The sequence below is a fragment of the Streptomyces sp. NPDC043952 genome (assembly GCF_056435325.1).
Window position 1 is genome coordinate 169,180 of the sequence record NZ_JBWKES010000007.1, and the last position, 56,108, is coordinate 225,287.

Annotated in this window: 54 protein-coding genes and 1 riboswitch (1 of these 55 running past the window's edge); of the genes, 31 read left to right on the forward strand and 23 right to left on the reverse strand. The window is 72.1% G+C overall.

What is annotated here, in order from left to right:
* The 6 genes from AC069R_RS10945 to AC069R_RS10970 all read left to right on the forward strand — a co-directional run.
* On the forward strand, positions 1–763 hold the 3' portion of the coding sequence (locus tag AC069R_RS10945; RefSeq protein ID WP_478766324.1) for a LysR family transcriptional regulator. Its footprint begins 206 nt before the window's first position; 763 of the gene's 969 nt are visible here — the last part of the coding sequence; its start codon lies beyond the left edge, outside the window; the stop codon is at positions 761–763.
* A gap of 160 nt (positions 764–923) precedes the next feature.
* A complete protein-coding gene (locus tag AC069R_RS10950) occupies positions 924–2,444 on the forward strand; it encodes an aldehyde dehydrogenase family protein (protein ID WP_478766325.1) in 1,521 nt (506 codons plus the stop codon).
* Positions 2,445–2,482: 38 nt separating this feature from the next.
* Positions 2,483–4,021 carry a GMC family oxidoreductase gene (locus AC069R_RS10955; RefSeq protein ID WP_478766327.1) on the forward strand — a complete coding sequence of 513 codons (1,539 nt, stop codon included), beginning with the start codon at positions 2,483–2,485 and terminating at the stop codon, positions 4,019–4,021.
* Positions 4,018–5,196, forward strand: coding sequence for a quaternary amine ABC transporter ATP-binding protein (locus tag AC069R_RS10960; RefSeq protein ID WP_478766329.1), 1,179 nt, complete (start codon positions 4,018–4,020; stop codon positions 5,194–5,196). The genes AC069R_RS10955 and AC069R_RS10960 overlap by 4 nt, the downstream gene beginning before the upstream one ends.
* Positions 5,196–7,121, forward strand: a complete 1,926-nt coding sequence (locus AC069R_RS10965; protein ID WP_478766331.1) for an ABC transporter permease — start codon at positions 5,196–5,198, stop codon at positions 7,119–7,121. The genes AC069R_RS10960 and AC069R_RS10965 overlap by 1 nt, the downstream gene beginning before the upstream one ends.
* A gap of 7 nt (positions 7,122–7,128) precedes the next feature.
* On the forward strand, positions 7,129–8,082 hold the full coding sequence (locus AC069R_RS10970) for an ABC transporter substrate-binding protein (RefSeq protein ID WP_478766547.1): 954 nt from the start codon (positions 7,129–7,131) through the stop codon (positions 8,080–8,082).
* A 7-nt stretch (positions 8,083–8,089) separates the two neighbouring features.
* Here AC069R_RS10970 and AC069R_RS10975 read toward each other — a convergent pair whose 3' ends face one another.
* Both AC069R_RS10975 and AC069R_RS10980 read right to left on the reverse strand, forming a co-directional pair.
* The gene (locus AC069R_RS10975; RefSeq protein WP_478766333.1) at positions 8,090–8,824 is read right to left on the reverse strand and encodes an isocitrate lyase/PEP mutase family protein; all 735 of its coding nucleotides are present in this window, start codon (positions 8,822–8,824) and stop codon (positions 8,090–8,092) included.
* Positions 8,821–9,318, reverse strand: coding sequence for a carboxymuconolactone decarboxylase family protein (locus tag AC069R_RS10980; protein ID WP_478766335.1), 498 nt, complete (start codon positions 9,316–9,318; stop codon positions 8,821–8,823). The genes AC069R_RS10975 and AC069R_RS10980 overlap by 4 nt, the downstream gene beginning before the upstream one ends.
* A 46-nt stretch (positions 9,319–9,364) precedes the next feature.
* Here AC069R_RS10980 and pdxR point away from each other — a divergent pair, with 46 nt between their 5' ends.
* Positions 9,365–10,753, forward strand: coding sequence for a MocR-like pyridoxine biosynthesis transcription factor PdxR (gene pdxR / locus AC069R_RS10985; protein WP_478766337.1), 1,389 nt, complete (start codon positions 9,365–9,367; stop codon positions 10,751–10,753).
* Here pdxR and AC069R_RS10990 read toward each other — a convergent pair.
* Both AC069R_RS10990 and AC069R_RS10995 read right to left on the reverse strand, forming a co-directional pair.
* On the reverse strand, positions 10,750–11,622 hold the full coding sequence (locus tag AC069R_RS10990) for a helix-turn-helix domain-containing protein (RefSeq protein ID WP_478766339.1): 873 nt from the start codon (positions 11,620–11,622) through the stop codon (positions 10,750–10,752). The genes pdxR and AC069R_RS10990 overlap by 4 nt on opposite strands.
* 532 nt (positions 11,623–12,154) lie before the next feature.
* A complete protein-coding gene (locus tag AC069R_RS10995) occupies positions 12,155–12,997 on the reverse strand; it encodes a DMT family transporter (RefSeq protein ID WP_478766549.1) in 843 nt (280 codons plus the stop codon).
* A 128-nt stretch (positions 12,998–13,125) separates the two neighbouring features.
* Between AC069R_RS10995 and AC069R_RS11000 the strand changes: the two genes are divergently transcribed.
* The 5 genes from AC069R_RS11000 (at position 13,126) to AC069R_RS11020 (ending at position 18,280) form a co-directional block, all read left to right on the forward strand.
* Complete coding sequence (locus AC069R_RS11000; protein ID WP_478766341.1) at positions 13,126–13,506, forward strand: hypothetical protein; 381 nt, start codon at positions 13,126–13,128, stop codon at positions 13,504–13,506.
* Positions 13,507–13,520: 14 nt separating this feature from the next.
* The gene (locus AC069R_RS11005; RefSeq protein WP_478766343.1) at positions 13,521–14,705 is read left to right on the forward strand and encodes a glutathionylspermidine synthase family protein; all 1,185 of its coding nucleotides are present in this window, start codon (positions 13,521–13,523) and stop codon (positions 14,703–14,705) included.
* A 73-nt stretch (positions 14,706–14,778) separates the two neighbouring features.
* Positions 14,779–14,867: riboswitch (ZMP/ZTP riboswitch) on the forward strand.
* 33 nt (positions 14,868–14,900) lie between these two features.
* Positions 14,901–16,349, forward strand: coding sequence for a glycine hydroxymethyltransferase (locus AC069R_RS11010; RefSeq protein WP_478766345.1), 1,449 nt, complete (start codon positions 14,901–14,903; stop codon positions 16,347–16,349).
* Positions 16,350–16,452: 103 nt separating this feature from the next.
* Positions 16,453–17,469, forward strand: coding sequence for a tryptophan--tRNA ligase (gene trpS, locus AC069R_RS11015; protein WP_478766347.1), 1,017 nt, complete (start codon positions 16,453–16,455; stop codon positions 17,467–17,469).
* Positions 17,470–17,695: 226 nt separating this feature from the next.
* The gene (locus AC069R_RS11020; protein ID WP_478766349.1) at positions 17,696–18,280 is read left to right on the forward strand and encodes a 2'-5' RNA ligase family protein; all 585 of its coding nucleotides are present in this window, start codon (positions 17,696–17,698) and stop codon (positions 18,278–18,280) included.
* Positions 18,281–18,287: 7 nt separating this feature from the next.
* Here AC069R_RS11020 and AC069R_RS11025 read toward each other — a convergent pair whose 3' ends face one another.
* Positions 18,288–19,043 carry an SDR family NAD(P)-dependent oxidoreductase gene (locus AC069R_RS11025; protein ID WP_478766551.1) on the reverse strand — a complete coding sequence of 252 codons (756 nt, stop codon included), beginning with the start codon at positions 19,041–19,043 and terminating at the stop codon, positions 18,288–18,290.
* 162 nt (positions 19,044–19,205) lie between these two features.
* Here AC069R_RS11025 and AC069R_RS11030 point away from each other — a divergent pair, with 162 nt between their 5' ends.
* Positions 19,206–20,117, forward strand: a complete 912-nt coding sequence (locus tag AC069R_RS11030) for a YihY/virulence factor BrkB family protein (RefSeq protein WP_478766351.1) — start codon at positions 19,206–19,208, stop codon at positions 20,115–20,117.
* Here AC069R_RS11030 and AC069R_RS11035 read toward each other — a convergent pair.
* Positions 20,065–21,288, reverse strand: coding sequence for a D-alanyl-D-alanine carboxypeptidase family protein (locus AC069R_RS11035; RefSeq protein ID WP_478766353.1), 1,224 nt, complete (start codon positions 21,286–21,288; stop codon positions 20,065–20,067). The genes AC069R_RS11030 and AC069R_RS11035 overlap by 53 nt on opposite strands.
* A gap of 79 nt (positions 21,289–21,367) precedes the next feature.
* Between AC069R_RS11035 and AC069R_RS11040 the strand changes: the two genes are divergently transcribed.
* Together AC069R_RS11040 and AC069R_RS11045 are read left to right on the forward strand one after the other, a co-directional pair.
* Complete coding sequence (locus AC069R_RS11040) at positions 21,368–21,616, forward strand: SCO4848 family membrane protein (RefSeq protein WP_159704337.1); 249 nt, start codon at positions 21,368–21,370, stop codon at positions 21,614–21,616.
* Positions 21,617–21,843: 227 nt separating this feature from the next.
* Positions 21,844–23,388, forward strand: a complete 1,545-nt coding sequence (locus tag AC069R_RS11045) for an ABC transporter substrate-binding protein (protein ID WP_478766356.1) — start codon at positions 21,844–21,846, stop codon at positions 23,386–23,388.
* Between the two features lie 9 nt (positions 23,389–23,397).
* Here AC069R_RS11045 and AC069R_RS11050 read toward each other — a convergent pair whose 3' ends face one another.
* From AC069R_RS11050 to AC069R_RS11090, 9 genes are all read right to left on the reverse strand, one after another.
* Positions 23,398–23,994, reverse strand: a complete 597-nt coding sequence (locus AC069R_RS11050) for a Uma2 family endonuclease (protein WP_478766358.1) — start codon at positions 23,992–23,994, stop codon at positions 23,398–23,400.
* A 91-nt stretch (positions 23,995–24,085) separates the two neighbouring features.
* Positions 24,086–24,826, reverse strand: coding sequence for a TetR family transcriptional regulator (locus tag AC069R_RS11055; protein WP_478766360.1), 741 nt, complete (start codon positions 24,824–24,826; stop codon positions 24,086–24,088).
* A 37-nt stretch (positions 24,827–24,863) separates the two neighbouring features.
* A complete protein-coding gene (locus tag AC069R_RS11060; RefSeq protein ID WP_478766362.1) occupies positions 24,864–25,274 on the reverse strand; it encodes a VOC family protein in 411 nt (136 codons plus the stop codon).
* Positions 25,275–25,327: 53 nt separating this feature from the next.
* On the reverse strand, positions 25,328–25,846 hold the full coding sequence (locus AC069R_RS11065) for a hypothetical protein (RefSeq protein WP_478766364.1): 519 nt from the start codon (positions 25,844–25,846) through the stop codon (positions 25,328–25,330).
* Between the two features lie 96 nt (positions 25,847–25,942).
* Positions 25,943–26,722: a succinate dehydrogenase iron-sulfur subunit gene (locus AC069R_RS11070; protein WP_397984387.1), complete on the reverse strand. Its 780-nt coding sequence runs from the start codon at positions 26,720–26,722 to the stop codon at positions 25,943–25,945.
* Positions 26,722–28,476, reverse strand: coding sequence for a succinate dehydrogenase flavoprotein subunit (sdhA, locus tag AC069R_RS11075; RefSeq protein ID WP_397984386.1), 1,755 nt, complete (start codon positions 28,474–28,476; stop codon positions 26,722–26,724). Before sdhA ends, AC069R_RS11070 begins: the two co-directional genes overlap by 1 nt.
* Before the next feature lie 19 nt (positions 28,477–28,495).
* Positions 28,496–28,978: a succinate dehydrogenase hydrophobic membrane anchor subunit gene (locus AC069R_RS11080; protein WP_180329749.1), complete on the reverse strand. Its 483-nt coding sequence runs from the start codon at positions 28,976–28,978 to the stop codon at positions 28,496–28,498.
* A gap of 5 nt (positions 28,979–28,983) precedes the next feature.
* Positions 28,984–29,364: a succinate dehydrogenase, cytochrome b556 subunit gene (sdhC, locus tag AC069R_RS11085; protein WP_145483083.1), complete on the reverse strand. Its 381-nt coding sequence runs from the start codon at positions 29,362–29,364 to the stop codon at positions 28,984–28,986.
* A gap of 193 nt (positions 29,365–29,557) precedes the next feature.
* Complete coding sequence (locus tag AC069R_RS11090; protein WP_478766368.1) at positions 29,558–30,112, reverse strand: 2-oxo-4-hydroxy-4-carboxy-5-ureidoimidazoline decarboxylase; 555 nt, start codon at positions 30,110–30,112, stop codon at positions 29,558–29,560.
* 157 nt (positions 30,113–30,269) lie between these two features.
* Here AC069R_RS11090 and AC069R_RS11095 point away from each other — a divergent pair, with 157 nt between their 5' ends.
* The 5 genes from AC069R_RS11095 (at position 30,270) to AC069R_RS11115 (ending at position 34,811) form a co-directional block, all read left to right on the forward strand.
* Positions 30,270–31,889: a beta-N-acetylhexosaminidase gene (locus AC069R_RS11095; RefSeq protein WP_478766370.1), complete on the forward strand. Its 1,620-nt coding sequence runs from the start codon at positions 30,270–30,272 to the stop codon at positions 31,887–31,889.
* 144 nt (positions 31,890–32,033) lie between these two features.
* Positions 32,034–32,765 (forward strand): DUF4328 domain-containing protein, encoded by a 732-nt coding sequence (locus tag AC069R_RS11100; protein ID WP_478766372.1) that lies wholly within the window; start codon positions 32,034–32,036, stop codon positions 32,763–32,765.
* Positions 32,766–32,857: 92 nt separating this feature from the next.
* Positions 32,858–33,442 carry a hypothetical protein gene (locus AC069R_RS11105; protein ID WP_478766374.1) on the forward strand — a complete coding sequence of 195 codons (585 nt, stop codon included), beginning with the start codon at positions 32,858–32,860 and terminating at the stop codon, positions 33,440–33,442.
* 301 nt (positions 33,443–33,743) lie between these two features.
* Positions 33,744–34,085: a hypothetical protein gene (locus AC069R_RS11110; protein ID WP_478766553.1), complete on the forward strand. Its 342-nt coding sequence runs from the start codon at positions 33,744–33,746 to the stop codon at positions 34,083–34,085.
* A 198-nt stretch (positions 34,086–34,283) separates the two neighbouring features.
* Positions 34,284–34,811, forward strand: a complete 528-nt coding sequence (locus tag AC069R_RS11115; protein ID WP_478766555.1) for an RNA polymerase sigma factor — start codon at positions 34,284–34,286, stop codon at positions 34,809–34,811.
* 56 nt (positions 34,812–34,867) lie between these two features.
* Here AC069R_RS11115 and AC069R_RS11120 read toward each other — a convergent pair whose 3' ends face one another.
* Entirely contained in the window at positions 34,868–35,521 is a 654-nt protein-coding gene (locus tag AC069R_RS11120) for a hypothetical protein (RefSeq protein ID WP_478766376.1), read from the reverse strand.
* A gap of 246 nt (positions 35,522–35,767) precedes the next feature.
* Between AC069R_RS11120 and AC069R_RS11125 the strand changes: the two genes are divergently transcribed.
* The 3 genes from AC069R_RS11125 (at position 35,768) to AC069R_RS11135 (ending at position 39,199) form a co-directional block, all read left to right on the forward strand.
* A complete protein-coding gene (locus tag AC069R_RS11125) occupies positions 35,768–36,823 on the forward strand; it encodes a hypothetical protein (protein WP_478766378.1) in 1,056 nt (351 codons plus the stop codon).
* Positions 36,824–37,172: 349 nt separating this feature from the next.
* Positions 37,173–37,895 (forward strand): RNA polymerase sigma factor, encoded by a 723-nt coding sequence (locus AC069R_RS11130; protein ID WP_478766380.1) that lies wholly within the window; start codon positions 37,173–37,175, stop codon positions 37,893–37,895.
* Positions 37,895–39,199 carry a hypothetical protein gene (locus tag AC069R_RS11135; protein WP_478766382.1) on the forward strand — a complete coding sequence of 435 codons (1,305 nt, stop codon included), beginning with the start codon at positions 37,895–37,897 and terminating at the stop codon, positions 39,197–39,199. Before AC069R_RS11130 ends, AC069R_RS11135 begins: the two co-directional genes overlap by 1 nt.
* Before the next feature lie 261 nt (positions 39,200–39,460).
* On the opposite strand, the gene AC069R_RS11140 is transcribed toward AC069R_RS11135, so the two are convergent.
* Positions 39,461–40,237, reverse strand: a complete 777-nt coding sequence (locus tag AC069R_RS11140; protein WP_478766384.1) for a L,D-transpeptidase family protein — start codon at positions 40,235–40,237, stop codon at positions 39,461–39,463.
* An 82-nt stretch (positions 40,238–40,319) separates the two neighbouring features.
* Between AC069R_RS11140 and AC069R_RS11145 the strand changes: the two genes are divergently transcribed.
* Together AC069R_RS11145 and leuE are read left to right on the forward strand one after the other, a co-directional pair.
* Positions 40,320–41,900: an acyl-CoA mutase large subunit family protein gene (locus AC069R_RS11145; RefSeq protein ID WP_478766386.1), complete on the forward strand. Its 1,581-nt coding sequence runs from the start codon at positions 40,320–40,322 to the stop codon at positions 41,898–41,900.
* Positions 41,901–41,993: 93 nt separating this feature from the next.
* A complete protein-coding gene (gene leuE, locus AC069R_RS11150; RefSeq protein WP_478766388.1) occupies positions 41,994–42,650 on the forward strand; it encodes a leucine efflux protein LeuE in 657 nt (218 codons plus the stop codon).
* Positions 42,651–42,672: 22 nt separating this feature from the next.
* On the opposite strand, the gene AC069R_RS11155 is transcribed toward leuE, so the two are convergent.
* Complete coding sequence (locus AC069R_RS11155) at positions 42,673–44,058, reverse strand: FAD-dependent monooxygenase (protein ID WP_478766390.1); 1,386 nt, start codon at positions 44,056–44,058, stop codon at positions 42,673–42,675.
* A gap of 72 nt (positions 44,059–44,130) precedes the next feature.
* On the opposite strand from AC069R_RS11155, the gene AC069R_RS11160 reads away from it, so the two are divergent.
* The gene (locus AC069R_RS11160) at positions 44,131–44,784 is read left to right on the forward strand and encodes a TetR/AcrR family transcriptional regulator C-terminal domain-containing protein (RefSeq protein ID WP_478766392.1); all 654 of its coding nucleotides are present in this window, start codon (positions 44,131–44,133) and stop codon (positions 44,782–44,784) included.
* Between the two features lie 32 nt (positions 44,785–44,816).
* On the opposite strand, the gene AC069R_RS11165 is transcribed toward AC069R_RS11160, so the two are convergent.
* From AC069R_RS11165 to AC069R_RS11175, 3 genes are read right to left on the reverse strand one after another with little or no spacing between them, the layout of a single operon-like run.
* Positions 44,817–45,959: an acyltransferase family protein gene (locus AC069R_RS11165; RefSeq protein WP_478766393.1), complete on the reverse strand. Its 1,143-nt coding sequence runs from the start codon at positions 45,957–45,959 to the stop codon at positions 44,817–44,819.
* A 4-nt stretch (positions 45,960–45,963) separates the two neighbouring features.
* On the reverse strand, positions 45,964–47,298 hold the full coding sequence (locus AC069R_RS11170) for a polysialyltransferase family glycosyltransferase (RefSeq protein ID WP_478766395.1): 1,335 nt from the start codon (positions 47,296–47,298) through the stop codon (positions 45,964–45,966).
* On the reverse strand, positions 47,295–48,272 hold the full coding sequence (locus AC069R_RS11175) for a glycosyltransferase family 2 protein (RefSeq protein WP_478766397.1): 978 nt from the start codon (positions 48,270–48,272) through the stop codon (positions 47,295–47,297). Before AC069R_RS11175 ends, AC069R_RS11170 begins: the two co-directional genes overlap by 4 nt.
* A gap of 199 nt (positions 48,273–48,471) precedes the next feature.
* On the opposite strand from AC069R_RS11175, the gene AC069R_RS11180 reads away from it, so the two are divergent.
* Genes AC069R_RS11180 through AC069R_RS11195 form a run of 4 tightly spaced genes read left to right on the forward strand, consistent with a single transcriptional unit; the run spans position 48,472 to position 53,438 of the window.
* On the forward strand, positions 48,472–49,782 hold the full coding sequence (locus AC069R_RS11180; protein ID WP_478766398.1) for a DUF6716 putative glycosyltransferase: 1,311 nt from the start codon (positions 48,472–48,474) through the stop codon (positions 49,780–49,782).
* A 17-nt stretch (positions 49,783–49,799) separates the two neighbouring features.
* Positions 49,800–51,071 carry a cytidylyltransferase domain-containing protein gene (locus AC069R_RS11185; RefSeq protein ID WP_478766399.1) on the forward strand — a complete coding sequence of 424 codons (1,272 nt, stop codon included), beginning with the start codon at positions 49,800–49,802 and terminating at the stop codon, positions 51,069–51,071.
* A 10-nt stretch (positions 51,072–51,081) separates the two neighbouring features.
* On the forward strand, positions 51,082–52,020 hold the full coding sequence (locus tag AC069R_RS11190; protein ID WP_478766401.1) for an N-acetylneuraminate synthase family protein: 939 nt from the start codon (positions 51,082–51,084) through the stop codon (positions 52,018–52,020).
* 35 nt (positions 52,021–52,055) lie between these two features.
* Positions 52,056–53,438, forward strand: coding sequence for a hypothetical protein (locus tag AC069R_RS11195; protein ID WP_478766403.1), 1,383 nt, complete (start codon positions 52,056–52,058; stop codon positions 53,436–53,438).
* Positions 53,439–53,485: 47 nt separating this feature from the next.
* Here AC069R_RS11195 and AC069R_RS11200 read toward each other — a convergent pair whose 3' ends face one another.
* Together AC069R_RS11200 and AC069R_RS11205 are read right to left on the reverse strand one after the other, a co-directional pair.
* Positions 53,486–53,914, reverse strand: a complete 429-nt coding sequence (locus AC069R_RS11200; protein WP_478766405.1) for a MarR family winged helix-turn-helix transcriptional regulator — start codon at positions 53,912–53,914, stop codon at positions 53,486–53,488.
* Positions 53,914–54,330: an SRPBCC family protein gene (locus AC069R_RS11205; protein ID WP_478766407.1), complete on the reverse strand. Its 417-nt coding sequence runs from the start codon at positions 54,328–54,330 to the stop codon at positions 53,914–53,916. Before AC069R_RS11205 ends, AC069R_RS11200 begins: the two co-directional genes overlap by 1 nt.
* Positions 54,331–54,707: 377 nt before the next feature.
* On the opposite strand from AC069R_RS11205, the gene AC069R_RS11210 reads away from it, so the two are divergent.
* Entirely contained in the window at positions 54,708–55,937 is a 1,230-nt protein-coding gene (locus tag AC069R_RS11210; RefSeq protein WP_478766409.1) for an amidohydrolase, read from the forward strand.
* Positions 55,938–56,108 lie beyond the last annotated feature (171 nt).

Here is a 56,108-nt window from a genome sequence, read left to right on the forward strand (position 1 = left end):
GCTGGCCGTACGCGCCGAGGTGAGCGCCGTGGTGGAGCGGGCCCGCGCCCTGTTCGCACCCGGCCGGGACACCGACCTGCGCACGGTGAGCCGTACCTTCACGATCCTCGGCCACGACGCCATCGTCGCCACCCACGGCGCCGCCCTGCTCGCCCGCGCCGCGCGCGAGGCCCCCGGCATCCGGCTGCGCTTCCTGTCCGAGAGCCACATCGACGCCCCCTTCCTGCGCCAGGGCACCGCCGACCTGGAGATCGGCATGATCGACACCACCGCACCCGAGGTGCACCGGGAGACGGTCTACGAGGACCGCATGCTCGGCGTCGTACGCTCCGGACACCCCTTGCTGGAGGGGGAGTTGACCCCCGAGCGGTTCGCCACCGCGGCCGGTCACCTCATCGTCTCCCGGCGCGGCCGGCTGCGCGGGCCGGTCGACGAGGCGCTGGCCGAGCTGGGGCTGAGCCGGCGGGTGGTGGCCAGCGTCGGCACCTACCCGGCGTCGCTGTTCGTGCTCCGCGAGACCGATCTCATCGGCCTGATCAGCCCCTGGACCCGCCCGCTCGCCGAGCCCCTCGGCCTGACCGTCTTCGAGATCCCGCTCCGGCTCCCGGCCCTCCCGGTCGGCCTCGCCTGGCACCCCCGCCACGACGCCGATCCGGCCCACGCCTGGCTGCGCGAGTGCGTCCGCGAGCTGATCGGGGAGGGCGCCGGGCCCGCCGCCACGCGCTGTGGCGGTCCCATGGACCGAACGCAGCGCCCCGGATAGCCATTTCTGTCCGTTTTGCACCGCCTTTTTAGTGACGCCGCGCACTTTCGGCCGCCGATTCCGCATGCAAACGGGGCTCTCGGGCAGGGGGCCACGGTCCCTGAGCCCGCCCTTCGCGTGACACGGGGGCGTCGAACAGTAACGGAAGGCAACACCGATCATGGCGGACAGTACGGCACGACCGACCCAGGCGACCATCCACGCGGGAGGAGAGTGGCTGACGGCGATCTCCGGGGCGACCCGCGAGATCCTCGACCCCGCGGACGCCCGGCCGTTCGCCGTGGTCGCGGAGGGTGACGAGAAGGACGCCGAGCGCGCCGTGGCCGCGGCCCGGCAGGCGTTCGACCACGGCCCCTGGCCGGGCACCCCCGTCGCCGAGCGCGCCGCGCTGCTGCGCCGCGTCGCCGACCTGCTCGTGCGCGATCGCGAAGCGCTCGGCCGGCTTGAGGCGCAGGACGCGGGCAAGACCGTGGAAGAGGGCCGGATCGACATCGACTGCGTCGCCGACGCCTTCCGCTACTTCGCCGACCTGGTGGCCGCCGAGGCCCCCGGCCGCGTGGTGGACGCGGGCTCGCCCGACATCCACAGCGTCGTCGTGCACGAGCCGGTCGGCGTCTGCGCGCTGATCACTCCCTGGAACTACCCGCTGCTCCAGGCCAGTTGGAAGATCGCCCCGGCGCTCGCGGCCGGCAACACCTTCGTGATCAAGCCCAGCGAGATCACCCCGATGACCACCGTCGCGCTGATCGGACTGCTGGTGGAGGCCGGACTGCCCGCGGGCGTCGCCAACATCGTCACCGGCCCCGGCCACACCGTCGGCGCCCGGTTCGCCGAGCACCCCGACGTCGACCTCGTCTCCTTCACCGGCGGACTGGCCAGCGGCACCAAGGTCGCCCAGGCCGCCGCCCCGAGCGTGAAGAAGGTCGCCCTCGAACTCGGCGGCAAGAACCCCAACGTGGTCTTCGCCGACGCCTGCGCCACCGAGGAGGGCTTCGACACCGCCGTCGACCAGGCCCTGAACGCCGCCTTCATCCACAGCGGCCAGGTCTGCTCGGCCGGCGGCCGGCTCATCGTCGAGGAGTCGGTGCGCGAGCGCTTCGTCGCCGAACTCGCCCGCCGCGCCCAGCAGATCAGGATCGGCCGGGGCACCGAGGACGGCGTCGAGGTCGGCCCGCTCGTTTCCGAGCGGCAGCGCGCCAAGACCGAGGCGTACGTCGCCTCCGCGCTCGCCGAGGGCGCGATCCTGCGCTGCGGCGGCAAGCGGCCCGAACCCGCCCCCGAGCGGCCCGAGTCCGGCTACTTCTACGAGCCGACCGTCCTCGACGGCTGCCACCGCGAGATGAAGGTCGTCCGCGAGGAGGTCTTCGGACCCGTCCTCACCGTCGAGACCTTCACCACCGAGGACGAGGCCGTCCGCCTCGCCAACGACACCGAGTACGGCCTTGCCGGCGCCGTGTGGACCGCCGACCCCGGCCGGGCCCGGCGCGTCGCGGCCCGGCTGCGCCACGGCACCGTCTGGATCAACGACTTCCACCCCTACCTGCCGCAGGCGGAGTGGGGCGGCTTCGGCAAGAGCGGCACCGGCCGCGAGCTGGGCCCCGCCGGACTCGCCGAGTACCGGGAGACCAAGCACGTCTACCAGAACCTCGCGCCGAAGCCGGTGCGCTGGTTCGCCGGCTGAGCCGACCCCACCCCTTCCCCACCTGGAGTAGCACCCCCATGTCCCACACCCCCCACGTCTACGACTACGTCGTCATCGGCGGCGGCACCGCGGGCTCGGTCATCGCCTCCCGCCTCACCGAGGACCCCGATGTCACCGTCGCCGTCATCGAGGGCGGCCCGAGCGACATCGACCGCGAGGACGTCCTCACCCTGCGCCGCTGGCTGGGCCTGCTCGGCGGCGACCTGGACTACGAGTACACCACCGTCGAGCAGCCGCACGGCAATTCGCACATCCTGCACAGCCGCGCCAGGGTCCTCGGCGGCTGCTCCTCGCACAACACCCTGATCTCCTTCAAGCCGCTGCCCACCGACTGGGACGAGTGGGAGCAGGCCGGCGCCAAGGGCTGGGGCGCGGTGCCGATGGAGGCGTACTACGCCCGGCTGCGCAACAACATCGTGCGCGTCGCCGACCAGGACCAGAACCCCATCGCCAAGGACTGGATCGACGCGACGAAGACCGCGATCGGCGTCCCCGAGGTGATCGGCTTCAACGACAAGCCGTTCTACGAGGGGGTCGGCTTCCTCGACCTCGCCTACCACCCGGAGGACAACAAGCGCTCCTCCGCCTCCGTCGCCTACCTCCACCCGCACATCGAGGCCGGCGACCGCCCCAACCTCACGCTGCTGCTGGAGACCTGGGCGTACAAGCTGGAGCTGGACGGCAAGCGCGCCACCGGTGTCCGCGTGCGCACCAAGGACGGCGCGGACGAACTGATCAGCGCCCGCCGGGAGGTCGTCGTCTGCGCCGGCGCCGTCGACTCGCCGCGGCTGCTGCTGCTGTCCGGCATCGGCCCGAAGCGTGACCTGGAGGAGCTGGGCATCCCGGTCGTGCACGACCTGCCGGGCGTCGGCGAGAACCTCCAGGACCACCCCGAGTCGGTGATCGTCTGGGAGACCGAACGGCCGCTGCCCGAGAACTCGGCGATGGACTCCGACGCCGCGCTGTTCGTGCGCCGGGACCCGTCGCTGGACATCCCCGACCTGATGTTCCACTTCTACCAGATCCCCTTCACCGACAACCCCGAGCGCCTCGGCTACGAACGCCCCGAGCACGGCGTGTCGATGACCCCGAACATCCCCAAGTCCCGCGCCCGTGGCCGCCTTTACCTCACCAGCGCCGACCCCGAGGTCAAGCCCGCCCTCGACTTCCGGTACTTCACCGACGAGGACGGCTACGACGCGCAGACCCTCGTCGACGGAGTGAAGATAGCCCGCGAGATCGCGCGGACCGAGCCGTTCGCCGGCTGGCTGAAGCGCGAGGTCTTCCCCGGCCCCGAGGTCACCGACGACGAACAGCTCAGCGAACTGCTGCGCAAGGCCCACCACACCGTCTACCACCCCGCCGGCACCTGCCGGATGGGCGCTGCCGACGACGAACTCGCCGTGGTCGACCCGGAGTTGCGCATCCGCGGTCTCGACGGCATTCGCATCGCGGACGCGTCCGTGTTCCCGACCCTTCCCGCCGTCAACCCGATGATCGGGGTGCTGATGGTCGGGGAGAAGGCCGTCGATCTGATCGGAGGCGATCGCCGATGAGTACCACCACCGTCCCGACCCGCAAGCCCCCCACCACCGACGACGCCCCCGTCTTCGCGGTCTCCGGCCTGTGGAAGGTCTTCGGCCCCAAGCCGGAGCGCGTCCCCGCCGACCCCGAGCTGGGCACCCTCGACGCGGCCGAGCTGCGCGCCCGCACCGGCTGCACCGCCGCCGTCCGCGACGTCTCCTTCGACGTCCGCAAGGGCGAGGTCTTCGTGGTGATGGGCCTGTCCGGCTCCGGCAAGTCCACCCTCGTGCGCTGCCTGACCCGGCTGATCGAGCCGACCGCGGGCACCATCGCCATCGACGGCGAGGACGTACGCGCCATGGACAAGTCCCGGCTGCGCGAACTGCGCCGCCACCGCGCCGCGATGGTCTTCCAGCACTTCGGTCTGCTCCCGCACCGCAGCGTGCTCGACAACGTCGCCTACGGCCTGGAGATCCAGGGCGTCGGCAAGGCCGAGCGCCGCGAGCGCGCCGCCCGGATCGTCGCCAAGGTCGGCCTCGAAGGCATGGAGCACCGCCGCCCCGGCCAGCTCTCCGGCGGCCAGCGCCAGCGCGTCGGCCTCGCCCGCGCGCTCGCCGTCGACCCCGAAGTGCTGCTGTTCGACGAGCCGTTCAGCGCCCTGGACCCGCTCATCCGCCGGGACATGCAGGACGAGGTCGCCCGCCTCCACGAGGAGGAGGGCCGCACGATGGTCTTCATCACCCACGACCTCAGCGAGGCCCTCAAGCTCGGCGACCGCATCGCCCTGATGCGCGACGGCCAGGTCGTCCAGCTCGGCACCCCCGAGGAGATCGTCGGCTCCCCGGCGGACGACTACGTCCGCGAGTTCGTCCGGGACGTGCCGCGCGAGCAGGTGCTGACCGCCCGTACGGCCATGCGCCCCGCCTCCTCCGCCGAGACCGGCGCCGGTCCCGCCGTGCGCCCGGACGCCACGGTCGCCGAAGCCATCGAGGCGGTGGCCCGCGCCGGCGAACCGGCGCGGGTGATGTCGGACGGCAAGTGCCTGGGCGTGGTCGACCACGAACACCTGCTCGGCGTGGTGGCCGGCGTACCCACCGCCCCGGCCGCGGGCGGTCGTGCCGCGGGGGCGGCGCGGGTGGCCGGGGCGCTCCGCAAGCGCGGGCAAGCGACCCGGCCCGGCCCCCGGATCACCCCGGAGGCCGTCTGATGGCCGCCCTCACCGTCCCCGCCCTGCGCACCAGGACCCCCGCCGTGCTGCGCAACAGAGCCGTCGGCAAGCTGCTGCTGCTCGCCCTGATCACCGCCGTCCTGCTGCCGGTGCTGCACGGCCACGCCTGGCCCCAGCACCTCACGGTCAGCCTCACCAAGCCGCTGACCAGCGCCAGCGACTGGATCATCGACAACCGCGACACCCACCCCCTGTTCCTCTACTTCTTCGGCTACATCAGCAACGCCGTCGTCATCTCGGTGCGCGCGGTCTACGTCGCCCTCCTCGCCCTCGGCTGGCCGGGCGTCACCGCGCTGGGCGCCCTCGTCGCCTGGCGCGTCGCGGGCCCCCGCCTCGCCGCCGGCACCGCCGTCGCGTTCCTCGCCTGCGGCGCCCTCGGCATGTGGGAACCGACGATGCAGACCCTCGCGCTGATGGTCGCCGCCGTGCTCGCCTCGGTGCTCGTCGGCATCGCCCTCGGCCTGGCCGGCGGCCTCTCCGCGCGCCTCGACCGCGCCCTGCGCCCGGTCCTGGACACGATGCAGGTCCTCCCGGCCTTCGCCTACCTCCTCCCCGTCGTCCTGGTCTTCGGCATCGGCGTCCCCGCGGCCGTCCTCGCCACCGTCGTCTACGCCGCCCCGCCGATGGCCCGCCTCACCGCGCTGGGCCTGCGCGGCGCCGACCCCGAGGTCCTGGAGGCCGTGGAGTCGCTCGGTGCCACCCGCCGCCAGCGGCTGCTGACCGCCCGCATCCCGCTGGCCCGCAAGGAACTCCTGCTGGGCCTCAACCAGACGATCATGATGGCGCTCTCCATGGCCGTCATCGCCTCCGTCATCGGCGCCGGCGGCCTCGGTGACCGCGTCTACCAGGCCCTGTCCACCGTCGACGTCGGCCAGGCCCTCGCCGCCGGCATCCCGATCGTGCTGCTCGCCGTGGTCCTGGACCGGGTGACCGGCGCGGCCGGCGCCGGCACGAAGGGGGCCCGGACGATCGGCTGGCCGTACGCCCTCGCCGTCACCGCCCTCGCCGCCCTCGCCGCCCGCCTGCTCGGCGCCCTCGACTGGCCGGACGGCTGGAGCGTGCAGATCGCCGCCCCGGTCAACCGCGCCGTCGACTGGATGACCAGCCACCTCTACACCGGCGTCCCGGTCATCGGCGGCACCGCCGACTGGGCGGGCCACTTCACCACCTGGGTGCTGGACCCGGTCCGCGACGGACTCCAGTGGCTGCCCTGGTGGTCGGTGCTGCTGATCGTCGCCGCCCTCGCCTGGCTGATCGGCACCTGGCGCACCGCGCTGACCGCCGTGCTCGCCATGGCCGCGATCGGCGTGCTCGGCGTGTGGGAGCCCTCCCTCGACACCCTCTCCCAGGTGCTGGCCGCCGTCGCCGTCACCCTGGTGCTCGGCTTCGCCACCGGCATCGCCGCCGCCCGCAGCGACCGGGTCGAGCGCGCCCTGCGCCCGGTCCTTGACGTCTTCCAGACGATGCCGCAGTTCGTGTACCTGATCCCGGTCGTCGCCCTGTTCGGCGTCGGCCGCGCCCCCGCGGTCGCCGCGGCCGTCGTCTACGCGCTGCCCGCCGTCGTCCGCATCACCACGCAGGGCCTGCGCCAGGTGGACCCGGCGGCGCTGGAGTCGGCGCGCTCGCTCGGCGCGACCGGAGGGCAGCAACTGTGGCAGGTCCAACTGCCGCTCGCCCGCCGCTCGTTGCTGCTGGCCGTCAACCAGGGCGTGGTCCTGGTCCTCGCGGTCGTCATCATCGGCGGTCTGGTCGGCGGGGGTGCCCTCGGCTACAACGTCGCCTTCGGCCTCGCCCAGGGCGACCTGGCGACCGGTCTGGTGGCCGGCGCCGCCATCGTCTGCCTGGGCCTGATGCTGGACCGGGTGACCCAGCCGACCGAGCGCCGCGCGAAGAAGGGAGCCTGACATGCGGATCCGACTGCGCACGACGATTCCGGTCGCGCTCGCCGTGCTGGGGCTGACCACCGGCTGCGGCGCCGCCGACATGACCAAGCAGGCCAGCCCGTTCGCGCACACCGGCGGCGGCAAGAGCGTCACGCTGTCCGTGCAGTCCTGGGTGGGCGCCGAGTCCAATGTGGCCGTCGCCCAGTACCTGCTGGAGCACAAGCTGGGCTACCGCGTCGACACCGTGCAGGTGGACGAGGTGCCCGCGTGGGACGCGCTGAGCCAGGGCCGGGTCGACGCCATCCTGGAGGACTGGGGCCACCCCGACCAGGAGAAGCGCTACGTCGACGACAAGAAGACGATCGCCCGCGCCGGTGATCTCGGGGTGACCGGGCACATCGGCTGGTTCGTGCCGACGTACCTCGCCAAACAGCACCCCGACATCACCGACTGGCACAACCTCAACAAGTACGCCTCCCTCTTCCGCACCGCGGAGAGCGGCGGCAAGGGCCAGCTGATGGACGGCTCCCCGTCCTACGTCACCAACGACAAGGCCCTGGTGAAGAACCTGAAGCTGGACTACCAGGTCGTCTTCGCCGGCTCCGAGGCCGCGCAGATCACCCAGATGAAACAGTTCGCCAAGGAGAAGAAGCCCTTCCTGACGTACTGGTACTCGCCGCAGTGGCTGTTCAAGAAGGTCCCGATGACCGAGGTGAAGCTGCCGCCGTACAAGGACGGCTGCGACGCGGACGCGGCGAAGATCACCTGCGCCTACCCGCGCACCCCGCTCCAGAAGTACCTGAACGCGGACTTCGCGAAGTCGGGCGGCAAGGCGGCCCAGTTCCTGAAGAAGTTCCGCTGGACCACCGACGACCAGAACGAGGTCTCGCTGCTGATCGCCCAGGACAAGATGTCCCCGGACGCGGCGGCCGAGAAGTGGGTGGACAGCCACCCTTCCGTCTGGAAGAAGTGGCTGTCCTGAACCCCGGCTAGCGCAGCCCGGCGGCGAGTTCGGCCGCCGCCGCCGTGGCCCGGCGCTGGAGCTGCGGTCCGAAGGTGATCCGGGTGGCCCCGAGCCCGCCGAGCGCGGCGGGCGCGGGGCCGTCCCCGTCCAGGACGGCCAGCGCGTTCAGCGGGCCCTCGATCCCGGACCGCAGCAGGGGCAGTACGGCCGCCGGGGCCAGGATCGGGTACACGCACTCGGCGCCCGCCGCGATGTACGACGCGGCCCGTTCGATGGCCTGCTCGACGGCCCGGTCGGGGTCCCCGTCGCCGTGCACGAAGGTGTCGACGCGGGCGTTGAGGAAGATCCGGCCCGCCGCGGCCGCGCAGAACCGGGCCAGGTAGTCGGCGTGCTCCCGCGGGTCCTTGAGCGCGCCCTGCGTGGAGTCCTCGATGTTGCAGCCGACGGCGCCCGCCTCCAGCAGCCGCTCCACCAGCTCCGCCGGCGCGAGCCCGTACCCGTCCTCGACGTCCGCCGTGACCGGCACGTCCACCGCGCGCGCGATCCGGGCGATCGCCGCGAACATCTCGTCCGCCGGGGTCTCGCCGTCCGGGTACCCGAGCGCGGCGGCGACCCCCGCGCTCGGCGTGGCCAGCGCCTCGAACCCCACCTGTGCGAAGGCCCGCGCGCCGGCCGCGTCCCAGGGGCCGGGCAGGATCAGAGGGTCACTTGGCGGGCGCCCCAGGTGCAGCGCGCGCAGCGCCTCGACGCCGTCGCTCACTGGTGCTGCCCCGGCTGGTAGTGGCCCGGCGTCATCCGGGCGGTGACGCCGAACCGGTTCCAGGCGTTGATCACCGTGATCGCGGCGATCAGCCGGGTCAGCTCGGCCTCCTCGAACTGCTTGGCGGCCCGCTCGTACACCTCGTCCGGCACGAAGCCGTCGGTCAGCACGGTGATCGTCTCGGTCAGCTCGATCGCCGCCAGCTCCTTCTCGGTGTAGAAGTGCCGCGACTCCTCCCACGCGGCGAGCTGGACGATCCGCTCCACGCTCTCCCCGGCCGCGAGCGCGTCCTTGGTGTGCATGTCCAGGCAGAACGCGCAGTGGTTCAGCTGCGAGGCGCGGATCTTCACCAGTTCCAGCAGCTTCGCGTCCAGCCCCTGACGTGCGGCGATGTCCAGCCGCACCATCGCCTTGTACACGTCCGGAGCGTGCTCGCTCCAGTTCAGACGGGGGGCGTGCTCGGTGGCGTACTCGGTCTTCTCATCCGTGTTCATGCCTCCAACCTAGAAGCCGGGCAGCCCAGGAGTATGGTCCATTTCCATGGCGGAATCCTGGGCCACTTCGGGCGTCGACCTGCACTTGGAACCGGCCGGCCCCGGCGGGCTGCGCCGGGGGCTGACCGACGCCCTGCGCGACGCGGTCCGCACCGGCCGGCTCGCCCCCGGCACCCGGCTGCCCTCCTCACGGGCCCTCGCCGCCGACCTGGGCATCGCCCGCAACACCGTCGCCGAGGCGTACGCCGACCTGGTCGCCGAGGGCTGGCTCACCGCCCGGCAGGGCTCCGGCACCCGCGTCGCCGGGCGCACCGTGGTCCCGCCGAGCGGCCCCGCCCGCCGGCCCCGTGCCCCGGCCCGGCCCACCCACGACCTCGTCCCCGGCACCCCCGACCTCGCCGCGTTCCCGCGCGCCGAGTGGGCCAGGGCCGCCCGCCGCGCCCTCGCCGCCGCCCCCAACGAAGCGCTCGGCTACGGCGATCCGCGCGGCCGCGTCGAACTGCGCACCGCCCTCGCCGGCTACCTCGCCCGCGTCCGGGGCGTCCGCGCCGACCCCGGCAACCTGGTCGTCACCGCCGGCTTCTCGCACGCCCTGCGCGTCCTCGGCCCGGTGCTGCGCGCCCGCGGGGTCCGCTCGGTGGCCGTCGAGTCGTACGGCCTCGACGCCTACTGGGGCCTCCTCCAGGCCGCCGGACTCGCCACCCCCGCCCTGCCCTGGGACGAACTCGGCACCGATCCGGGCCCGTTGAGCACCGAGGGCGCCGTACTCCTCACCCCCGCCCACCAGTTCCCCATGGGCATGCCCCTGCACCCCGACCGGCGCACCGCGGTGGTGGACTGGGCCCGCCGCACCGACTCCCTGGTCCTGGAGGACGACTACGACGGCGAGTTCCGCTACGACCGCCAGCCCGTCGGCGCCCTCCAGGGCCTCGATCCCGACCGGGTCGTCTACCTCGGCACCGCCAGCAAGTCCCTCGCGCCCGGCATCCGGCTGGGCTGGATGGTGCTGCCGCCGGCCCTCGTCGGGGAGGTGCTCGCGGCCAAGGGGCACGTCGACACCGTGGGCGTGCTCGAACAGCTCACCCTCGCGGAATTCCTCACCTCCGGGGCGTACGACCGCCAGGTCCGCGCCGCCCGGCTGCGCTACCGGCGCCGCCGTGACGCCCTCGCCGCGGCCGTCGCCGAACGCGCGCCCGGCGTCCGGGTCACCGGGGTCGCCGCCGGTCTGCACGCGCTGCTGCGGCTGCCGCCGGGCACCGAGTCCTCCGTCGTCCAGGCCGCCGCCTGGCAGGGCCTCGCCCTGCACGGCCTCTCCTTCCACCGCCATCCCCAGGCCGTCGCCGAGCAGGTGGACGCGCTGGTGGTCGGGTACGGGACGCCATCGGACAGCGCGTGGGCGGGCGCGCTGGAGGCGCTGTGCAGGGTGCTGCCCTAGGAGGCGGGAGGGCAGTGGGTGGCCGGGCGGAAGACCAGGGAGAAGAACCGGGCGCCCGGCGAGCCCAGCGGCTGCGCCGCGCACAGGGTCACCAGGCCCCGCGTGGACGGGGCGTGTTCGGCGCAGCACCGGTCGGCCCCGCCGGCGGCGAGCCCCGCGTGCCGTACCGGGCGGGTGTCACCGTCCTGCTGCACGTACGTGATGTCGTGCCGGCGGTAGACGGGCCCCACCACCGGGTCGTCGTTCACCTCCGCGTCGAGCTGCCGCAGATCGGGGTTGTCCGGGTGGGCCGCCACCGCCGCCCGCAGCTGGGCCGCCACCGGCGCCGCCCACCGCTGCTCCCAGTCCACCAGGTGGTGTTCGCGCGCCTCCTCGCGCAGCAGCAGCCAGCGCATCACGTTCCGCTCGGGCAACTCCGGCCGCGCGCCCTCCCGTCGGGGGAACATGCGCAGGAAGTCGTCGTTCCAGGCGAGCAGGTTCCACGCCACGTCGTTGACGTAGCAGGGCACGCCGGACATGCTCTGGACGGCCGTGAACCAGGCCGGGTCCACCCGTGTGCCGGCCTCCGGGTTCATGGGGACCGGCGGTTCGTGGCCCAGCGCGTAGACGTACAGCGCGGTCCGCTCCGGCTCCGCCATGCGCAGCACCCCGGCGACCGCGTCGAGGAACTCGGGCGCGGGGGAGGACATGTCACCCCGCTCCAGCTGGGCGTAGGTGCGCTCGGAGACGTACAGCGCGTGCGCCACCTGGGCCTGGGAGAGCCCGGCGGACCGCCGGCCGCGGCCGGTACGGCGGGGCCAGCCCAGCTCGACGGGATCGATCAGCGAGCGCTTGTGCCGCAGCAGCGACCGCAGGGCATCCCGGTCCATCCCCACTCCCTCTCGGCGCGGGCCGCCTCACCGACCCGGCAAATACCGGAAGTCTACGTTCCTGAAAATCCGGTTCCTGGCCACGGACGGCCGCAGACCGCAGGATGGTCCCCGGACCGGTTGCGCTGCGGGGGGCGCAGCCGGTCCGTCGTTCTCCAGCAGCCGTGCGCCACCGGTCCGTCACCCTTCCGCGTTCCGCTCGCCGGCCCTGCCACCGGCCCACTCGGCGGTCCCGCCACCGGTCTGCCGTCTTTCGCCGACCCCGGTTTGCCGGTCCCCGGTACCGGTCCGTCACCCTTCCGCGGTCCGCTCGCCGGCCCCGCCACCGGCCCGCTCGCCGGTCTCCGGTACCGGTCCGTCACCCTTCCGCGGCCCACTCGCCGCCCCCGCCACCGGCCCGCTCGCCGGTCTCCGGTACTGGTCCGTCACCCTTCCGCGGTCCGCTCGCCGGCCCCCGTCACCGGTCTCTCACCCGCCATCAGCTCGCTCGCCGCCCCCGCCACCGCCCGCTCGGCAATGTCCGCCGCGCTCGTCAGCCTTCGGCGGCCGGCTCCGCCGTATCCGTCGCCGGGGCCTCGCCGAAGCGGGCCAGGGCCAGGGCGCCCGCCACGGCCACCGCGAAGCCCAGCACGGCCAGCCAGGACATGCCCTCGCGGGTGCGGTCGCCGAGCCAGACGACGCCGATGGCCGCGGGGCCGAGCGTCTCGCCGATCACCATCCCGGCGGTCGCCGTGGTGACCGAGCCGCGCTGGAGGGCCGAGGTCAGCAGCATGAAGGCGGCACCGCCGCCGAACACCAGGGCGTACGCCGCCGGGTTGGTGAGCAGGGTGGCGGGCGCGAGGCTGTCGATCAGCCGGACCGACACCTCGACCACCCCGAACCCGAACCCGGCGCCGAGCCCGAGCACCAGCCCCCGCGCCCGCCCGGACAGCCGCCCGCCCGCGAGCCCGAGCAGCAGCAGCCCGACCCCCACCCCGAGCATCACCCACCGCAGCGTGTCCGAACCGGCCTTGCCGCCCTCCGGCCCGGAGGCGAGGCCCAGCATCGCGAGCCCGGCGCACACCACCCCCACCGCGCCCCACTCCATGCCGCGCAGCCGCACCCCCAGCAGCCGCGCCGCGACCACCGCCGTCACCGCGAGGCTGGCCGCGAGGGCGGCGCCGACCGCGTAGATCGGCAGCGAGCGCAGTGCCGCGATCTGGAACAGGAAGCCCAGCCCGTCCAGCCCGAGCCCGGCGATGTACCGCCACTGCCGCAACGCCCGCAGCAGCAGCGCCGCCTCACCGCCGCCACCGGGACCGGCCTGTCGCGCCGCCACCGCCTGCAACACCGTCGCGGTACCGAAACAGACCGCCGCGCCAAGGGCGCACACCATTCCAAAGAGCACAAAGGGACTCTAAGGGAGCCCCGCCACCGCCCTGTCATGCTCACCCCCCTTGGCCGGTTCTCTCACCCCTCTCTAGGCTTGCCGCACCGCACTTCGCACACGGGGGAGACACGAACATGGCCGAAACCAGGCGACGGCTGCGCTCCGGCACGGTGGTCCTCGGCAGCGTCGGCCTGCTGGCCGCCGCGCTCACCGCCTGCTCCTCGGAGCCGGACAAGCGCTGCGTGGACCGGGACAGCTACAGCTACGCCAAGGGCTACAAGGTCGTCGCCGACAAGAACTGCAAGGCGGTCAAGTCGGCGGTCGACGGCGCCTGGTACTACGGCGGCAAGAAGAAGGGCTCCTGGGTGGACGGCGGTTCCTTCACCAAGCCCCGCACCGGCTCCGGGCACTCGACGGGCCACTCCACGAACCACTCCTCGACGCACTACGGCTCCGGCTCCGGCGGCGTGCACCGCGGCGGCTTCGGCGGCGGCTCGCACAGCTCCGGCGGCTGACCGGGATTCGCCGTATGGAACGCCGTACCACCACCCCCCGCCCCGGCTGGCAGCGCACCGTCGAGGAGCAGGGCCTCGTCTACCCGCTCACCCGCCACCCCGACGGGAGCCTGCGCCCCTACTGGGACGAGAGCGCCTACTACGTCTTCTCGCTGCCCGAGGTCGAGGCGCTGGAGGAGACGGTCGCCGAACTGCACGCCATGTGCCTGGCGGCGGCGGAGCACATCGTGGCGCGAGGCCGCCTCGCCGAGCTCGGCATCACCGACCCCGCCGTCGCCGCCGCCGTCACCGAGTCCTGGCACCGCCGGGCCGAACTCCCCTCCTTCTACGGCCGGTTCGACCTGCGCTACGACGGCACGGGCCCGGCCAAGCTGCTGGAGTACAACGCCGACACCCCCACCTCCCTGGTGGAGGCCGCCTCCCCGCAGTGGTTCTGGATGGAGGACCGCTTCCCCGGCGCCGACCAGTGGAACTCGCTGCACGAACGCCTGGTGGACTCCTGGCGCAGACAGTCCGCGCTGCTCCCGCCCGGAAGTCTCCTGCACTTCGCGCACTCCGCCGCCGACGAGCTGGGCGAGGACCTGATGACGGTCGCCTACCTGAAGGAGACCGCGGAGCAGGCGGGCCTCGCGACCGACTGGCTCGCCATGGAGGAGATCGGCTGGGACACCCTCTCCGGCCGCTTCGTGGACAAGCGGCTCCGGTTCATCCGCGCCCTGTTCAAGCTCTACCCCTGGGAATGGCTCACCACCGACGCCTTCGGCGGGCATGTCCTGGACACCCTGGACAACGGCGGCGGCACCGGCAGCACCCTGTGGATCGAGCCCGCCTGGAAGATGCTCCTGAGCAACAAGGCCCTGCTGGCGATCCTGTGGGAGCTGTACCCCGGCCACCCCAACCTGCTGCCCGCCCACCTCGACGGCCCCCGCGACCTCGCCGCCACCACCGGCTACGCCGCCAAACCGCTGCTGGGCCGCGAGGGGGCCGGCATCACCCTGCACCCGCCGGGCGGCCCGCCCGCCGTCCGCCCCGACCCCTGCTGCTACCAGCAGCTCGCGACCCTGCCCGCCTTCGACGGCAACCACGTCGTCCTCGGCGCCTGGGTCATCGACGACGAGCCCGCGGGCCTCGGCATCCGCGAGTCGGCGAGCCCCGTCACCGACGAGTACGCCCGCTTCCTGCCCCATGTGATCCTCTGAGCACCGCGGCCGGCGCCCCTCGCCCGCATGGTGGACGCCGGATCTCCCCGCCTCCACCCGGCCGGTACGCTGAGCCACGGGCCGTGACTGGCGCGCAGGGATGGGACGGACCATCGGGGAGCGGCCCCGCGGGAAACAGTGCCGTGCGCCTGGGCCGAACGTGAACGCCGAAACGCACCCCGTCCGGAGGTCCCCATGCCAGAGCAGCACCTGTCCACCGAGTCCACCGCCTTCCGCGCCGCCCTCGACGTGATCCGCGCGGTGGAGCCGCGTGTCGCCGACGCCATCGGCCAGGAGGTCACCGACCAGCGCGCGATGCTCAAGCTGATCGCCTCCGAGAACTACGCCTCCCCGGCGACCCTCCTCGCGATGGGCAACTGGTTCAGCGACAAGTACGCCGAGGGCACCGCCGGCCGCCGCTTCTACGCCGGCTGCCGCAACGTGGACACCGTGGAGTCCCTGGCCGCCGAGCACGCCCGCGAACTCTTCGGCGCCCGGCACGCCTACGTCCAGCCGCACTCCGGCATCGACGCCAACCTCGTCGCCTTCTGGGCCGTACTCGCCGACCGCGTCGAGGCCCCGTTCCTGGCGAAGACCGGCGCCCGCCAGGTCAACGACCTCACCGACGCCGACTGGGCCGAGCTGCGCCAGGCCTTCGGCAACCAGCGGATGCTCGGCATGTCCCTGGACGCCGGCGGCCACCTCACCCACGGCTTCCGCCCGAACATCTCCGGAAAGATGTTCGACCAGCGCTCCTACGGCACCGACCCCGCGACCGGCCTCATCGACTACGACGCGCTGCGCGCCCGGGCCCGCGAGTTCAAGCCGCTGATCATCGTGGCCGGCTACTCGGCGTACCCCCGGCTGGTGAACTTCCGGGTCATGCGCGAGATCGCGGACGAGGTCGGCGCGACCCTGATGGTGGACATGGCCCACTTCGCCGGCCTCGTCGCGGGCAAGGTCCTCACCGGCGACTTCGACCCGGTCCCGCACGCCCAGATCGTCACCACCACCACTCACAAGTCGCTGCGCGGCCCACGCGGCGGCATGGTGCTGTGCGACGACTCCCTCAAGGACCAGGTGGACCGGGGCTGCCCGATGGTCCTCGGCGGTCCGCTGCCGCACGTCATGGCGGCGAAGGCGGTCGCCCTGGCCGAGGCCCGGCAGCCCGCGTTCCGGGACTACGCGCAGCGCATCGTGGACAACTCCCGCGCCCTTGCCGAGGGCCTGATGCGCCGGGGCGCGACCCTGGTGACCGGCGGCACCGACAACCACCTCAACCTGATCGACGTGGCGACCTCCTACGGCCTCACCGGCCGCCAGGCCGAGGCCGCCCTGCTGGACTCCGGCATCGTCACCAACCGCAACGCCATCCCGGCCGACCCGAACGGCGCCTGGTACACCTCCGGCATCCGCATCGGCACCCCGGCCCTGACCACCCGCGGCCTGGGCACGGCGGAGATGGACGAGGTGGCCGGCCTGATCGACCGCGTGCTGACCACGACCGAGCCGGGCACCACCAAGTCCGGCGCGCCGAGCAAGGCCGCCCACGTCCTGGACGAGAAGATCTCCGCCGAGATCGCCCAGCGCGCGACGGACCTGGTCGCGGGCTTCCCGCTGTACCCGGAAGTCGACCTGGGCTGATCAACGCCGTCAGGGCAATGCCCTCAAAGCGGGGCCGTACCGGATACGCGGCCCCGCCGCCCAGGGGCCGACCCCACCCCCGGCCGATGAGAGAATGGGCCACATGGCCCCCGCTGAAAAGCCCCGCGTGCTCTCCGGTATCCAGCCCACCGCCGGCTCGTTCCACCTCGGGAACTACCTCGGCGCCGTCCGCCAGTGGGTATCCCTCCAGGAGACCCACGACGCCTTCTACATGGTCGTCGACCTGCACGCGATCACCGTCCCCCAGGACCCCAAGGAGCTGCGGGCCAACACCCGCCTCGCCGCCGCCCAGCTCCTCGCCGCCGGTCTGGACCCGGAGCGCTGCACCCTGTTCGTGCAGAGCCACGTCCCCGAGCACGCCGAGCTGGCCTGGGTGATGAACTGCCTGACCGGCTTCGGCGAGGCCAGCCGGATGACCCAGTTCAAGGACAAGTCCGCCAAGCAGGGCGCCGAGCGCGCCTCGGTCGGCCTGTTCACGTACCCGGTCCTCCAGGTCGCGGACATCCTGCTGTACCAGGCCCACCAGGTGCCGGTCGGCGAGGACCAGCGCCAGCACATCGAGCTGACCCGCGACCTGGCCGAGCGCTTCAACGGCCGCTTCGGGCAGACGTTCACGATCCCGTCGCCGTACATCCTCAAGGAGACGGCGAAGATCTACGACCTCCAGGACCCGGCGGTCAAGATGAGCAAGTCGGCGTCCACGCCGAAGGGCCTGATCAACCTCCTGGACGAGCCGAAGACCACCGCCAAGAAGGTCAAGAGCGCGGTCACCGACACCGACACCGTCATCCGCTACGACGCGGAGGCCAAGCCGGGCGTCTCCAACCTGCTCACCATCTACTCCGTCCTCACCGGAAAGCCGATCCCCGAGCTGGAGCGGGAGTACGAGGGCAAGATGTACGGCGCGCTCAAGACCGACCTCGCCGAGGTCATGGTCGAGTTCGTGACGCCGTTCCGGGAGCGCACCCGGCAGTACCTGGACGACGCCGAGACGCTCGACTCGATCCTCGCCAAGGGCGCCGAGAAGGCCCGCGCCGTCGCCGCCGAGACCCTCGCGCAGGCGTACGACCGGGTCGGCTTCCTCCCGGCGAAGCGCTGACCGGAGCACCCGCCGAGGCGCCGGCCGGAGCACCGGACGGCACGGTTCGCGCCGGGGAGCACGGAACCGGCGCGACGGCGCACGGCCGTTCGCACATCCACGTGGGCAGAGCGCTGCACATCACTTCCGTTGCGCCTGCCCACAGGACACCCATAGCCGTACAGTCGGAGCCGAAGGCCCGTACGAGTCGGCCGAGCAGACGACGGACGCGACGACAGGAGACGACGTGGGGACCGTAACGATCGGCGTGTCGATCGCGGTTCCGGAGCCTCACGGCAGCCTGCTCCAGGAGCGGCGCGCGGGCTTCGGCGACGCCGCGGCCTACGGCATCCCCACCCACGTCACCCTGCTGCCGCCGACCGAGGTGGACCGCGCCGCGCTGCCCGCCGTCGAGGCCCATCTCGGCAAGGTGGCCGCCGCCGGCCGCCCGTTCCCGATGCGGCTGCACGGCACCGGCACCTTCCGGCCCGTCTCCCCGGTGGTCTACGTCCGGGTCGTGCGGGGCGCCGAGGAGTGCGCCCTGCTCCAGCAGCGGGTCCGCGAGTCCACCGGGCCCTGCGCCCGCGAACTTCAGTTCCCGTACCACCCGCATGTCACCGTGGCGCACGGCATCGAGGACGCGGCGATGGACCGCGCCTTCGCGGAGCTGGCCGGTTTCGAGGCCGAGTGGCCGTGCACCGGGTTCGCGCTGTACGCGCAGGGCGCCGACGGAGCCTGGCGCAAGCTGCGCGAGTACGCCTTCGGCGGCCGGGTCGTGCCGTCCCAGGCGGGCCCCGCCGACATCGGCAGCGGGACCGTCGCCGGCCGCTGACGGGCCGTCACAGCGGCAGTCTGCGGAACAGCGCCCGCGGCGTGTGCCGCAGCGCGGCCGTCACCAGCCGCAGCACCCCCGGCACCCACACCGTCTCCGCGCCCCGGCGCAGGCCCAGTTCGATCGCGGTGGCGACCGCCTGAGGGGTCGTGGCGAACGGCTCGCGGGGCCGGCCCGCCGTCGCCCTCGTCCGCACGAATCCGGGTCGTACGACCATCACATGCACCCCCGTGCCGTACAGCGCGTCGCCGAGGCCCTGGGCGAAGGTGTCGAGGCCCGCCTTGCTGGAGCCGTAGATGAAGTCGGCGCGGCGGGCGCGTTCGGCGGCGGTGGCGGACAGGACGACGAGCGAGCCGTGGCCCTGGGCCTGGAGGGCGCTCGCGGCGACGAGACCCGCGGCGACCGCCCCGGTGTAGTTGGTCTGCGCGACCCGCACGGCCCGCAGCGGCACCCGCTCGTCGTGGGCCTGGTCGCCGAGGACACCGAAGGCGAGCAGCACCAGGTCGATGGCGTCCTCGGCGAACACCTTGCCGAGCACGGTCTCGTGGGAGGCGGGGTCGAGGGCGTCGAAGCCGACCGTACGGGTGTCCGCGCCGAGCGCGCGCAGGCTCTCGGCGGCCTGCTCCAGGGCGGGGGAGGGGCGGCCGGCCAGCCAGACGGTGCGCGCCCCGCGGGCGATCAGCCGGCGGGTGGTGGCGAGCGCGATCTCGGAGGTGCCGCCGAGGACGAGCAGGGACTGGGGCAGGGCGAGGGCGTCCTTCACAGACATGCCCGTGACCGTATCGTCCGCATGTGTGCCCTTCATCCCTGAACGTCACCTTGTCGGGGCGAAGACCACCCGAAAGTGGGATGGCGGGGCTTCCGCTGCGCGAAACGGTCGCGGGTACCCGCACATGGGAGACCGCACACCGGGCAGGGAAGGATCATGGACTGGCTGAAGAGACTGCCCGTCGTCGGGCCGCTGGTGACCTGGCTGACGGCCACGCACGCGTGGCGGGCGTACGAGCGGCTCGACCGGGTGAAGTGGTCCCGGCTGGCGGCGGCGATGACGTTCGTCAGCTTCGTGGCGCTGTTCCCGCTGCTCACCGTGGCCGCGGCGATCACCGCGGCCACGCTCAGCCCGGCCCGGCAGCAGACCGTCGAGCACAAGGTCGCCGAGCAGTTTCCGGGGGTCGTCTCCCAGCAGCTGGACATCACCACGCTGGTCCAGAACGCGGGCACCGTCGGCGTCATCGCGGGTGCCGTGCTGCTGCTCACCGGCGTCAACTGGGTCGGCCAGGTGCGGGACTGCCTGCGCGCGGTCTGGGAGCTGCCGGACCAGGACCAGAACCCGCTGGTCGCCAAGGCCAAGGACGCCGGCATCCTGATCGGCTTCGGCGGCGCCCTGCTCGTCACCCTCGCCGCGTCCACGCTCGCCACGGCGGCCGTCGGCCGGGTCTCCGACGGACTGGGGCTCGCCCAGCACGGCTGGGGCTCCGCGCTGCTGTGGGTCGCCGCCTTCGCCGTCGCCGTGCTCGCCGACTTCCTCGTCCTGCTCTACGTGCTGACCCTGCTGCCCGGCGTGGAGCCGCCGCGCCGCCGTCTGGTGCTCGCGGCACTGCTCGGCGCGGTCGGCTTCGAACTGCTGAAACTGCTGCTCAGCGGCTATATCCAGGGGGTCGCCGCCAAGAGCATGTACGGCGCGTTCGGGGTCCCCGTGGCGCTGCTGCTGTGGATCAACTTCACCGCGAAACTGGTCCTGTACTGCGCCGCCTGGACGGCCACGCCGGGCGGGATGCCGAAGCTCACGGCCGCGGCCGACGGCGCATCAGGTCCGGCAGCGGCCACCGGCGGTTGACCAGGAAGACGCCGCCCGCCAGCAGGACGAGCAGCCCGCCCGCGACGGCGAGCGCGGTGCCGATCCCGCGCGAGCCGCTCGCGGCGGCCGCCGCCGGCTTCGAACCGGCCTGCCCGGCGGGCGCCGACGCCGCCGGCGAGCCGCCCGGCGCCGTGCTCGCCGGCGCGGCGCTCCGCGGCGGCACCAGCTCGCCCACCGGCTTGACCTTGCCGGCCGCCTGGAAGCCCCAGTCGAACAGCTTCGCCGTCTCCTTGTAGACCTCGTTGTGCTCCTGCTTCTGCGGATTCATCACGGTGACCAGCAGCACCCGCTTGCCGCGCTGGGCGACCCCGGTGAAGGTGGCGCCCGCGTGGGTGGTGTTGCCGTTCTTCACCCCGGCGATGCCCTGGTAGACCGGCACATCGGTGTCCCCGCTGAGCAGCCGGTCGGTGTTGCGGATCTGCTTGCCGTCGAAGTCGGCGCTCACGGTGGAGCAGTAGTCCCGGAAGTCCTTCTTCTGGAGCCCGGAGCGGGCGACCAGGGTGAGGTCGTACGCCGAGGACACCTGGCCCGGCGCGTCGTAGCCGTCGGGGGAGACCACATGGGTGTCCAGGGCCTGGAGTTCGTCCGCGTGGTGCTGCATGTCCTGGACGGTCTGGGCGACGCCGCCGTTCATCGCGGACAGCACGTGCACGGCGTCGTTGCCCGAGCGCAGGAACACCCCCAGCCACAGGTCGTGGACGCTGTAGGTGCGGCCCGCTTTTACGCCGACCACGCTGGAACCCTCGCCCATGCCCGCGAGGTCCTTCGCGGCCACCTTGTGCTCCGCCGTGCGCGGGAAGCGGGGCAGCAGGGTGTCCGCGAACAGCATCTTCAGGGTGGACGCCGGGGGCAGTGCCCAGTGCGCGTTGTGCGCGGCCAGCACCTCGCCCGTCTGGGCGTCGGAGACGATCCAGGAGCGCGCGGTCAGGCCCTCGGGTAGTACGGGGACGCCGGGCGCGAGGTTCACCTGGGTGCCGGTCCGTCCGAGCCGGGCACCGCCGAGCGTCGACATGTGGGCCGGGGGCGTGGCCGCCGGGGCGGTGCCGGCGGCGGGGGCGGCGAGTGCGGCGGGCGCGGTGGCGGCCAGGGTCAGCAGGGTCGCGGCGCCGGCCGGCAGCGAGCGCCGGGCGGCCGTACGGAGTGCGGGCACGGCCCCGGACGTACCCGTGGCCCACCGGGCGGACCGGACCCAGCCCCTGCTCCCGGAACGCACCCCGGATACTGGAGGTATGAAACTCAGCCGCCCGGTCTCCTGGTTCCTGCTCGCCTTCGGGGTGTGGAGCTGGTTCATCTGGATCACTTTCGTAAAGAACCTGGTCAAGGACGGCAGTGGGCTCGCCTTCCATGACGGCCGGCCGACCGCCTACTTCTGGGTGCACCTGGTGCTGGCGATCGTCTCCTTCGTATTGGGGACGGTCATCGGGGGCATCGGGTTGCGCGGTCTGCGGGCCCTGCGCCGGGAGCCGTCGCCCATGTGACCGGAATCTCCTCCGCCACCTGTGGAGACGCTGTGAAGGCACGGCGGACGCCCGGCGGAGACAACGTCTTGGGCAAGTTCTTCCACAACTGGTCAGAAAGCCCTTCCCACGCCGAAACACGTGTGATTGGGTGAGCCGCGTCACTCAGGGGAGTGGCGGGATTTGTGCTGACCAGGGGTAGGGCCTCACAAGGGTCTGGGGAGGGCACCACCGTGCGATCTGTTCGCATGCGGATTGTCGTGACATTGCTCGTGCTGGCTGTCGTGGGCATCGGCGGCTGGAAGCTGCTGCCGTCACAGGAGAACAAGAACAGGACCATCACGGTCGGGACGACGGACGCGGTCACCTCGCTCGACCCGGCCGGGGCGTACGACGCGGGCTCCTGGGCCCTGTTCAGCAATGTGTTCCAGACGCTGCTGAGCTTCGAGCCGGACGGGGTGCAGCCGGTGCCGGACGCGGCCAGGAGCTGCGCCTTCGTCGGCAGCGATCTGAAGACGTACCGGTGCACGCTGCGCGACGGCATCAAGTTCCCCAGCGGGCGGGCGATGACGGCCCAGGACGTGAAGTTCTCCTTCGACCGGGTCAAGCGGATCAACTCCGACGTGGGCCCCTCCTCCCTGCTCGCCGTCCTGTCCTCGGTGACCGCCGACGACGCGCGCACCGTCACCTTCCACCTGTCGGCGCCGGACGCCACCTTCCCGCTGAAGGTCGCCACCGGCGCGGGCGCGATCGTGGACCGGGAGACCTACCCGGCGGACTCGCTGCGCAAGGACTCCTCGGTCGACGGCACCGGCCCCTACCGGCTCACCTCGTACACCAAGGGCCGACAGGCCCGGCTCGCGCCGAACCCGACCTACAAGGGCTACCTCTCCTCCACCGGCCGCCCGATCGACCTGCGCTACTACAGCGACTCCGCGCAGCTGAACGCGGCGTGGAAGGCGAAGGACATCGACGTGGCCTCGCGCACGCTGCCGCCCGACGTGCTCGCCGGGCTGAACACGAGCGACCCGAAGGAGCGGGTGTCCGAGTCCGACTCCTCCGAGACCCGCAACCTGTACCTCAACACCCGCGCCAGCTCCCCGCTGCACGACGTACGGGTGCGGCAGGCCATCGCCTGGCTGGTCGACCGGGAGCAGCTGGCGGCCACGGTCTACCAGGGCACGGTCGACCCGCTGTACTCCCTGATCCCGACCGGCATCACCGGCCACACCACGTCCTTCTTCGACACTTACCCGACGCAGAGCACGAAGAAGGCGCGCGCCCTGCTCACCGAGGCCGGGGTGAGCCTGCCGGTCCGCTTCACCTTCGCCTACGGCAAGGGCCAGGGCCCCGGCGAGCAGGAGGCCGCGGCGCTGAAGAAGCAGCTGGAGGCGGGCGGCCTGTTCCAGGTCGACGTCAAGGGTTACGAGTGGACCGACTTCCAGAAGCGGATGGCCGGGGGCAAGCTCGACGCGTGGGCCGTCGGCTGGGTCGCGGACTACCCCGACGCCGACACCTTCGGCCAGCCCCTCGTCGGCACCGGCTCCACCATGGCCACCGGCTACAGCAACAAGACGGTCGACCAGCTCATCCGCAACAGCCAGCAGTTCGCCGACCGCAGCCGCGCCGCCACCGACTTCCAGCAGATTCAGTCCACCATCGCCGACGACGTCCCGCTGATCCCCCTGTGGCAGCGCAAGGAATACACGGTCACCTCGGAGGACGTCGGCGGCGGCCAGTATCTGATGGACGCCACGGGCGTGTACCGCCTGTGGCGCCTGGACTGGATCTGACCCGCTGCCTCAGTTCTGCCCGGCCTCGATGATCTGCTCGACGTCGAGGGTGACCTTGGCGCCGAGCGAGTCGGGGAGCGCGACGGTCTCGCCGGGGGCGTGCACGCGGTGGTTCGCGTAGTCGCTCCCGGCCGGCTCGGTGAGCACGTGCAGACGCTGGTGCTCGCGGTCGACGATGACGTAGACCGGGACCTTGGCCTCCGCGTACGCGGCCACCTTGGTGCGCAGGTCGGTCCGGAAGTTGCTGGAGGTGACCTCCAGGACCATGCGGAAGCAGACGGGGTCGTAGCAGTTGTTCTCGATGTAATGGTCCTCGAAGTCCGCGTCGACCAGGGAGAGGTCGGGGATCGCGTAATCCTCGGGTCCTGTCGGCAGCCAGAGAGCGATGCCCTGGAGCACGCGCGACTCGGCGTCGTGGAGATCGGCGGAGAAGAAGGACCGCATCAGCCCGGTCAGGACCATGCCGTGCGGGCCGTCACGGAGCGGGGACACGAGAATCTGGCCCCCGATGATCTCGACGCGACAGCCCGGAAGGTGGTCCATGATCCGGTCGGCCGCCGCGGTCAGTGGTCGGTCATGACGTCGTCTGACAGCCGCTGCGGACATCAGGAAGCCTCCTCAAGGCCGGTGCCGGGAGCAGCGTGGCAGGCAGACCGACGGCCGGACGTCCCTTCCCCGCACCTTCACCCGAAAGTGATCACTCGGCCGGGTTTCGTCCCGGAGCCGGCAGCAGCCTCGTCATCCCCGGCAGGAAGTCCGTGAACAGTTCGTGGACTTCCAGGACCAGGGGACGCAGGACGCGGAAGCGGGAGAGGGTGACGCCGCGGGTGGTGAGGCGGGCGCCGCGGCGGGCGAGGCGGTAGCTGCGCTCGCGGTTCTCGGTGCGGTCGAAGATCCAGTACATGATGAGGCCCATCTGGGCCAGCCACATCAACTCCGGCAGGACGTCCCGGAGTTCGGCCGGCACCTTGGCCTTCGAACCGGCCAGCACCTCCCGGTGCACCTGGATCGCCTGCTCGCGTGCGTGCTCGCTCTCCTGCGAGAAGGGGCTCAGCGGGCTGTCCGGGTCGGCGGCGTTCTTGAAGAACTGCACCGCGAACTCGTGATACGGCCGCGCGATGTCCAGCCAGGTGGTGAGCACGCCCGCGAGCCGCGTCTCCAGGTCCGTCTCGTGCTCCAGGATCCCCCGGACCGCCTGCCGGTGCTCGGCCGCGATCCGGTCGTAGAAGCCCTGGATCAGGTGTTCCTTGCCCTCGAAGTAGTAGTAGGCGTTGCCGACGGAGACCCCCGCCTCCTGGGCGATCGCCCGCATGGTGGTCTTGTCGTACCCCCGCTCCCGGAACAGCCGCATGGCCGTCTCCAGGATCAGCGCACGGGTCTGCTCGGACTTGCTGCTGGGGGTACCGGCCGCCGCGGGACCGTCGTTCTTCACGGGCACGCCACAGAGCCTAACCAGTGCCGTCCGGGCGCCCGGCTCAGCCTCGGCGGCCCAGCTCCGGGCGCCGGGTGTAGTCCGTCAGGCCGAGCACGTTGCCCCAGGGGTCCGCGATCTCCACCGTCCAGCCGGTCGCCGTCTGGAACACCTCGTCCATCGGCTCGATGCCCGCCGCGACGAGCCGCCGCGCCGCCGCCCGCGCGTCCGGCACCTCCAGCCACAGGCGCGGCGAGGGCCACGGCGGACTGCGGTGGCCCAGTGCCTCCTCCACCCGCAGCAGGACGCCGGGCGTCTCCTTCCCCGCCGTGAGCAGGGCGATCCCGGCCTCGTCGAACCGGAACCCCACCCCGAACCCGGCGCGCTCGTAGAACCCGACGGCCTCCGCGAGATCCCCGACGGGGAGCAGTACGTTGTCGAACCCGAGCAGTTCGTACGACTCTTCGTCTGACATGTCGTCAGATTAGGACGCCGCTCCCCGGATCCCGTGATGACCGGGCCGTCGGCTCACATGCTGCTCAGCGAGCGGGCGTAGTTGACCTGGCCCATGATCGCGGCGAACGCGTCCGGGCCGTACGCCGGGATCATCGTCTGGTGGTGCCGCCCCGCGCTGGTCACGGTGACCTGGATGTAGCCCGTGGTCCGCTTCTCCTTCATCAGCAGGAAGAGCAGCCCGAGCAGGCAGAGCAGGGCGAACACGACCGCGAGGACGATCGCGTGCGTCGGTATCTTCTCCTCGGTGCGCGACATGTCCGTCGCGTTCCAGACCGCACCGCGCAGCGGCATCTGCCCGGCCGGCGTGATGATCTGATCGCCGATCACCGTGATGTCGCCGATGGCGAGCACGGGAGCGCCGCCCGGCGGCAGGGCGCCCGCCGCGGCCGGCTGCTGCGGAAAGCCGTACCCCGGCGCGGGCGCCTCCGCGGCGGGGTAGCCGTACCCCGGCGGCGGCGTGTCGGAGGGCGCGGGCGGATGGCCGGGGCCCCAGTCGCCGGCGCCGCTGTGGTACGGGTTCTGCTCGGTCACGCTGGTGCCCCCGGTAGGTCGTGAAAGGCGTGGACAAGATACGAGGGCCGTTCCCCCGAACGGGTGAACGGCCCTCGTATTGTGCCAGGTGTCGCGTCAGTAGCGGCGGGTGATCAGGGCCCGCTTGACTTCCTGGATCGCCTTCGTGACCTCGATGCCACGCGGGCACGCGTCGGTGCAGTTGAAGGTCGTACGGCAGCGCCACACGCCGTCCCGGTCGTTCAGCACCTCGAGACGCTGCTCCCCGGCCTCGTCACGCGAGTCGAAGATGAAGCGGTGGGCGTTGACGATCGCGGCCGGGCCGAAGTACTGGCCGTCGTTCCAGAACACCGGGCAGGACGACGTGCACGCGGCGCACAGGATGCACTTGGTGGTGTCGTCGAAGCGCGCCCGGTCCTCCGCGGACTGCAGACGCTCGCGCGTCGGCTCGTTCGTGTCCTTGGTGATCAGGAACGGCATCACGTCCCGGTACGCCTGGAAGAACGGCTCCATGTCCACGACCAGGTCCTTGAGGACCGTGAGGCCCTTTATGGGCTCGACCGTGATCGGCTTCTCGGGGTTGATGTCCTTGATCAGCGTCTTGCAGGCAAGACGGTTCTTGCCGTTGATCCGCATCGCGTCCGAGCCGCAGATGCCGTGCGCGCAGGAACGGCGGAACGTGAGGGTGCCGTCGATGTCCCACTTGATCTTGTGGAGACCGTCGAGGACACGCTCCTTCGGGTCGATCTCCAGCTGGAAGTCTTCCCAGACGGCCTCCGCCGAGACCTCCGGGTTGAACCGGCGGATCCGGAAGGTGACCGTGATGTAGGGGGAGTCGGCGAAACCGGGCTCGGGCCGGCCGGCCGCGTCCGCCTTGTCCAGAACAGGGGTAGCCATCAGTACTTACGCTCCATCGGCTGGTAGCGGGTCTGGACGACCGGCTTGTAGTCGAGACGGATGGACTCGGTGCCGTCGTCGCCCACCTCGCGGTACGCCATGGTGTGGCGCATGAAGTTGACGTCGTCGCGGTTCGGGTAGTCCTCGCGGTAGTGACCGCCGCGGGACTCCTTGCGGGCCAGCGCCGACGTGGCCATGACCTCGGCCAGGTCGAGCAGGTTGCCCAGCTCGATGGCCTCCAGCAGGTCCGTGTTGAACCGCTTGCCCTTGTCCTGGATGGACACGTTCTTGTAGCGCTCGCGCAGCTCGGCGATCTTCTCGACCGCCGTCTTGATCGTCTGCTCGGTGCGGAACACCATGACGTTGGCGTCCATGGTCTCCTGGAGCTCGCGGCGCAGCGTGGCCACCCGCTCGTTGCCGGTGGAGTTGCGCAGCCGCTCGATCTGCTCGACGACGAACGACTCCGGGTCCTCCGGCAGCTCGACGAAGTCGGCCGTGTGGGCGTACTCGGCGGCGGCGATGCCGGCGCGGCGGCCGAAGACGTTGATGTCCAGCAGCGAGTTGGTGCCCAGGCGGTTGGCGCCGTGCACCGACACGCAGGCGACCTCGCCGGCCGCGTACAGACCCGGCACGACGGTGGTGTTGTCCGCCAGGACCTCACCCTCGACGTTGGTCGGGATGCCGCCCATCGCGTAGTGCGCGGTGGGCTGGATCGGGATCGGGTCCGTGTACGGCTCGATGCCGAGGTAGGTGCGCGCGAACTCGGTGATGTCCGGGAGCTTGGCGTCCAGCTGCTCCGGCGGCAGGTGGGTGAGGTCCAGGTACACGTGGTCGCCCTCGGGACCGCAGCCGCGGCCCTCGCGGATCTCCGTGTAGATGGAGCGGGACACGACGTCACGGGACGCCAGGTCCTTCATGACGGGAGCGTACTTCTCCATGAAGCGCTCGCCGTCCTTGTTGCGCAGGATGCCGCCCTCACCGCGGGCACCCTCGGTGAGCAGGATGCCCATCCGCCAGATGCCGGTCGGGTGGAACTGGAAGAACTCCATGTCCTCCAGCGGCAGACCCCGGCGGTAGCACGCGGCCTGGCCGTCACCGGTCAGGGTGTGCGCGTTGGAGGTCACCTTGAAGAACTTGCCGGTGCCGCCGGAGGCGTAGATGACCGACTTCGCCTGGAAGATGTGGATCTCGCCGGTCGCCAGCTCGTAGGCGACGACACCGGCGGACTTCTTGACGCCGTCGACCTCGCTGATCAGCTGGTCCAGGACGTAGAACTCGTTGAAGAACTCCACGCCCTCCTTGACGCAGTTCTGGTACAGCGTCTGGAGGATCATGTGACCGGTGCGGTCGGCCGCGTAGCACGCGCGGCGGACCGGGGCCTCGCCGTGGTTGCGGGAGTGACCGCCGAAGCGGCGCTGGTCGATGGTGCCGTTGGGCGTCCGGTTGAACGGCAGGCCCATCTTCTCCAGGTCGAGGACCGCGTCGATGGCCTCCTTCGCCAGGATCTCGGCGGCGTCCTGGTCGACCAGGTAGTCACCGCCCTTGATCGTGTCGAAGGTGTGCCACTCCCAGTTGTCCTCCTCCACGTTGGCGAGCGCGGCGGCCATGCCGCCCTGCGCGGCGCCCGTGTGGGACCGGGTGGGGTAGAGCTTGGTCAGGACCGCGGTGCGGCTGCGCTTCGTCGCCTCGATGGCGGCACGCATGCCCGCGCCGCCGGCGCCGACGATGACGGTGTCGTACTTGTGGATCTTCATGATTCTCGCAGCCCCGTGCCTAGCGGATGTTCGGGTCGAAGGTGAAGATCACCAGCGTGCCCAGCAGGATGGTCCACACCGTGGCGGTGTACAGCAGGGCCTTCAGCCACATGCGGGACGCAGGCCGCTCGGCGTAGTCGTTGATGACCGTGCGCAGGCCGTTGGCGCCGTGCAGCATCGCGAGCCACAGCATGGCCAGGTCCCAGACCTGCCACCACGGGGAGGCCCAGCGGCCGGCGACGAAGGCGAAGCCGACCTTGGAGACGCCGCCGTCCAGGACCAGCTGGATCACCAGGTGGCCGATGACGAGGACGACCAGCACGATGCCGGACAGGCGCATGAACAGCCACGCCGCCAGCTCGAAGTTGCCGCGGGTGGACTTCGGGGTCTTCTTGGTCCGCTTGCGCGGGGCCTCGATCAGCGGGGCCGGGTTGTCCACGTTGTAGACGGCGGCACCCTCGACGGGGCCGACCCCGGAGGCGGTGGTCTCAGTGGTAGACATCGGCGTCAGCTCCCGAACAGAACACGAGCGGCGTGGCCGAGCACGGGGTAGATCGCGCCGAGCATGAGCACGATCCAGACACCCATCACGGTCCAGAACATCTGCTTCTGGTAGCGCGGGCCCTTCGACCAGAAATCGACGGCGATGACGCGCAGACCGTTGAGCGCGTGGAAGAGGATTGCGGCGACGAGGCCGTACTCCAGCAGCGCGACGATCGGCGTCTTGTACGTGGCCACGACCTTGTCGTAGGCCTCGGGGGAGACACGCACGAGAGCGGTGTCCAGCACGTGAACGAACAGGAAGAAGAAAATGAGGACGCCGGTGACTCGGTGAGCCACCCAGGACCACATTCCTTCCCGGCCGCGGTACAGCGTTCCAGCCGGCACGGAAGAACCCTCCGGGAGCGGGGATTAGGGCCGCGCCGGCTTCACTGTCGGTCGGGCCCGGCCGGGTACGGTCCACCGGCCCCCAGCATGGTATCCGTGCGGCGGGGTGAGGCTTACGGGGGGCCTACCGGTGTGATCAAACTGGCACCGGATGGGGTATCGGCCTGGGCGGATACGGGGGTGGTCTGCCCTGTTATCGGCCGGGTGCGGGTGCGGGTGCGTTGTGGCTGGTAGCGCAGTTCCCCACGCCCCTTAGGCAGGTGCCCAACCGGCCCCTTGCGAGCCGGCGGAGTTCGTCCGCGGCTATCGCGCGTTCCTCGTCGGGATCGTTTGCGGATCGTGACCGGATGGCTTCCAGGATGCGATCGGCGGTCTCGCTCGGCGCCGTGTCGCCGAGATAGATAACGAACACGTGTCCGAATCGTGCCTCGTATGCCGCATGTGCCGCGGCCAGTGCCATATGCGCGGCCGAGTACGCGTCCTCCGGCAGCACCGGCAGGGCCTCGTGGGACAGCGCCTCCGCGAGGTCCGCCGGGGACAGGTCGTACGCCGCCTCGTCCGCCGCGGCCAGGAGGGCGTCCAGGTCGGGGTAGGGGCGGTGAGCCGCGACGCGGTGGGCCCAGCGCGGGCTGTGCAGGCAGCGCAGCAGAAGGGCCCGCGCCTCGGCGGCGGACGCCGCGTTGAAGGCGTCGAGGGGCCGGGGCAGATGCGGGGCGCGGTGGGCGGGCAGCGTGGGTCCTCGCGTCACAGGTCGTGTGTGGCAGGGGAGTGCTGTGAAAGGTGTGTCGTCAGGTTATCGAGAGTGGTGACGCTGTGTCCGCGTCCTGTCTGAAATTCACTCGGACGGGAGAGTTTGCGAACGCTCGAGTGACCGTTCGAGCGGCGGGTGGCCGTACGTTGGGCGAGTGAGCCAGCACAGGCGCCGGGCGTCGGCGCGACAGGTGAAGCGGAAGCGGACGGCGGTGGCCGCGGCGGTGGCCGGGGCCGTCGCGCTCGGGACGGGCATCGGTGTGTGGGCCTCGTCGGGCGGTGGCGGCGACCAGGGCTCGGCCGGCCAGGCGACCGTCGCCGAGACGAGTCCCTCGCCCACCCGGTCGTATCCGCTGTCCCGAGCACCGCGGACGATCCCGGCGGTGCGCTCCCACACCCCGGCGCGCGGTCCCGGCTGGCGCCCGCGGCCCGGTGACCGCGTGGTGATCAGCGACGCGGGCCTCGCCGACGAGGGCAGGCTGATAGCCGGCGAGCTGGGGATGAGCTACGCGGGCCGGAGGAACGACACCAGGGCGGGCGACCTGCGGCTGTCCCTGGGCGGCGGGGGCGGAGACCAGGAGTCGTACACCATGACCGTCCGGGGCGGCCGGGTGGACATCAGCGGGCCGGGCCGGGCGGGCGTCTTCTACGGCACCCGGACCCTGAAGCAGGAGGTCCACGGCGGCGGTACGGCACCGGAGGGCGTCGTCCACGACGAACCGGCCAAGCCGGTGCGCGGGTTCATGCTGGACATCGCGCGCAAGCCGTACACCGAGGCCTGGATAGAGGACCGGATACGGGAGCTGGGGGACCTGAAGTACAACGAGCTGGGGCTGCACTTCTCCGACGACCAGGCCTTCCGGATCGAGTCCAGCACCCACCCGGAGATCGTCTCCCCGGACCACCTCACCAAGGCGCAGGTCAAGCGGATCGTGGACCTGGCGGACAGCCGGCACATCACCGTCGTACCGGAACTCGACTCGCCCGGACACCTGGGCGCGGTCCTCGCCGCCCATCCCGACCTCAGACTGCGCAACGGCAACGGCGTGGTGACCAAGGGCGCGATCGACATCTCCAAGCCCGCCTCGGCCAGGCTGATCGACGACCTGCTGAACGAGTACGCGGGGCTGTTCACCGGCAAGCAGTGGAACCTCGGCGGGGACGAGTACCAGGCGCTGATGGCGGGCAACCCGCAGACCGCCTACCCCCAGCTGGCCGCGGCCGCCCGGCGGAAGTTCGGCGCGCACGGCAGCGTCGCCGACCTCACCACCCAGTGGCTGAACGACCGCGCCGCCACCGTCCGCGCCCACGGCAAGACCCTGCGCGCCTGGAACGACGGCTTCTACCGCAGCGCCACCGCCGTACGCCCCGCGGGCGATCTCCAGGTCGGCTACTGGACCGGCAAGGAGATCGGCGCCCGGCTGCCGCAGGACTATCTGAGCGCCGGCCGCGAGCTGATCAACTACAACGACGAGTTCCTCTACTACGTCCTCGGCCAGCCGCAGACCTTCGTCTACCCGACCGGGCAGCGGATCTACGAGCAGTGGAACCCGCGGGTGGTGCGCGGCACCACCGCCGTCCCGGCGAAGTACGACGATCAGATCCTCGGCGGCACCTTCGCCGTGTGGGGCGACTTCCCGCGCGCGCAGACGCCGGAGCAGGTCGCGGCCGGCATCCGGATGCCGCTGCGGGCCACCGTCCAGAAGCTCTGGGATCCGGGCACGCCCGCCTTGTCCTGGGCGGACTTCAAGTCCCTGGCGGACCGGCTGGGTTGAGGGTGCGGTGACGCCGGGGGCGGGTGGCGCTGTGTGAACCCTGTGGACGCGGGGTGATCTTCAGTCGTATCTTCCGTTGTTCACATCTCCGGCGGATCGCACGCGGTCCGCCGGCCGCCGTCTTCATCTCGGGGGAACCTGACCATGGCCACACCCACGCCCGTACCGCCCGTACCGCCCGTCCCGCCCGCAGCGCCCTTCGCGCCCGAGCCCGGCTTCGGGCTGCGCTCGCCCGCCGGACTCGGCCTGGCCACGGCCGTCCTGCTGGGGCTGGTCGCCGCCGCCGACCTGTTCGCCTGCGTCGCGGACCAGCTGGAGGCGAGCGTCGCCCAGGACCTCCTCGGCGGCGGCGTCGGCGAGGACCTGGTCCGCCGGGCCCACCGCGCCGACACGCTCTACAGCGCGGCGAGCATCACGCAGGGGACCACCCTGGTGGCCGCGGCCGTGGTCTACCTGTGCTGGCTGTGGCTGGTGCGGCGGAACGCCGGTGTCTTCGCGCCGCACGGGCACCGCATGAAGCGCGGCTGGGCCATCGGGGGCTGGTTCGTGCCGATCGTGAACCTGTGGTTCCCGCGCCGGGTCGTGCTGGACACCTGGACGGCCAGCGTCCCGCCGGGCACCCGCGGCCGGACCACCCCGGTCAACGCCTGGTGGACGCTGTGGATCCTCAGCCTCCTCGTGAGCCGGGCCGCCGGCCGGCAGTGGGCCGACGCCCACGACCCCGGTGAACTCGCCAGTGCCGCACGGCTGATGCTGTTCTCCGACGCGCTGGACGCCGCGGCCGCGATCCTCGCCGTGCTGGTCGTCGTCCACCTGACCCGGATGCAGCAGCGCCGGATCCTCGCGGGCCCCGGCGCCCTGCCCGCCTTTGGCTGAAACTCGACCGCTGTGACACTTCCGTCCGGTGGCACGCAGTAAGGGGAAGTGCGGGCTCCGTACCGGTCGGCGCCCAGATCAGGGAGGCTTTCATGAGCCTTGGGGAATGGATCGCGCGGGCCGACGAACGGGGGCTGGCCGCCAGCGGGTTGGCCTGTTTGGATCGGTGCCTGCCGCTGCTCGACGGCGACGGGGAACTGCTGCGCCCGCTGTGGGGGAGCCTCGCCGACGGGTCGGACTGGGGCGGCCCGCTGGCGAAGGCGCGGGACGCGCTCCTCGGGCTCGGGGAGGAAAGGGAGGAAGGGGCGGCGGGGGACGGCGGGGGCGCGCACGCGGAGGCGGTGCGGCTCGTCACCCACATGCTCGACACGGCCCCGGCGGAGCGCACCGCCGAGGCCGTACGTCCCTGGGCCGAGTCCTGCTCCGCCGTCTCCCTGCGCGTCCACCGGCTGCTCGACCCGGCGGCCGAGGGCGCCCCGGACACCGCCGGGGCGGAGGAGCTGCCGCCGCTCGTCGCCGCCGAGCTGCGCCGCCAGATCACCGTCCTCGAACTCCTCGAAGGGCACGGCAAGCAGGGCCTGCGCCGCGCCCTGGACGTGTCGGGCGAGGGGCGCCGGGTGCTGCGCGCGGTGGTGTCGCGGCGGGCGCGGGGGAGCGCGGAGAGAGGCGAGGCGTGAGGCGAGGCGTGAGGGCCGGGGCATGAGGGCCGGGGGGCAAACCTGCCGGGTGGGCGAGTCCTGTGCCGGTCGTGCGGGGGCGGTGGGGTGGTCCTGCGACGGTTGGTGAAACGCTTCCTCAGAGGGTGACGAAAGCTCCGCCCCGCTCGCTTTCCCTTATGTGAACGCCCATCTGAACGCTCATGCGTACACCCATCTGAACGCCGGTACGACGACCTGTGCGCCGACCTCCGCGACGGCCGCCGCTGCCGCCGTTGCGAGCGCCCCGCAGGAGACCAGGCCCCACGCCGCCGCGAAGCCCGTGCGCTGGGCGGCGGACGCGGTGGCCACGATGCGCGAGGGCGCGCGGGTCCGGCTCGACTACTCGGCGCGGAGCCTGTGGCGCGTGGACCGGGTGATCGAGGAGATACGGCGTGAGGGGGCGCCCATCGAGGCGGTCGCGAGCGTGCTGCGCGGCTTCGGTGCCTACGCCGGTGAGGTGGTCGTCCGCCGCACCGGCGCCGAGTGGTGGGCGACCGGCGGCGAGCACTGGGTGCGCACCCCCGACGGCCGGCTCTGGGACCCCGTCGAGGAGGCCCGGCGCTGCTTCCTGGGCCATGGCTCGCTGCGCCTGTTGTGCCGGGACGCGACGGCGGGTGCCTGAACGGGCCGGGGCCTCTGACGGACCGTCCGCTGTGACACTTCCGTCGGCGCGGACGCTGATGACCGTGGAGGCGACCGACACGGCCGGAGCGTGTCGCACCGTGCGGGACGCGCCATGCGGTGGCCATGAACGCGGCACGACGAGGACGGTCTTGGGCCAGGGAGGGCAGCCCGCGGCCGGCGGCCGCGGGACGCGGAGCTGGGCGCCGCCGTCGCGCGCGCCCAGGACGGCGACGAGGGCGCCTTCGCGCTGGCCTACCGGATCGTGCAGCCCGGTCTTCTCGGCTATCTGCGCGCTCTGGTCGGCGAGGACGCGGAGGACGTGGCCGCCGACGCCTGGCTGGAGATAGCGCGGGACCTCGGCCGGTTCACCGGTGACGGCGCGGGCTTTCGCGGCTGGACGGCGGCCATCGCCCGCCATCGCGCCCTGGACCAGCTGCGCCGCCGCCGCGTCCGGCCCCGTACCACCGCGCTCGACCAGGAGGCGCTGGACCGTGCGGCTCCGCACAGCACCCACGAGCAGGCCCTGGAGTCGCTGTCCACGGCGCACGCCCTCGAACTGGTGCGTTCCCTGCCGCGGGACCAGGCGGAGGCCGTGCTGCTGCGGGTGATCGTCGGCCTCGACGCCCCGGCCGCCGCCCGCGTCCTCGGCAAACGCCCCGGCGCCGTCCGCACCGCCACCCACCGCGGCCTGCGACGCCTGGCCCGCACCCTGACAGGGGACTGAGACGCCGGACGTGACGGACGCCGCGGTCCGCGAGCCGCACGGCCGAGGGCGAGCCGTCAGAGGAAGTAGGACAGGTTCACGAAGAAGGCGATGTAGGCGATGGCGAGGAGCACCACGAGGATGGTGAACCACCAGAAGTGCACCTGGCGCCACGGCACCCTGGCGCCGGGGAAGCGGGCGCGGAACTGGGACCAGGTCAGCATTCCCTGTTGCCTGACGGGTGCCTGCGCCGGTGAGGCGGTCAGCCGGCCCAACAGGCGCTGCAAAGGCTCCTTCTCCCACAAGCGGGTGTCGAGCACCAAGGGCGTGTCCTCCAGCGAGGTGATCACCAGGCGGTGCTTGTGGCCGTCCACCGGTATCCGCACGTAGTGGAGGCCGGTGACGTCGGACTCCAGGGTGAGCAGTACGACCCGTCCCCACAGGTTGCGGACGCTCAGCACACCGTCTTCCAGGGTGATGGCGGCTTTCACCCGACGCAGCGCCAGCCCTCCAGCGAACCACACCAGGGGGACGACCACCGCGAGTATGGCGACGATCAGACCCGGCCAGCCCGCCCCCGGCGAGCTGCCGCGGCCGTTGGCCAACCGGAGCGCGATGCGTACCGTCCCCAGGCCGATGGGCAAGGCTCCGCCGAGCAGCGGAGCCTTGTAGACCCTGTTGTCGGCTCTGACCTTGATCGGAACATCCGAAGAATCCGTCTTCTCTGACATCGGCCGATCGTGGTACCGCGACCAGCCGCTCCCCTCGGATTTGACCCGAGCTATAGCAACCGTCGCCCCGACGACGAGCGCAGGAAGCCCGGATGGACGCCGTGAGGTCGTCCCCGTGCGCAGACAGGGCCGCCGAGCCCGCCAGTCGGTACAGAATGAGCGGGTGGATTACGATCTGACGCGCCTCGGACCTCGCGATTTCGAGCACCTGACCCAGGCGCTCGCCGTCAAAATACTCGGCACCGTGTGTTCGGGGACGGGCGGGATGGTGGCCGCGAGGCGACATTCGATGGTCGGACGAGTTTCCCCACCCCCGACCCTGGTGGCCCGTGGAACGGCTACGGCGTTTTGCAGGCGAAGTTCCGGACTCGCCCGCTCGGTACGTCCGCCGATACCAAGTGGTTCCTCAAGGAAGTTGCTCGGGAGTTGGGAACCTGGGGAGACCCGAACTCGTCTCGGGCCAAAGACGGACCGCTACCCGATTACATGATCCTTGCGACGAATGTGGTCCTGTCGTCGGTTGCGGGATCCGGAGGGATCGATCGCGTCGACAAGAAGATCAGGGAACTCGTGGCCGAGCATCGCCTTCCCCTCAAGGGCTGGAAAGTCTGGCACTTCGATCAGATCCGCACCTTCCTGGACCTCAACCCGGAAATCCGTCAGACCTACGACGCCCTGGTCACGCCGGCGGACGTCCTCGCCGACCTGCGCCGTAGAGCCGAGGCCCAGGAGACCCTGAAGGCAAACGTGCGGTTCAGCCCTGGACATGGACGCGGTGTCGTCACCGAGGACGTCTCCAGGAAAGTCGCCAACCGGCTTCGCCTGCATCACAGTCTCCACTCGATGCCGTTCGGCCGGTCGCTCATCGACGGAGATTCCGGCTGGCTCATCACGGTGCAGCGAGTGCGTTCCGATTCCACGCCCCTTGTCATCAACAAGCTGCTGGAAGCCCGCTGGCTGCGGGCTTTGGCAACCGCAGACGACTGCGTCGGGGTCGCAGGTCGGATTGTGGGCGAGATCTGCGGTTTCCGGCGCATCCTCGTCCTTCGCGTCACAGAGGCTTCGCCTGTCATCACGTACCGGCTTTATGAGATACCCATAGGCCTCGTGATCGACGGGATTCAGGCGGCAAACGGCGGAATATTCAGAACGGTCGGCTCTGGCTTCTACGGCGACTTCAGCCATGGAAACAATGGCCGACTTCTGGGCCTGCGACTGGACAATTCGATCGAAAAGATAAGCATGAAACTCGCGCTCGAATGCGGGATCGATCACGGAACGTGGACCGTCGAGCTGCCGTAGGGGGTGCCGGCGTGGGCAAGGAGGGGAGCGGCAGGACGCGTTGGTCATGCGGAAGCCCCGTGCGGCGGGCGTTGCCCGGCCGGGGTGTGGGGGCCGAACGACGGCCGGGGCCGCCACCCCCCACAGGAGAGGCCCCGGCCGTCGCTCTGAGGGCCGTTGGGCGACCCGTACTCTCTACAGCGCCGTAGGTGCGTTTTCTGTCACACCTCGGGCGTGTTCCGTCCTCACCCTGCGCATACCCGCACCCGGTCACGAGTTAGTTGCATCTTCTACAGACGTGGACGGAGCGAGGTTTCAGGCCGTAACGTGCCATTCGCGCCGACCAGAAGACAGGCGTAAAGGGAGTGCGGTGCTGGGGGACGACGCGGAGCTGACCGCCGCGGTGCGTGCGGCACAGGACGGAGACGAGAGCGCGTTCCGTGCGGTGTACCGTGCCGTGCATCCACGGCTGCTCGGATACGTGCGCACGCTCGTCGGCGACCCCGATGCCGAGGACGTGGCCTCCGAGGCCTGGCTGCAGATCGCCCGCGACCTCGACCGGTTCAGCGGCGACGCCGACCGGTTCCGCGGCTGGGCCGCCCGGATCGCCCGCAACCGTGCCCTGGACCACATCCGGATGCGCGGCCGCCGCCCCGCGATAGGCGGCGACGAGACCGAGCTGACCGGCCGCGCCGCCGAGTCCGACACCGCCGGCGAGGCCATCGAGGCGCTCACCACCGGCCGCACCCTCTCCCTGATCGCCCGGCTCCCGCAGGACCAGGCCGAGGCGGTCGTCCTGCGCGTGGTCGTCGGCCTCGACGCCAAGACCGCCGCCGAGACCCTCGGCAAACGCGCCGGCGCCGTCCGCACCGCCGCGCACCGCGGCCTGAAACGGCTCGCCGAACTGCTCGGCGACGACCCGGAGACGGCCGGCGTCCTGGACGCGCTGCCACCCCAGCGGGACCCCGAGCAGACACCCCGGCCGGCATCGAAGCGAGCGACCCGGCAGGACCCCGAGCGAGAACCGCGTGCACGCGCGGTGACGTCCGCAACTGTGACGCATACGCGCGCGCGGACGCAGAAGGACATGTGATGGCCGACGAGCAGGACAAGTGGCTCAACCCGAGGACGGCGGAACGCCTGTTGCACGGGGAGCCCCTGGAATCCGTCGACCCCTCCGCCCGTGACCAGGCAGAACGCCTGGTCCGGGTGCTCGGCGCGCTGGCCGCGGAGGCGGCCCCGGCCACCGGTGAACTCCCCGGCGAACAGGCCGCCCTGGCCGCGTTCCGCAAGGCCCGCGAGGCCGCCGCGGACGAGCGCACCGCCGCGCTCGCCGCGAGCGGCCCCGGCCGCCGTACCCGTACGGACGCGCGCGCGGGCGCCGCGGGCACCCGCGGCCATGACGCGGGCCTCGTCCGCATCGGCGCCCCGACCCGGACCGCAGCCGCTGCCCGCCGCCCCCGCTGGGGCCGTCCGGTGCGGCTCGCGCTGGCCGCCGTGGTGGCCGCCGGGACGCTCGGCGGGGTCGCCGTGGCCGCCGGCAGCGGGGTGCTGCCCACGCCGTTCGACGTGGAGAAGCCCGGCCCCGCGGTCACCGCCACCGCGGACGCCTCCAGCCGGCCGTCCGCCCCGGCCACCCCGCGGGCGTCCGGCGGCATCGGCGTCACCGGCGGCGGCGCCGACTCCGGCCCGTCCGACGGCTCCGGCGCTTCCGGCGGCTCCGGCGGTTCGGACCGCGCCGGTACGACGGACGGCCGTACGGGTACGGATTCCGGCTCCGGCACCTCTTCCCCGCAGGGCGGCGGCCGCTCGGACGGTGCCGTCGGCGCCTGCCGCGATCTGCGCTCCGGCACCGGGCTGAACGCCGACCGCAGACGCGCCCTGGAGAACCTCGCGGGCGGCTCCGCCCGGCTCGCCCAGTACTGCAAGCTCATCCTGGCCGCCGGCGACCAGATCGCCGGCAACCCCGCCCAGGGCAAGGGCCGCGACCCCGGCGGCCGGGGCTCGGAACAGGGCCAAGGCCAGGGGCAGGGCCGCGGCCGGGGCTCGGGCCAGGGCGGCAAGGGGCAGGGCGGCGGCGGCCAGGGCGGTGACGACGAAAGCCACCCCGGCAGGGGCCACGGCACGGGCCCGCGGCACGGCCAGGGCGGCGGGGACGGAAAGGGCGGCGGGAAGGCGGGCGGCGGCCGTGGGCACGGCGGCGGCAGCCCCGTCGGCAAGGTGCGCATCCGGCACCGCGGTCCCACCGCGCCCGCGCCGGAGCACAACCCCGCGCACAACCCGAAACACCACTCGGCGCACAACCCGGCGCCCGCCCCGCGCGGTCACGGCGGCTCCGCGACCTCCGGCAACCCGCGGCCGGGTCGCACCGCGCCCGTCCCCGCTCCCGCCCGTTGACCAATTTTGATCGCCCATACCCCTCTGACCAGCCACTTTCAGACCTCGCGAAAGTTTTTCCGCGCAGGGTGTGACACTTTTGGCTCCCCCGACGCAGTACTGAGTGAGCCGACTGGTCATCGGCCGTAGCACTGAGCCGGGGTTCCCCCCGTACCCGCGGCTCGTGCACATGGCGCGGGCGGGACATGTTCCCCCGGTCCCGCCCGCGCCCCAAAAGCCCGGCCGCTCGGCCACCCGCCGGAATCGCCGGACCCACCCGCCTCACCGGTACACGACGACCCTGTCGCCCACCCGCACCTCCGCGAACACCCGCGCGATCGCCGCCTCGTCCCGTACGTTCACGCACCCGTGCGAGCCCCCGGCATAACCGCGCGCGGCGAAGTCGTACGAGTAGTGCACCGCCTGGCCGCCGCTGAAGAACATCGCGTACGGCATCGGCGAGTCGTACAGGGTCGACACATGGCGCCGGGACTTCCAGTAGACGCGGAAGACGCCCTCGCGGGTCGGGCTGCGGCGGGAGCCGAAGCGCACGGCCATCTCGGACACGGTCCGCCCGTCGACCATCCAGCGCAGCGTCCGGCCCGGCTTGCTGATACACAGCACCCGCCCGGTCAGACAGCGCGGATCGGGCGCGGCGGCGGGCTGGCCGCCCATCAGATACAGCTCCCATCTGCCCGGCGCACGGGTCATCGCCAGCAGCCGCCGCCAGGTCACGCCGTCCGTGACGCCGGTGACCGGCAGCCCGCGCTTGCCCTGGAAGCCCCGTACGGCCCGTTCGGTGAGATCGTCGTACGACCCCGTGGGCCCGTCGAACAGCCAGCCCAGTTGCCGCAGCCGCGCCTGGAGTTCCCGTACGCCCGGCCCGCTGTCACCCGGCCGCCACAGCACCCCCGGCATCGCCCCCGGCGCCCCGGCGGACAGCGGGTCCCCGCCCCATGGCCGGCCGTCGGCGCCCAGCGGCCGGACGGTGCACCCGCAGAGCGCGGCGAGGGCGGCGAGCACGGTGAGTGCGGCGAGGGTCCTGCCCCTGGTCCTCATCCCCGGATGCTTCCCCACGTGACCGCCGCCGAACGACGAGGCATGGTGAGGAGGTACCAGAGGTGCGTACCGCGGAGGCGTCATGGCGCGTGAGTCGGAGTCGGGCCTGCCGATCGAGCCGGTCTACGGGCCGGACGCGCTGACCGGCTGGGACCCGGCCGAGCGGCTCGGGGAACCGGGGTCGTACCCCTTCACCCGCGGGGTCTACCCGAGCATGTACACCGGCCGCCCCTGGACGATGCGCCAGTACGCCGGTTTCGGCACGGCGGCGGAGTCCAACGCCCGCTACCGGGAACTGATCGCCCACGGCACCACCGGTCTGTCCGTCGCCTTCGACCTGCCCACTCAGATGGGCCACGACTCCGACGCGCCCCTCGCGCACGGCGAGGTCGGCAAGGTCGGTGTGGCGGTCGACTCGGTCGAGGACATGCGGGTGCTGTTCGACGGCATCCCGCTGGACCAGGTCTCCACGTCCATGACGATCAACGCTCCCGCCGCCCTGCTGCTGCTCCTGTACCAGCTCGTGGCCGAGGAACAGGGCGTCCCGGCCGACCGGCTGACCGGGACCATCCAGAACGACGTGCTCAAGGAGTACATCGCCCGCGGCACCTACATCTTCCCGCCGAAGCCCTCGCTGCGGCTGACGGCGGACATCTTCCGGTACTGCACCGCGGAGATCCCCAGGTGGAACACGATCTCGATCTCCGGCTACCACATGGCCGAGGCGGGCGCGTCGCCCGTGCAGGAGATCGCCTTCACGCTCGCCGACGGCATCGAGTACGTGCGCACGGCGGTCGCGGCCGGGATGGACGTGGACGACTTCGCGCCGCGCCTGTCCTTCTTCTTCGTGGCCCGTACGACGCTCCTGGAGGAAGTCGCCAAGTTCCGGGCCGCGCGCCGGATCTGGGCGCGGGTGATGCGGGAGGAGTTCGGCGCGAAGAACCCCAAGTCGCTGATGCTGCGCTTCCACACGCAGACCGCCGGGGTCCAGCTCACCGCGCAGCAGCCACAGGTGAACCTGGTCCGGGTCGCCGTCCAGGCCCTCGGCGCGGTCCTCGGCGGCACCCAGTCCCTGCACACCAACTCCTTCGACGAGGCGATCGCGCTGCCCACCGCCACCTCCGCGCGGCTCGCCCTGCGCACCCAGCAGGTGCTGGCCCACGAGACGGACGTGACCGCGACCGTGGACCCCTTCGCCGGGTCGTACGCGGTGGAGCGGATGACCGACGACGTGGAGGCGGCGGCCGTCGCGCTGATGGACCGGGTCGAGGAGCTGGGCGGCGCGGAGGCGGCGATCGAACAGAGCTTCCAGAAGGCCGAGATCGAGCGCAACGCCTACCGCATCGCCCAGGAGACCGACTCCGGGGAGCGTGTGGTCGTCGGCGTCAACCGCTTCCGGCTGGACGAGGAGGAGCCGTACGAGCCGCTGCGGGTGGACCCCGCCATCGAGGCCCGCCAGTGCGAGCGGCTCGCCGCGCTGCGCGCCGGACGCGACCGGCGCGCGGTCGACACCGCCCTGACCGCCCTGAAGAAGGCCGCGGAGGGCGACGACAACGTCCTCTACCCCATGAAGGAGGCGCTGCGGGCGCGGGCCACGGTGGGCGAGGTGTGCGGGGCGCTGCGGGAGGTGTGGGGGAAGTACGTCCCGGCGGACACCTTCTGAGCAACCGTCCACCGACCCCGGCCAAGCGTCCGTCGGGCGGCTGTTCACCCCGGTCGGGGCCCGTTGTCGTACCCCCGTGCGACACTCCTTTCCATGTTCGGTGTCGTCCATCTCCCCACGTATCTCGCGGGCGTGGCCCTGATCGTGCTGCTCCCCGGTCCCAACTCGCTCTACGTGCTGTCCGTCGCCGCCCGCCGCGGGGTGCGGGCCGGGTACACCGCGGCCGCCGGGGTGTTCTGCGGGGACACCGTGCTCATGACCCTGTCCGCCGCCGGCGTCGCCTCGCTGCTCCAGGCCAACGCGCTGCTGTTCGGGATCGTGAAGTACGCCGGTGCCGGTTATCTGACCTGGCTGGCGCTCGGCATGCTGCGCTCCGCCCGGCGGTTGTGGCGGACCCGGCGGGAGCAGGCGCCCGCTCAGACGGCGGCGGAGCAGGCGGGCGCCGCCGCCGGGGAACGCCCGTACCGGCGCGCCCTCGTCGTCAGCCTCTTCAACCCGAAGGCGATCCTGTTCTTCGTCGCCTTCTTCGTGCAGTTCGTCGATCCCGGTTACGCGTACCCGGCCCTGTCCTTCGTCGTCCTCGGCGCCTTCGCCCAGCTCGCCAGCGTGCTGTACCTGAGCGCCCTCATATTCGGCGGCACCCGCCTCGCCGCCGCCTTCCGCCGCCGCAAGCGCCTGTCGGCGACGGCCACGACGGCGGCCGGTGCGCTGTTCCTCGGGTTCGCGGTGAAGCTGTCGCTGGCCTCGTGAACCGGTCCCGGCGAGCCGGGGTTCAGCGGATGCCGACGCCGTCGAGGTAGGCCGCCAGGTCCTCCGTCGCCGTCTCGCCGGCCCAGCCGACGTAGCCGTCCGGGCGGATCAGGAAGACGCCGGGGCCGTAGGACGCGGGGGCCGACGGCAGGGTCCGGATGCCCGCGCGCGGGGCGGTGGCGGCGCCCAGCAGGGTCCAGTGCGGGCCCCGGAGGAGGTCGAAGAGGCGTCCGCCGGGCAGTTCGGCGTCCGGTGCGCGGTCGCCCGCGCGTACCGGTCCCGGCCCGGTCCGCGTCTCGGCGCTGAGCGACGACTCCCGGTAGCCGACGCCGAGTTGGACGGTGGCCCGGCCCCGCCGGACCTCGCCGCGGTGCACGCCGGTGGACAGCTCCAGCATGGCCGCGGCGTTCGCCTGCCGCTCCTCCTCGTACGTCTCCAGCAGCGACTCGGGGGCGCCCCGCAGCACCGCGTCCAGCTTCCAGCCGAGGTTGTAGGCGTCCTGCACGCTGGTGTTCAGGCCCTGTCCGCCGGCTGGCGAGTGCACATGCGCGGCGTCGCCCGCGAGGAACACCCGGCCCACCCGGAACCGGTCCGCGAGCGCCGCCCGCGGCCGGAACTCCGAGGCCCAGCGCACCTCGGTCACGTCCTGGGCGGCCAGGTGGGTGTACCGGGCGACCAGTTCGCGCACGCCGTCCGCGCTCACGTCCGGCTCCGAGCCCTCCGGCAGCCGCGCGGCCAGCTGGAACTCCTCGGTGCCGGCCAGCGGGCAGAGCCCGAGGACGCTGCCGTCCGCCGCCGGGAAGGCGTGCCAGTACTCCCGGTCCAGGCCCCGCACCCGCAGGTCCGCCACCACGAACGGCGCCGGGTCGACGCTCTCTCCGGTCATCCCGACGCCGAGCGCCCGCCGGATCCCCGAGCGTCCGCCGTCGGCCGCCACCACATAGCGCGCGCGGACCGCCGTACCGTCGGCGAAGGCCACGTCCACGCCCTCCGCGTCCTGCGTCAGGCCCGTGACCTCGCGCCCGAAGGCGACCTTGCCGCCCAGTTCCGCGAGCCGCGCGTACAGGATCTCCTGGGTGCGCCACTGCGGGATCATCCGCGGCGCCGGGTACGGCGTGCCCGCGTCCGGCTCGAACCGCTCGAACATCGACTCCTCGCCGACCCGCTCGCCGTCCCGCCACACCATCCGGTCCGGGTAGGGCCCGCTCGCCGCGAGGACCGCGCCGATGACGCCCAGGTCGTCGAAGACCTCCTGGGTGCGGGGCTGGATCCCCTTGCCGCGCGAGCCCGGAAACAGGGCGTCGGCGCGCTCCACGAGCCGGGCCGCGACCCCGCGCCGGGCGAGGTCGATGCCGAGGGCGAGTCCGGTGGGGCCCGCGCCCACGATCAGGACATCCGTCGTATCCATGGCCACATCTCCTTAACGTCGTTAAGTGCCGTCGGGCATGAGCGTGCCCTTAACGCTGTTAAGCTGTCAAGTGTGAGTGCGGAACGACGATCGCCCCTGGACCGTGCGCGGGTCGCCGACACGGCGCTGCGGCTGCTGAACGAGGTGGGCCTCGACGGGCTGACCCTGCGCGCCATCGCGAAGGAGCTGGACGTCAAGGCGCCCGCCCTGTACTGGCACTTCAAGGACAAGCAGGCGCTGCTGGACGAGATGGCGACGCAGATGTACCGGCGGATGGTCGCCGGCACCGCGCTCGACCCCGCCGACACCTGGTCCGAACGCCTGCTGAAGGTCAACCGCGGCCTGCGCGCCGCGCTGCTCGGCTACCGCGACGGCGCCAAGGTCTTCAGCGGCTCGCGCTTCACCGGCACCGACCACGCCCCCGCCCTGGAGGCGAACCTCCGCCTGCTGACCGGCGCCGGGCTGACCCTCGCCCAGGCCGTCGACGCGGGCCGCACGGCCACCGCCTACACCATCGGCTTCGTCACCGAGGAACAGGGCATGCGCCCCGGACCGGGCGACGGGCAGGTCCGCACCGACATCGCCGACCGCGCCCGCCGCCTGTCCGACTACCCCCTCGCCGCGGCGGCCGGCGAACTCCTCTTCGACGACTACGACCGCCAGTTCGAGGAAGGACTGGCGGTCGTGATCGCGGGAATCGGGGCGCGGTACGGGCTGGCCCCCTGAGCGCGGGGCGGCGCCCTGAGCGTAAGCGGCCTCTAAGCCCCGGCGGGGTTCCGTGTCTTCAGTGCCCGTCTCAGCCGCGGGCCGAACGGTTTCTCCACGAAGCGGTGCATGAGCCAGGCCAGGGCCAGCATGATCAGGACGGTCGCCCCCAGGGTCGCCGCCGAGGGCAGCCCGAGCAGCCGGTGCAGGACCCGGATGACGAACCAGCCCAGGTGCTCGTGGACCAGGTAGAAGGGGTACGTCAGCGCGCCGGCCGTGGTCAGCCAGCGCCAGGAGGCCCAGCGGGTCCAGCCCAGCGCCACCGCCGCGACGACGGCGAAGGAGAGGGTGACGACCAGGACCACCACGTAGGGGTCGCGGTGCAGGCCGGAGTGGCCGGTCGGGTGCCACAGGCCGCGGGTCGCCTCGCTCTGGCCGAGCAGCCAGGACACCGCGACGATGCCCCACAGCAGCAGGTCGCTGCCGAAGCGGTGGATCAGGTAGAGGGCGAGACCGCCGATGAAGTAGGGCGCGTACTCGGGCATGAGGACCTGGTCGGTCAGCGCGTTGCCGGTGGTGCGGCAGAGCACCAGGGCCAGGGTCCACACGGAGCAGAAGAGGACCACGCGCCGGTAGGTGACCCCGCGCACCACGACGAACAGCGCGAACAGCGCGTAGAAGCGGACCTCGGCCCACAGCGTCCAGCACACGCCGAGCACCCGTGTCGCGCCCATCGGCTGCTGGAGCATCGTCAGGTTGACCAGGAACTCGTCCAGCCGGACCGGCTTGACGACGGCGGGCAGGACCAGGGACGCCGCGGTGACCAGGACCAGCGCGACCCAGTAGGCGGGGTAGAGGCGGGAGACGCGGGAGCGGAAGAAGTCGCCCAGGGTGCGGCCCCAGCTGCTCATGCAGATCACGAAGCCGCTGATCACGAAGAACAGCTGCACGCCCAGACAGCCGTAGACGGCCGCCCGGCTCAGGGTCGGGAAGACCACGGACGGGCTCTGGTGCCAGGACTCGGAGATCGTGCCGCCGCGCCCGGTGTAGTGGTAGAGGCAGACCATCAGCGCGGCCACCAGCCGCAGCCCGTCGAGGGCGAGGAGACGGCCGCGGCGCCCGGTGGGCGCGGGCGCCGAGGTCCCCTCCGGGGCGGGTATCGGGACGTCGTCGAGGGCGGGGGAGGGCGAGGTCATCGGCTCAGCTCCGTACGGTCCTGCGCAGGCTGCGCGCCTTCTTCGCCACCCTGCGCACGGTCGCGTTGCGCGGGATGAACGCCAGCTGTGCGGGGATCCCGCCGGGCAGGGCCAGCGAGGTGAGCCGGCGGCGCTTGAAGTAACGGGACGTGCGCGGGCCGAAGTTGGCCGCGAGCCATGCCTCCGCCTCCGCGCGCAGCCCCGGCAGGATCTTCGGCTGCATCGCGAAGCCCACCGCCCGCACCAGCGCGCCCAGCCGCTCCACGTCCATGCCCGGCCGCCGCCCGGTGACCGCGTCCGCGTCCGCCAGGTCGGGCAGCAGGGCGTCCACCACGGTGACCGGGATCCGGTTGCTGTTCTCGTACGGCGTCAGCCGCGCCAGCAGCAGTTCGGTGCCCACGCGGGCGACCGGCAGGCCGTAGAGCGCGGAGGCCGTCAGCAGGGCCGTGGAGAAGCAGCCCACGACCAGCGCGGGGCGCATCCGCTGGTACAGCACCTCGGCGAGGACCGGCGTGTCCACGACGGTCAGCGCCACGCCGAACCGCTCCGCCGCCTGCTCCAGCGAGCGGGTGTAGCGGGCCGGGGCGGTGGGGTGCGGCTTGAACACGACCGTGGTGTGGCCCAGTCCGGCCACGCCCTCCAGCATCCGCACATGCAGGTCCTCCTCCTGCTCGGCGGTGAGGATGTCCAGCGCCGACAGGTACTGCCCGAGCAGCAGCGCGGGCTCCTCGGCCTCGGGCAACTCCTCGGCGAGCGGCGCGAGTTCCGCGAGTACCTTGGTGAAGGCGGAGGTCGGCACCAGCTCGCCGGGCACCCCGAACTCGGTCAGCAGCAGCGGGGTGAGGCCCGGCACCAGGTCCAGGTGGAGCAGCCGGTCGACACGGGTGCCGACCAGCGGGTCGATCTTGTTGCGCGTGGGGCCGTACGACATCAGGCCGTCGGCGTAGACCGTGACCGGCGCGCCGTTGAAGATCTGCCCGAGCGCCAGCGCCGGGTTGACCTGGATCGACTCGACGGCCAACGCCACGTCGTCGGAGCCGAGTTCCCACTCGTGGCGCAGGAAGCGCTCCCACAGCGGCATGTCGTCCACGCGGGGGGCCCAGCCGCCCGGATGGAAGGGGAAGATCGTCTCGTTGTACGAGATCACCTCGTCGAACCGGTCGCGCAGCCGCTCGAAACCGGGCATCCCGTCCGGCCCCGGCGTGGTCTCGGGCGTCACCGCGTTGTTGCAGACCAGCAGGATCCGCCGGTCGGCGGGGTCGAAGCAGCCGGAGTCCAGGGCGGCGGCGAGGGTGGCGATGCCGTACAGGGTCGACGCCTGGAAGATCTGGGTGGTCACGCGGCGGCCCCCGCGGCGACGGGGCGGCGGCGCAGCCGGCGCAGCTTGGTGGCGCGCAGGAGGTCCATGGAGTCCAGCGCGTCGTCCAGCACGTCCTGCGGCATGCGGCGCAGCGCGGCGGCACTCAGGGATTTCAGTTTCTTCGCCACCGCGGGCTCAAACCTTTCGATGGATCCCAGATGATGGGAAATGATGGCGCAATAGGTGCGCACCGCCTTCGGCAGCAGCGCGTCCGCGTCCCGGTCCTTCGCGGTTTCCGCGATCACCTGGTCGAATGCGCGGATGAAATCGAGCTGACGCACATCACCGATCTGCGTGAGCGAGGAGGCGACCCCGCGCCGGTAGAACACGCCGAGCAGGCTCACCGCGGCGAAGGATTCCGCCTCCCGGTGCAGTTTCCAGATCCACGGCCGGTCCTCGGCCGTGCGCAGCCCGTCGGTGAAGTGCAGCAGGCCCTTGTCGACCAGCCTGCGGTGGTAGGCGCCCGCCCAGGCGAACGCGTAGTCCACCGAGGTGGAGCGGTCCGCGGGCAGGATCGCCTCCCGCGGGCTGAGCACCCGACCGCGCCTGCCGACCGGCACGCGCTGCACCTGGCGGGCCCGCGCGGTGCACTGCACATGGTCGGTGCGGATGAAGTCGACGCCCAACTCCTCGATAGCACCGACAAGTTGGGAGTAGTAGCCGGGAGCGAGCCAGTCGTCGCCGTCCAGGAACGTCAGATACTCGCCGCGCGCCCGGTCGATGCCGGTGTTGCGCGCGGTCGCCAGACCTCCGTTCTGCTCGTGCCGGACCAGGACCGCTCCGGGCAGCTCGCGCTCCGCGCGCGCGAGAATTTCGGGCGTCCCGTCGCGGGAACAATCGTCGACGAGAATGAATTCGAAGTCCTCACGCGTGTTCGCCTTCAGGCTCCTGAGCGTGTCGGGCGCGTATGACTGCACGTTGTAGAACGGCACGATGACGGAGAGCTTGACCACGTCAGGGACGTTAGGGGGGATGCCCGTCATTCGTCTTGACGCCTTGCTTGATACTGGGTGAATGGCACGTGGCGAAGCTGTGAACCGGGCTGTTTCCGGGGCCGGTCGCGAGCCGATTCGTCATTCGGCGATGTGCTGTTAACCGTTTGTTGCATTCCGGTTGGGCGGAACGGCGGAATCGCTTCCTAGCGTCTTGGACGTGCCAGCAAGTGCCAAGAAGTCCCTGCGGGTCGCCGTCCTCGCGGACTCCGACACCCGGTGGAAGTGGGGCGCGCTCACCGCGCGGCGACTCACTCCGGCGGCTGCCGAGGTCCGGCTCGACGGCTACCTCCTGCGCGGACGAGCCACCCCGACCGCCCGCCAGCTCCAGGAGATCGGCGTCCGCGCCGACTCCCTCAGCGAGGTCACCGGCGTCGAGTTCCTGCACGCCATGAGCCAGGAGCCGTACGACATCCTGGTGTTGGCGCTCGTCGGCGGCGGGGTGCAGGCCATGCTGCACGGCCTGCGCAACACGTGGGGCACCGGCCCCCGGCCCGTCGTCGTCACCGGCTACGTCGGCGTCGTCTACGAGAAGCTCGCCGACGGCCTGCTGCTGCGGCACGGCGCGGACCTGGTCCTCGCCAACTCCCGCCACGACGCGGACCGGTTCCGCGCCGTGTACGAGGGGGTCGGCGCGGACGCCTCCGCGGTCACCGAGGTCGCGCTGCCCTTCCTCGGCGGGGCGCCCTACACCGGTGAACACGAGCCCTACACCGTGGTGTTCGCGGCCCAGCCGTCCGTCCCGGACAACCGCCGCGACCGCACCTACCTCCTCGACCGCCTCATCCGGCACGCCCGCGCCCACCCCGAGCGGGAGGTGCTGCTCAAGCTGCGCTCCAAGCCCGGCGAACACACCACCCACATCGAGGAGCTGCCCTATCAGAAGCTGGTCCAGGGCAAGGACGTACCCGCCAACTTCCGCCTGGTGTACGGCCACATGGGCGAGGTCCTCGACCGCACCGACCTGCTGGTCACCATCAGCTCCACGGCCGCCCTGGAGGCCCTGCACCGCCGGATCCCCACGGTCGTACTGACCGACCTCGGGGTGCGCGAGGCGCTGGGCAACCACCACTTCACCGGCTCCGGCTGCCTCGCCTCCTGGGACCAGCTCGACGCCGGCCACCGGCCCGCCCCCGACGCGGAGTGGGTGGCCCGGCAGGGGGTCGCGGCCGACGGAGGGTACGAGACCGCCTTCGACACGGCCCGCGAGCGCATCGCCAAGCTGCTCGACCGCCCCGGCGGCCTGCCGCCCCTGACCCCCTACTACACCCCCGAGACCGCGCCCGGCTATCTGCCCGGCATCCTCGCCCGCCACCACCTCGGCCCCGACGGCGCCCCGCTGCCCGGCGCGCCCACCGCCGGCAAGGCCCCCGGACCCGTGCGTCAGATCGTGCGCCGGGCCGCGCGCGGCGCCTACCGGCACGGCGTCCAGCGGGTCGCCCCGGTGATCCGGCGGATGGGGGAGCTGTGACCTCTCAAGGAGATCGGATGTCCCACCCGGAAGCGAGCCAGGGCGCGACGGTGCGCCGGGTGCTCGCGGTGATCCCCGCCCGCGGCGGCTCCAAGGGCGTGCCCGCGAAGAACCTCGCCCCGGTCGGCGGCGTCCCGCTGGTGGCCCGCGCGGTGCGCGAGTGCCGCGCCGCCCGCCTGGTGACCGATGTCGTGGTCTCCACCGACGACCAGGCCATCGCCGCCGCCGCCCGCGAGGCCGGCGCCGAGGTGGTGCTCCGCCCGGCCGCCATCGCCGGGGACACCGCCACCTCCGAGGCCGCCGTGCTGCACGCCATGGACGCGCACGAGGCGCTGCACGGCGCGGCCGTGGACGTGGTCCTGCTCGTGCAGTGCACCAGCCCCTTCATCGCCCGCGAGGACGTGGACGGGGTGGCCGGCGCGGTGGCGGAGAACGGCGCGGACACCGCGGTGACCGTGGCGCCCTTCCACGGCTTCGTCTGGCGCGAGGCCGGGGGCGACACCGGGAGCGACGCCGCGGGCGGGGACGGCGCCGGGGCCGGGGGCGGGGGCGGCGTCGGGGTGAACCACGACGCGTCGTACCGCCCGCGCCGCCAGGACCGCCCGCAGGACTTCCTGGAGACCGGCACCGCCTACGCCATGGACGCGGCCGGCTTCCGCGAGCACGGGCACCGCTTCTTCGGCCGCACCGAACTCGTGCGCACCGACCCCGCGCGGGTCCTGGAGATCGACGACCCGCACGACCTCGCGCGGGCCCGCGCCCTCGCCCCCCTCTTCGACGCCGACCGCCCCGGCGCGCTCCCCACGGCCGACGACATCGACGCGGTCGTACTCGACTTCGACGGCACCCAGACCGACGACCGGGTGCTGATCGACTCCGAAGGACGGGAACTCGTCTCCGTGCACCGCGGGGACGGACTCGGCATCGCCGCGCTGCGCAGGAGCGGCCTGCGGATGCTGATCCTGTCCACGGAACAGAACCCTGTGGTCGCCGCCCGCGCCCGGAAGCTGAAACTCCCCGTGCTGCACGGCATCGACCGCAAGGACCTCGCCCTCAAGCAGTGGTGCGAGGAGCAGGGCATCGCGCCGGAGCGCGTGCTCTACGTCGGCAACGACGTCAACGACCTCCCGTGCTTCGCCCTCGTGGGCTGGCCGGTGGCGGTCGCGAGCGCTCACGACGTCGTACGCGGCGCCGCACGCGCGGTCACCACGCTCCCCGGCGGTGACGGCGCGATCCGAGAGATCGCCAGCTGGATCCTCGGCCCCTCTCTCGATTCCCTCCCCAAGTAAGGAACCCCTGATGAGCACCAACTCCCGTCTGCGTACGTTCGGTTCGCGCGAGGTCGGCCCCGGTCGGCCCGTCTACATCTGCGGCGAGATCGGCATCAACCACAACGGTGAGCTGGAGAACGCGTTCAAGCTGATCGACGTCGCCGCCGAGGCCGGCTGCGACGCCGTCAAGTTCCAGAAGCGCACCCCCGAGATCTGCACCCCGCGCGACCAGTGGGACATCGAGCGCGACACCCCCTGGGGCCGGATGACCTACATCGACTACCGCCACCGCGTGGAGTTCGGCGAGGACGAGTACCGCCGGATCGACGAGTACTGCAAGGAGAAGGGGATCGACTGGTTCGCCTCCCCGTGGGACACCGAGGCCGTCGCCTTCCTGGAGAAGTTCGACGTGCCCGCCCACAAGGTGGCGAGCGCATCCCTGACCGACGACGAGCTGCTGCGCGCCCTGCGCGCCACCGGCCGCTCCGTCATCCTCTCCACCGGCATGTCCACCCCGAAGCAGATCCGCCACGCGGTCGAGGTCCTCGGCTCGGACAACATCCTGATGTGCCACGCCACCTCGACCTACCCGGCGAAGGCCGAGGAGCTGAACCTCCGTGTGATCAACACGCTGGAGAAGGAGTTCCCGAACGTCCCGATCGGTTACTCCGGCCACGAGACGGGCCTGCAGACCACGCTGGCCGCCGTCGCCCTCGGCGCCACCTTCGTCGAGCGCCACATCACCCTCGACCGCGCCATGTGGGGCTCCGACCAGGCCGCCTCCGTCGAGCCCCAGGGCCTCACCCGCCTGGTGCGCGACATCCGCACCATCGAGGCATCCCTCGGCGACGGCGTCAAGAAGGTCTACGACTCCGAGCTGGGCCCGATGAAGAAGCTGCGCCGCGTCGCCGGTGTCGTCGCCGAGGCGGAGATCGCGGCCGCGGCCGGCGAGCCGGTCACGGTGTGAATCCAGGTCACTGACGACGGGACGGTCGCACCCCGATGAGCCCCCGCACCGGCCGCACCGGCCACCCCACCCGCACGCTCGCCTTCGTGGAGAGCCCGGTCCAGCTGCTCAACGTCCTGGAGTGGGCACATCTGCACGGGCTGCGCGGCACGGACCCCGATCCGGGACCGGGGGGCAGCTCCCGGCCGGGTGGCGGCTCGCGGTCGGGGGGCGGGGGACCGGGGGGTACGACTGGGGGTACGACTGCTCCGGCGGACGGGACGCCGGGGGGCGCGACCGTCTCGCCGGACGAGGCACTGGGGGGTACGACCGTTACGCCGGACAGTGCGCCGGGGGGTGTGGCCGCTCCGCCGGACGGGACCCCGGAGCCGGGCCCGGTGCCGGTGCCGGGCGCGCTCTCCTGCGTACCCGCGCAGGTACGGCGGACGGTGGCCGGCCAGGCGCCGTCCCCGGCGGGCGCGGACCTCACGCTCGTCGTCCTCGCCCCGACCGACCCCATGACCCGAGGGCAGCTGCGCCGGATGGCCGACCTGGCGCGGGACGAGGGCCACCGGGTGCGCTGGGAGGAGGCCCGCGGCGGCCCGGCCGCGCCGTTCGCCACCATCGGCGGCCTCACGGGACTGCTGCGCCGCGCCGACCGCGTGGTGATGGGCGACCCCTTCTCCCGCTACGTCCAGCTGCTGCTGACCATCACGCGGGCACGGGACCTGGTGGTGGTGGACGACGGCACCGCCACGATGGAGTTCGTCGCCCAACTCGCCCGCGGGGAACGCCTGGTGCGCTGGCACCGCAAGGGCGGCCGCCCCGGCCCCCGCGACCTGATCTTCGCGCCGGTCTCCTCCTCCGCGCGCCGCCGGCTGACCCCCAGCGCGCGCCGCCGGGTGGAGGTCTTCTCCTCCATGCCGGTGCACGAGACCCCCGAGGGCGTCACGGTCACGGCCAACGACTTCTCCTGGACCCGGACCCGCTTCGGCCCGCCGCGCATCACCAAGGGCGCCGACATGGTGGGCACGTCCCTGGTGGAGACGGGCGTGGTCGACGGCGACTCCTACCTGGACGCCGTCCGCACCCTGGCCAAGGCCCACGGCACCACCCGCTACTTCGCCCACCGCCGCGAGAGCACCGACAAACTCCACCGGCTGGCCAAGGAGACGGGGCTGGAGATCGTCCGCCCCGACCTCCCGCTGGAACTGATCGCCCGCCGCGGCCCCATCGGCCGTACGATCCTCAGCTTCCCCTCCACCGTCGTCCACACCCTCCCGCTGGCCCTGGCCGGCACCGGCGTCCGCGTCGCGGTGTGCGACATCGACCCGACCTGGCTCACCGAAACCGCCTCCCCCCGCGCCCAGGGCTTCCTGTCAGGCGTGACAGGAACCGCCCGCGACATCCACCGCCTGCCCTCGGTGAGCCTGGCGTAGAACCGCGGGCCTGCCGCGGGGATGGCCCGGTTGTCGGTGAGGGCGTTTCAGGATTCGGGACGAGCCAGGCGGCCGAGCAGCAAGACGGCCTCGTCGAGGGGCACCGGCTGGAAGAATCGCGCGTCGGCGCGCTCGACGGCGGCAATCGCGCGTGGGGCCAGGTCGGCGCCGGCCTCGGTGACGCGCAGTCGTTTGGCGCGGGTGTCGGCCGGGTCGACTTCACGCTCGATGAGTCCTTTGTGTTCCAGGGTGCGTAGTACCTGGGAGGTCATCTTGACGTCGGTGCCGGCTTGGCGGGCGAGAGCCAGCTGGTTGGGATGCTCGCCCTGGGCGTTGAGCCACCAGGCGCAGGCGAGCAGCACGAACTGCACATGGGTGAGATCGAGTGGGGCCAGAGCCGTGGAGATGTCACGCTGCCAGCGCAGGGTGGCGTGCCACAGCAGGAATCCGGGGCTGTCGCCGGGACTGAGGGGCATCAGCTCTGAGCCAGCTTGACCAGCGCGGCCATCGTGTCGGGCCAGTCGGCGGTGATGTCCGGGCCGATCCGCGGGCCGGCCTCGTCGGCGCCGGTACCGGTGATCTCCATCCGGTACACCACCCGGATCCGGTCTTGGCCGATCCGGTCGATCCGGTGGGTGGTGCGCAGCAGCAGGCCGTCGAAGTCGGCCTCGTCGACGAACAGTTCGCCTTCGACCGCCTCGGCGATGCGCAGCAGTACCGGGTCGTCCCCGGGCGGTGTCATCGTGATCCGCGTGCCCGCCGCGAACGGGCCGCTTATTTGGATCTTCTCGATCTCGGCGTTCCAGGTGCCCCAGTTCTCGACGTCGGCCCAGAGCCGCCAGATCGCCTCGGGGGTGGCGCTGGTCTCGATGCTGTGCTCGTACTCCCACATGAGTGATCTCCTCGGCTAGATGATTTCAGATGATCTATAAGCAGATTATCTGCGCGGAGACTATCTGTCCAGTGGTGCGCTGCGTGAGCTGAACGAGGAGCTGAAGGGGAGTGCCGGGAAGGGCGACTTGGGGGTGGGCGGCGCGGGGGGCGACCCTGGTGGCTGTGGGCCGAGTGGAGGTCCGGTTCGTGGACATGGCGAGCGTGACTCGGCCGAGGCGTGGTATGCGTGGAAGAAGAGAAAAGTGGTTTTACCCATCACAGTCCACAGTCATGCGTCCAGCGGTCAGATTTTCTTCCCCTAACGGGCTGAACTTTTGTTGATCCAGGGGCAGTTGGCCAGCCGGGCGTCCTACCCTTCAGAGGGTGAAGCAATTGATGTCCCTAGAGTCCGAGTCCGGCCTCGCGGGGGATGCGCTCCCCGGCGTGCTGAGCAAGTCCCTGCACGCCGAACTGGTCGCGTTCCGGCGCGACTTGCACATGCACCCCGAGCTGGGCAACCAGGAGTTCCGTACCACCGCCGCGATCAAGGAGCGGCTGGAGAAGGCCGGGCTGCGCCCCCGCGTCCTTGCCACCGGAACCGGACTCGTGTGCGACATCGGCCTGAAAGAGGGGGAGCGGCCCGGCGTACCGCTGCTCGCGCTGCGCGCCGACATCGACGCCCTGCCGATCCCGGACACGAAGAGTGACTGCCCGTACCGCTCCACCGTGCCCGACCGCGCGCACGCCTGCGGACACGACATGCACACCACCGTCGTGCTCGGCACCGGCCTGGTCCTCGCCGACCTGTACGCGAAGGGGCTGCTCAGCCGCCCCGTACGGCTGATCTTCCAGCCCGCGGAGGAGGTGCTGCCCGGCGGTGCCCTCAGCGCCATCAAGGACGGCGTCCTCAACGGGGTCGGGCGGATCCTCGCCTTGCACTGCGACCCGCGCGTCGACGCCGGCCGCATCGGACTGCGGCACGGTCCCATCACCAGCGCCTGCGACCGGCTGGAAGTCCTCCTGGACGGACCCGGCGGGCACACCGCGCGTCCGCACCTGACCACCGACCTGGTCACCGCCGCCGCCCGCGTCGCCGTCGACGTCCCCGCGCTGATCGCCCGCCGCGTCGACACCCGCGTCGGCCTCGCCCTCACCTGGGGCCGTATCGAGTCGGGCCACGCCCCGAACGTCGTACCGCAGCACGCCGAGCTGGCCGGCACCGTGCGCTGCCTGGACCTGGAGGCCTGGCGGCAGGCGCCCGACATCGTGCACGCGGCCATCGACGAGGTCGCCACCATGCACCGGGCCAAGTCCGAGATCAACTACGTGCGAGGGGTGCCCCCCGTCGTCAACGACAAGGGCTCCGCCGATCTGCTGCGCCGCGCGATGGCCGCCCGCCGAGGCCGGGACGCCGTGGAGAGCACCGAGCAGAGCCTCGGCGGCGAGGACTTCTCCTGGTACCTGGAGCACGTGCCCGGTGCCATGGCCCGGCTCGGCGTGCGCCGCCCCGGCGAGCGCACCGTGCGCGACCTGCACCAGGGCGACTTCGACGCCGACGAGGACGCCATCACGGTCGGCGTGGAGATGTTCACGGCCGCGGCGTTCCTGGAGGAGAACGACGGCTGACGACGCCCAAGGGCCGGCGGCGCGGTGGGTGCGCCCAAGGCGCGGGGCGTGGTGGCGTGCGCCCAAGGCGCGGGGCGTGGTGGCGCGCGGCCAAGGGGCGACGGCGTGGTGGCGCGGAGGTCCGGGGGCGCGGGGCGTGGTGGCGCGGAGGTCCGGGGACGCGGCGGCGTG

Excerpts from the sequence above, each read along its gene's own strand:
- AC069R_RS11010 (WP_478766345.1), top strand. The coding sequence starts at position 14,901 with ATGCCAGAGCAGCACCTGTCCACCGAGTCCACCGCCTTCCGCGCCGCC.
- AC069R_RS10990 (WP_478766339.1), bottom strand. The coding sequence starts at position 11,622 with ATGGACCGGGATGCCCTGCGGTCGCTGCTGCGGCACAAGCGCTCGCTG.
- AC069R_RS11005 (WP_478766343.1), top strand. The coding sequence starts at position 13,521 with ATGGAACGCCGTACCACCACCCCCCGCCCCGGCTGGCAGCGCACCGTC.
- AC069R_RS11100 (WP_478766372.1), top strand. The coding sequence starts at position 32,034 with ATGGCCACACCCACGCCCGTACCGCCCGTACCGCCCGTCCCGCCCGCA.
- AC069R_RS10950 (WP_478766325.1), top strand. The coding sequence starts at position 924 with ATGGCGGACAGTACGGCACGACCGACCCAGGCGACCATCCACGCGGGA.
- sdhA (WP_397984386.1), bottom strand. The coding sequence starts at position 28,476 with ATGAAGATCCACAAGTACGACACCGTCATCGTCGGCGCCGGCGGCGCG.
- AC069R_RS11105 (WP_478766374.1), top strand. The coding sequence starts at position 32,858 with ATGAGCCTTGGGGAATGGATCGCGCGGGCCGACGAACGGGGGCTGGCC.
- AC069R_RS11145 (WP_478766386.1), top strand. The coding sequence starts at position 40,320 with ATGGCGCGTGAGTCGGAGTCGGGCCTGCCGATCGAGCCGGTCTACGGG.
- AC069R_RS11165 (WP_478766393.1), bottom strand. The coding sequence starts at position 45,959 with ATGACCTCGCCCTCCCCCGCCCTCGACGACGTCCCGATACCCGCCCCG.
- AC069R_RS11135 (WP_478766382.1), top strand. The coding sequence starts at position 37,895 with ATGGCCGACGAGCAGGACAAGTGGCTCAACCCGAGGACGGCGGAACGC.
- AC069R_RS11040 (WP_159704337.1), top strand. The coding sequence starts at position 21,368 with ATGAAACTCAGCCGCCCGGTCTCCTGGTTCCTGCTCGCCTTCGGGGTG.
- AC069R_RS11190 (WP_478766401.1), top strand. The coding sequence starts at position 51,082 with ATGAGCACCAACTCCCGTCTGCGTACGTTCGGTTCGCGCGAGGTCGGC.
- AC069R_RS11050 (WP_478766358.1), bottom strand. The coding sequence starts at position 23,994 with ATGTCCGCAGCGGCTGTCAGACGACGTCATGACCGACCACTGACCGCG.
- AC069R_RS11140 (WP_478766384.1), bottom strand. The coding sequence starts at position 40,237 with ATGAGGACCAGGGGCAGGACCCTCGCCGCACTCACCGTGCTCGCCGCC.
- AC069R_RS10980 (WP_478766335.1), bottom strand. The coding sequence starts at position 9,318 with ATGAACACGGATGAGAAGACCGAGTACGCCACCGAGCACGCCCCCCGT.
- leuE (WP_478766388.1), top strand. The coding sequence starts at position 41,994 with ATGTTCGGTGTCGTCCATCTCCCCACGTATCTCGCGGGCGTGGCCCTG.
- AC069R_RS11080 (WP_180329749.1), bottom strand. The coding sequence starts at position 28,978 with ATGTCTACCACTGAGACCACCGCCTCCGGGGTCGGCCCCGTCGAGGGT.
- AC069R_RS11045 (WP_478766356.1), top strand. The coding sequence starts at position 21,844 with ATGCGGATTGTCGTGACATTGCTCGTGCTGGCTGTCGTGGGCATCGGC.
- AC069R_RS10965 (WP_478766331.1), top strand. The coding sequence starts at position 5,196 with ATGGCCGCCCTCACCGTCCCCGCCCTGCGCACCAGGACCCCCGCCGTG.
- AC069R_RS11200 (WP_478766405.1), bottom strand. The coding sequence starts at position 53,914 with ATGCCCCTCAGTCCCGGCGACAGCCCCGGATTCCTGCTGTGGCACGCC.
- AC069R_RS10955 (WP_478766327.1), top strand. The coding sequence starts at position 2,483 with ATGTCCCACACCCCCCACGTCTACGACTACGTCGTCATCGGCGGCGGC.
- AC069R_RS11185 (WP_478766399.1), top strand. The coding sequence starts at position 49,800 with ATGTCCCACCCGGAAGCGAGCCAGGGCGCGACGGTGCGCCGGGTGCTC.
- AC069R_RS10995 (WP_478766549.1), bottom strand. The coding sequence starts at position 12,997 with ATGGTGTGCGCCCTTGGCGCGGCGGTCTGTTTCGGTACCGCGACGGTG.
- AC069R_RS11195 (WP_478766403.1), top strand. The coding sequence starts at position 52,056 with ATGAGCCCCCGCACCGGCCGCACCGGCCACCCCACCCGCACGCTCGCC.
- AC069R_RS11210 (WP_478766409.1), top strand. The coding sequence starts at position 54,708 with ATGTCCCTAGAGTCCGAGTCCGGCCTCGCGGGGGATGCGCTCCCCGGC.
- AC069R_RS11030 (WP_478766351.1), top strand. The coding sequence starts at position 19,206 with ATGGACTGGCTGAAGAGACTGCCCGTCGTCGGGCCGCTGGTGACCTGG.
- AC069R_RS11205 (WP_478766407.1), bottom strand. The coding sequence starts at position 54,330 with ATGTGGGAGTACGAGCACAGCATCGAGACCAGCGCCACCCCCGAGGCG.
- AC069R_RS11120 (WP_478766376.1), bottom strand. The coding sequence starts at position 35,521 with ATGTCAGAGAAGACGGATTCTTCGGATGTTCCGATCAAGGTCAGAGCC.
- AC069R_RS10960 (WP_478766329.1), top strand. The coding sequence starts at position 4,018 with ATGAGTACCACCACCGTCCCGACCCGCAAGCCCCCCACCACCGACGAC.
- pdxR (WP_478766337.1), top strand. The coding sequence starts at position 9,365 with ATGGCGGAATCCTGGGCCACTTCGGGCGTCGACCTGCACTTGGAACCG.
- AC069R_RS11060 (WP_478766362.1), bottom strand. The coding sequence starts at position 25,274 with ATGTCAGACGAAGAGTCGTACGAACTGCTCGGGTTCGACAACGTACTG.
- trpS (WP_478766347.1), top strand. The coding sequence starts at position 16,453 with ATGGCCCCCGCTGAAAAGCCCCGCGTGCTCTCCGGTATCCAGCCCACC.
- AC069R_RS11155 (WP_478766390.1), bottom strand. The coding sequence starts at position 44,058 with ATGGATACGACGGATGTCCTGATCGTGGGCGCGGGCCCCACCGGACTC.
- AC069R_RS11000 (WP_478766341.1), top strand. The coding sequence starts at position 13,126 with ATGGCCGAAACCAGGCGACGGCTGCGCTCCGGCACGGTGGTCCTCGGC.
- AC069R_RS11070 (WP_397984387.1), bottom strand. The coding sequence starts at position 26,722 with ATGGCTACCCCTGTTCTGGACAAGGCGGACGCGGCCGGCCGGCCCGAG.